At 41.8% G+C, this 57,671-nt stretch carries 46 protein-coding genes and 1 pseudogene (1 of these 47 running past the window's edge); 39 read left to right on the top strand and 8 right to left on the bottom strand.

Annotation, left to right across the window (positions count from 1 at the left end):
- From HCJ66_RS10880 to HCJ66_RS10805, 17 genes are all read left to right on the top strand, one after another.
- Positions 1-882: the 3' portion of an MATE family efflux transporter gene (locus tag HCJ66_RS10880; protein WP_187133146.1), read on the top strand. The gene continues 465 nt to the left of window position 1, outside the view; only the last 882 of its 1,347 coding nucleotides appear in the window; its start codon lies beyond the left edge, outside the window; its stop codon occupies positions 880-882.
- 44 nt (positions 883-926) lie between these two features.
- Positions 927-1,421, top strand: a complete 495-nt coding sequence (locus HCJ66_RS10875) for a GNAT family N-acetyltransferase (RefSeq protein ID WP_187133145.1) — start codon at positions 927-929, stop codon at positions 1,419-1,421.
- 123 nt (positions 1,422-1,544) lie between these two features.
- On the top strand, positions 1,545-1,763 hold the full coding sequence (gene yaaA, locus HCJ66_RS10870; RefSeq protein ID WP_036078868.1) for a S4 domain-containing protein YaaA: 219 nt from the start codon (positions 1,545-1,547) through the stop codon (positions 1,761-1,763).
- 22 nt (positions 1,764-1,785) lie between these two features.
- Complete coding sequence (recF, locus tag HCJ66_RS10865) at positions 1,786-2,898, top strand: DNA replication/repair protein RecF (RefSeq protein WP_187133144.1); 1,113 nt, start codon at positions 1,786-1,788, stop codon at positions 2,896-2,898.
- Between the two features lie 49 nt (positions 2,899-2,947).
- Positions 2,948-4,888, top strand: coding sequence for a DNA topoisomerase (ATP-hydrolyzing) subunit B (gene gyrB, locus HCJ66_RS10860; protein ID WP_187133143.1), 1,941 nt, complete (start codon positions 2,948-2,950; stop codon positions 4,886-4,888).
- A 259-nt stretch (positions 4,889-5,147) separates the two neighbouring features.
- The gene (gene gyrA, locus HCJ66_RS10855; protein ID WP_187133142.1) at positions 5,148-7,676 is read left to right on the top strand and encodes a DNA gyrase subunit A; all 2,529 of its coding nucleotides are present in this window, start codon (positions 5,148-5,150) and stop codon (positions 7,674-7,676) included.
- 313 nt (positions 7,677-7,989) lie between these two features.
- Positions 7,990-9,369 carry a tRNA uridine-5-carboxymethylaminomethyl(34) synthesis GTPase MnmE gene (gene mnmE, locus HCJ66_RS10850; protein WP_187133141.1) on the top strand — a complete coding sequence of 460 codons (1,380 nt, stop codon included), beginning with the start codon at positions 7,990-7,992 and terminating at the stop codon, positions 9,367-9,369.
- 11 nt (positions 9,370-9,380) lie between these two features.
- Positions 9,381-11,267, top strand: coding sequence for a tRNA uridine-5-carboxymethylaminomethyl(34) synthesis enzyme MnmG (gene mnmG, locus HCJ66_RS10845; protein WP_187133140.1), 1,887 nt, complete (start codon positions 9,381-9,383; stop codon positions 11,265-11,267).
- A 9-nt stretch (positions 11,268-11,276) separates the two neighbouring features.
- Positions 11,277-11,993 (top strand): 16S rRNA (guanine(527)-N(7))-methyltransferase RsmG, encoded by a 717-nt coding sequence (rsmG, locus tag HCJ66_RS10840; protein WP_187133139.1) that lies wholly within the window; start codon positions 11,277-11,279, stop codon positions 11,991-11,993.
- A 169-nt stretch (positions 11,994-12,162) separates the two neighbouring features.
- On the top strand, positions 12,163-13,029 hold the full coding sequence (gene noc, locus HCJ66_RS10835) for a nucleoid occlusion protein (RefSeq protein WP_187133138.1): 867 nt from the start codon (positions 12,163-12,165) through the stop codon (positions 13,027-13,029).
- Between the two features lie 175 nt (positions 13,030-13,204).
- Positions 13,205-13,942 carry a helix-turn-helix domain-containing protein gene (locus tag HCJ66_RS10830; RefSeq protein ID WP_181676614.1) on the top strand — a complete coding sequence of 246 codons (738 nt, stop codon included), beginning with the start codon at positions 13,205-13,207 and terminating at the stop codon, positions 13,940-13,942.
- A gap of 183 nt (positions 13,943-14,125) precedes the next feature.
- Positions 14,126-14,743: an AlbA family DNA-binding domain-containing protein gene (locus HCJ66_RS16000; RefSeq protein ID WP_222717477.1), complete on the top strand. Its 618-nt coding sequence runs from the start codon at positions 14,126-14,128 to the stop codon at positions 14,741-14,743.
- Positions 14,718-15,617: an ATP-binding protein gene (locus HCJ66_RS15995; protein ID WP_222717476.1), complete on the top strand. Its 900-nt coding sequence runs from the start codon at positions 14,718-14,720 to the stop codon at positions 15,615-15,617. The genes HCJ66_RS16000 and HCJ66_RS15995 overlap by 26 nt, the downstream gene beginning before the upstream one ends.
- 89 nt (positions 15,618-15,706) lie before the next feature.
- A complete protein-coding gene (locus tag HCJ66_RS10820; RefSeq protein WP_246438642.1) occupies positions 15,707-17,128 on the top strand; it encodes a DHA2 family efflux MFS transporter permease subunit in 1,422 nt (473 codons plus the stop codon).
- 220 nt (positions 17,129-17,348) lie between these two features.
- Positions 17,349-18,110 (top strand): ParA family protein, encoded by a 762-nt coding sequence (locus HCJ66_RS10815; protein WP_187133136.1) that lies wholly within the window; start codon positions 17,349-17,351, stop codon positions 18,108-18,110.
- Positions 18,103-18,960: a ParB/RepB/Spo0J family partition protein gene (locus HCJ66_RS10810; protein WP_187133135.1), complete on the top strand. Its 858-nt coding sequence runs from the start codon at positions 18,103-18,105 to the stop codon at positions 18,958-18,960. The genes HCJ66_RS10815 and HCJ66_RS10810 overlap by 8 nt, the downstream gene beginning before the upstream one ends.
- A gap of 5 nt (positions 18,961-18,965) precedes the next feature.
- The gene (locus HCJ66_RS10805; RefSeq protein WP_185389227.1) at positions 18,966-19,157 is read left to right on the top strand and encodes a DUF951 domain-containing protein; all 192 of its coding nucleotides are present in this window, start codon (positions 18,966-18,968) and stop codon (positions 19,155-19,157) included.
- A gap of 47 nt (positions 19,158-19,204) precedes the next feature.
- Here the strand turns inward: HCJ66_RS10805 and HCJ66_RS10800 are convergent, their stop codons facing one another.
- From HCJ66_RS10800 to HCJ66_RS10790, 3 genes are all read right to left on the bottom strand, one after another.
- Positions 19,205-19,462 carry a hypothetical protein gene (locus HCJ66_RS10800; protein ID WP_187133134.1) on the bottom strand — a complete coding sequence of 86 codons (258 nt, stop codon included), beginning with the start codon at positions 19,460-19,462 and terminating at the stop codon, positions 19,205-19,207.
- A gap of 192 nt (positions 19,463-19,654) precedes the next feature.
- On the bottom strand, positions 19,655-19,939 hold the full coding sequence (locus tag HCJ66_RS10795) for a hypothetical protein (RefSeq protein WP_181676504.1): 285 nt from the start codon (positions 19,937-19,939) through the stop codon (positions 19,655-19,657).
- A gap of 228 nt (positions 19,940-20,167) precedes the next feature.
- Positions 20,168-20,443 (bottom strand): hypothetical protein, encoded by a 276-nt coding sequence (locus tag HCJ66_RS10790; protein WP_187133133.1) that lies wholly within the window; start codon positions 20,441-20,443, stop codon positions 20,168-20,170.
- 306 nt (positions 20,444-20,749) lie between these two features.
- Here HCJ66_RS10790 and HCJ66_RS10785 point away from each other — a divergent pair, with 306 nt between their 5' ends.
- The 3 genes from HCJ66_RS10785 to HCJ66_RS10775 all read left to right on the top strand — a co-directional run bounded on the left by HCJ66_RS10785 (position 20,750) and on the right by HCJ66_RS10775 (position 25,001).
- The gene (locus tag HCJ66_RS10785) at positions 20,750-22,210 is read left to right on the top strand and encodes a catalase (protein WP_187133132.1); all 1,461 of its coding nucleotides are present in this window, start codon (positions 20,750-20,752) and stop codon (positions 22,208-22,210) included.
- Between the two features lie 546 nt (positions 22,211-22,756).
- Positions 22,757-24,505 carry a DNA/RNA non-specific endonuclease gene (locus HCJ66_RS16175; RefSeq protein WP_187133131.1) on the top strand — a complete coding sequence of 583 codons (1,749 nt, stop codon included), beginning with the start codon at positions 22,757-22,759 and terminating at the stop codon, positions 24,503-24,505.
- A gap of 7 nt (positions 24,506-24,512) precedes the next feature.
- A complete protein-coding gene (locus HCJ66_RS10775) occupies positions 24,513-25,001 on the top strand; it encodes an immunity protein YezG family protein (protein ID WP_187133130.1) in 489 nt (162 codons plus the stop codon).
- A gap of 138 nt (positions 25,002-25,139) precedes the next feature.
- Here the strand turns inward: HCJ66_RS10775 and HCJ66_RS10770 are convergent.
- Positions 25,140-26,590, bottom strand: a pseudogene (locus HCJ66_RS10770) (IS1182 family transposase).
- Positions 26,591-26,862: 272 nt separating this feature from the next.
- Between HCJ66_RS10770 and HCJ66_RS10765 the strand changes: the two are divergent.
- The 3 genes from HCJ66_RS10765 to ychF all read left to right on the top strand — a co-directional run bounded on the left by HCJ66_RS10765 (position 26,863) and on the right by ychF (position 29,382).
- On the top strand, positions 26,863-27,825 hold the full coding sequence (locus HCJ66_RS10765; RefSeq protein ID WP_187133129.1) for an IS30 family transposase: 963 nt from the start codon (positions 26,863-26,865) through the stop codon (positions 27,823-27,825).
- 82 nt (positions 27,826-27,907) lie between these two features.
- Complete coding sequence (locus HCJ66_RS10760) at positions 27,908-28,162, top strand: hypothetical protein (protein ID WP_187133128.1); 255 nt, start codon at positions 27,908-27,910, stop codon at positions 28,160-28,162.
- A 116-nt stretch (positions 28,163-28,278) separates the two neighbouring features.
- Positions 28,279-29,382 (top strand): redox-regulated ATPase YchF, encoded by a 1,104-nt coding sequence (gene ychF / locus HCJ66_RS10755; RefSeq protein WP_187133127.1) that lies wholly within the window; start codon positions 28,279-28,281, stop codon positions 29,380-29,382.
- A gap of 46 nt (positions 29,383-29,428) precedes the next feature.
- On the opposite strand, the gene gshAB is transcribed toward ychF, so the two are convergent.
- Complete coding sequence (gshAB, locus tag HCJ66_RS10750; protein ID WP_187133126.1) at positions 29,429-31,750, bottom strand: bifunctional glutamate--cysteine ligase GshA/glutathione synthetase GshB; 2,322 nt, start codon at positions 31,748-31,750, stop codon at positions 29,429-29,431.
- Between the two features lie 198 nt (positions 31,751-31,948).
- On the opposite strand from gshAB, the gene HCJ66_RS10745 reads away from it, so the two are divergent.
- From HCJ66_RS10745 to HCJ66_RS10700, 10 genes are all read left to right on the top strand, one after another.
- Complete coding sequence (locus HCJ66_RS10745) at positions 31,949-32,335, top strand: GntR family transcriptional regulator (RefSeq protein WP_187133125.1); 387 nt, start codon at positions 31,949-31,951, stop codon at positions 32,333-32,335.
- Positions 32,332-33,219 carry an ATP-binding cassette domain-containing protein gene (locus tag HCJ66_RS10740; protein WP_187133124.1) on the top strand — a complete coding sequence of 296 codons (888 nt, stop codon included), beginning with the start codon at positions 32,332-32,334 and terminating at the stop codon, positions 33,217-33,219. Before HCJ66_RS10745 ends, HCJ66_RS10740 begins: the two co-directional genes overlap by 4 nt.
- A gap of 45 nt (positions 33,220-33,264) precedes the next feature.
- On the top strand, positions 33,265-33,537 hold the full coding sequence (locus HCJ66_RS10735; protein ID WP_187133123.1) for a hypothetical protein: 273 nt from the start codon (positions 33,265-33,267) through the stop codon (positions 33,535-33,537).
- A 221-nt stretch (positions 33,538-33,758) separates the two neighbouring features.
- Positions 33,759-34,856: a hypothetical protein gene (locus tag HCJ66_RS10730; RefSeq protein WP_187133122.1), complete on the top strand. Its 1,098-nt coding sequence runs from the start codon at positions 33,759-33,761 to the stop codon at positions 34,854-34,856.
- A gap of 77 nt (positions 34,857-34,933) precedes the next feature.
- Positions 34,934-35,593 carry a DUF1129 family protein gene (locus HCJ66_RS10725; protein WP_187133121.1) on the top strand — a complete coding sequence of 220 codons (660 nt, stop codon included), beginning with the start codon at positions 34,934-34,936 and terminating at the stop codon, positions 35,591-35,593.
- 66 nt (positions 35,594-35,659) lie between these two features.
- Complete coding sequence (locus tag HCJ66_RS10720; protein ID WP_187133120.1) at positions 35,660-36,274, top strand: NUDIX hydrolase; 615 nt, start codon at positions 35,660-35,662, stop codon at positions 36,272-36,274.
- A gap of 194 nt (positions 36,275-36,468) precedes the next feature.
- Complete coding sequence (gene amaP / locus HCJ66_RS10715; RefSeq protein ID WP_187133119.1) at positions 36,469-37,023, top strand: alkaline shock response membrane anchor protein AmaP; 555 nt, start codon at positions 36,469-36,471, stop codon at positions 37,021-37,023.
- Positions 37,024-37,033: 10 nt separating this feature from the next.
- Positions 37,034-37,237, top strand: coding sequence for a DUF2273 domain-containing protein (locus HCJ66_RS10710; protein ID WP_187133118.1), 204 nt, complete (start codon positions 37,034-37,036; stop codon positions 37,235-37,237).
- A gap of 15 nt (positions 37,238-37,252) precedes the next feature.
- Positions 37,253-37,678, top strand: a complete 426-nt coding sequence (locus HCJ66_RS10705; RefSeq protein ID WP_246438640.1) for an Asp23/Gls24 family envelope stress response protein — start codon at positions 37,253-37,255, stop codon at positions 37,676-37,678.
- 144 nt (positions 37,679-37,822) lie between these two features.
- Complete coding sequence (locus HCJ66_RS10700) at positions 37,823-38,551, top strand: MurR/RpiR family transcriptional regulator (RefSeq protein ID WP_187133116.1); 729 nt, start codon at positions 37,823-37,825, stop codon at positions 38,549-38,551.
- Positions 38,552-38,594: 43 nt separating this feature from the next.
- Here the strand turns inward: HCJ66_RS10700 and HCJ66_RS10695 are convergent, their stop codons facing one another.
- The 3 genes from HCJ66_RS10695 to HCJ66_RS10685 form a co-directional block, all read right to left on the bottom strand.
- The gene (locus tag HCJ66_RS10695; protein WP_281384413.1) at positions 38,595-39,473 is read right to left on the bottom strand and encodes an ROK family protein; all 879 of its coding nucleotides are present in this window, start codon (positions 39,471-39,473) and stop codon (positions 38,595-38,597) included.
- A 12-nt stretch (positions 39,474-39,485) separates the two neighbouring features.
- A complete protein-coding gene (locus tag HCJ66_RS10690; protein WP_181676527.1) occupies positions 39,486-40,847 on the bottom strand; it encodes a PTS sugar transporter subunit IIC in 1,362 nt (453 codons plus the stop codon).
- A gap of 260 nt (positions 40,848-41,107) precedes the next feature.
- Positions 41,108-42,553 carry a glycoside hydrolase family 1 protein gene (locus tag HCJ66_RS10685; RefSeq protein WP_187133114.1) on the bottom strand — a complete coding sequence of 482 codons (1,446 nt, stop codon included), beginning with the start codon at positions 42,551-42,553 and terminating at the stop codon, positions 41,108-41,110.
- Between the two features lie 552 nt (positions 42,554-43,105).
- Between HCJ66_RS10685 and HCJ66_RS10680 the strand changes: the two genes are divergently transcribed.
- The 6 genes from HCJ66_RS10680 to HCJ66_RS10655 all read left to right on the top strand — a co-directional run bounded on the left by HCJ66_RS10680 (position 43,106) and on the right by HCJ66_RS10655 (position 57,603).
- On the top strand, positions 43,106-46,798 hold the full coding sequence (locus tag HCJ66_RS10680; RefSeq protein WP_187133113.1) for a DNRLRE domain-containing protein: 3,693 nt from the start codon (positions 43,106-43,108) through the stop codon (positions 46,796-46,798).
- 11 nt (positions 46,799-46,809) lie between these two features.
- The gene (locus HCJ66_RS10675; RefSeq protein ID WP_187133112.1) at positions 46,810-47,985 is read left to right on the top strand and encodes a hypothetical protein; all 1,176 of its coding nucleotides are present in this window, start codon (positions 46,810-46,812) and stop codon (positions 47,983-47,985) included.
- Between the two features lie 1,114 nt (positions 47,986-49,099).
- Positions 49,100-55,672 (top strand): DNRLRE domain-containing protein, encoded by a 6,573-nt coding sequence (locus HCJ66_RS10670; RefSeq protein WP_187133111.1) that lies wholly within the window; start codon positions 49,100-49,102, stop codon positions 55,670-55,672.
- A complete protein-coding gene (locus tag HCJ66_RS10665; RefSeq protein ID WP_187133110.1) occupies positions 55,648-56,109 on the top strand; it encodes a DUF7878 domain-containing protein in 462 nt (153 codons plus the stop codon). The genes HCJ66_RS10670 and HCJ66_RS10665 overlap by 25 nt, the downstream gene beginning before the upstream one ends.
- A 376-nt stretch (positions 56,110-56,485) precedes the next feature.
- Complete coding sequence (locus HCJ66_RS10660) at positions 56,486-57,436, top strand: dsDNA nuclease domain-containing protein (protein WP_187133109.1); 951 nt, start codon at positions 56,486-56,488, stop codon at positions 57,434-57,436.
- Complete coding sequence (locus HCJ66_RS10655; RefSeq protein WP_187133108.1) at positions 57,433-57,603, top strand: hypothetical protein; 171 nt, start codon at positions 57,433-57,435, stop codon at positions 57,601-57,603. Before HCJ66_RS10660 ends, HCJ66_RS10655 begins: the two co-directional genes overlap by 4 nt.
- The last annotated feature ends 68 nt before the right edge of the window (positions 57,604-57,671 follow it).

The following is a 57,671-nucleotide window of genomic DNA, read 5'->3' as shown; positions in this document are numbered from 1 at the left end:
AGAGCGTTTGGAAACTCGATTACGCCACTTTATTTTCTTATTATTTCGTCACTACTCAATATTGCGTTAAGTTTTCTTTTTGTTGTGGGACTTGGTATGGGTGTTGCTGGTGCGGCTTGGGCAACGGTTCTTAGTCAGCTCGTTTCAGCGATTTTATGCATTATTTATAGCTATCGTAAAATTCCATACATGCGTTTGAAAAAGAAAGATATGCATTTTGATAGCGCGATTTTTAAAGAAATTTTTCGGATTGCATTTCCTTCTGCGTTACAAGGTTCGTTTATTTCGATTGGGAATATGGCAATTCAAGGCTTGATTAATAGTTTTGGCGCGACAGTCGTTGCAGCTTACACGGCAGCAAGTCGGATTGATTCGCTGACATACCAACCTGGAATTGCGTTCGGTGCGGCTTCTTCGATGTTCGCTGGCCAAAATATGGGAGCTGGCAAAATTGATCGGGTGAAACAAGGCTTTTGGTCTGGGATAAAAGTAGTGACCGTCGTCAGTTTAGTGTTAACTGTATTAGTACAGCTTTTTGCGCATCAATTTTTAACGTTATTTCTAGACAGCTCGGCGACTGAAGCTCTATCAATTGGAACGGGTTATTTGAAAATTGTATCGCTGTTTTACGTCGTCGTTGGGATTTTATTCGTTGTTCGCGAAACATTACGTGGGACTGGGGACGCGATTATTCCGCTTTGGATGGGAATTTTTGAATTGGTAGCGCGACTTGCTATCGGCTTTATTTTGGCACAATTTTTAGGTTATATGGGCTTGTGGTGGGCAACACCGGCGGCTTGGGTCAGCGCAACGATGCTCGGACTATGGCGCTATAAATCGGGCAAGTGGATGCGAAAAGCTGTTATCAAGAAGGAACTATAGTAGAATGGGAAGGAATAGAAAGTAAAAATAAAGGAGTAAGATAGATGATTATTAGAAAATTACCTCTGGATATGTGGGAAAAGGCTTCAGAAATAAGCGTTTTTCGTGAGCAGAAGCCATTTGTTGACTCTGTTGCTGATTCGTTGATGCGCATTGCTGGTGAGCCAGAGGATTCGAAACTGGTTTACAATCCATATGGCATATACTCAGAGAAGGAATTAGTCGGCTTTATTTTGTATACGTTTGAGGATGAATCAAAGGATAATCACTGGATTTCGGGCTTTGTGATAGATAAAGATTACCAACATCAAGGCTTAGGACGCCGCGCTTTGGAACAATTGGTTGATTTTGTATTTGTGAAAAATCCGGAGAGCATTGAAGTGAAGGTTGCCGTTTCCCCAGAAGACACGGTCGCGAAAAATCTGTTTGTATCGATTGGATTTAAAGACGCCGGATGGAAAAAAGAAAATCGCGAAGTTTTGTGCTTTAAGAACAAAAACCCACTGAGAAGCCCCATATTTATTTATAAACCAAAATAATATCCCCCTATTAGTTTTATTAAAATTGGCTAAAAAACGCATATATAAATAATTTCGTTGTATTCTGGTCGATTTTCTAGTAAAATAGAGGAATAGGGCTTATTAAGATTGGACGTGAAAAAAATGGCGGAAAGTATTAAAATTAATACCGAATATATTACACTTGGGCAACTGCTTCAAATGATGGATGTTATCTCAAGCGGCGGCATGGCGAAAGCTTTTTTAAGCGAAAACATGGTGTATATAAACGGAGAAGAAGATAATCGTCGCGGTCGTAAGTTACGAAACGGTGATGTAGTCTTAGTTCCTGGTGAGGGTAAAGTCCAGATCCAACAAGGCTGATCAAAGAAGGATAAGGGATTATATGCATTTAGAGAATCTAGTATTGCGCCAGTTTCGCAACTATAAAGAACAGGAACTGACATTTGATAACAAGGTCAACGTTTTTTTAGGCGAGAATGCGCAAGGTAAGACGAATCTTTTGGAAGCTATTTTATTACTCGCAGTTGCGAAATCACATCGGACGACGAACGATAAGGATTTCATCAGTTGGGACGCCGAATCTGCAAAAATTGAAGGTCGCGTCGAAAAACATGGGCAATCAGTTCCACTAGAGCTAACGCTGACACAAAAAGGCAAGAAAGCTAAGGTCAACCATTTAGAACAGAAGAAGCTAAGCCAATATGTCGGGAATTTGAATGTCGTCATGTTTGCCCCTGAAGATCTATCACTCGTAAAAGGTGCGCCGGGCGTGAGAAGGCGTTTTATCAACATGGAAATTGGCCAAATGCAGCCAGTTTACTTGCATGATTTGAGTCAGTATCAACGCATTTTGCAACAACGCAATCATTTTTTAAAGCAAGCGCAAATCAAGCGCAAACACGATCCAACCATGTGGCAAATTTTAACCGAGCAGTTTATCGAGGTTGCGGTGAAATTAACGAAGCGCCGGGCGGATTTTATCGAAAGGTTGGAGCAATTCGCGGTTCCAATCCATTTTGAGATTTCACGCGAGTTGGAGCAGTTGAAATTAGAATATAAGCCGTCTGTTGAGCTTGAGGGTTCAGATGCGGCGCAGTGGCAAGCGAATTTATATAAGAAAATGGAATCAATCGCTCAAAGAGAAATCGATCGAGGTGTTACGCTAATTGGCCCACATCGAGATGATCTCTTCTTTTATGTTAATGATCAAAATGTACAGGTGTTCGGTTCACAAGGCCAGCAACGGACGACAGCGCTTTCTGTAAAACTTGCAGAAATTGATTTGATTTTTGAGGAAACGGGCGAATATCCGGTTTTATTGCTGGATGATGTGCTCAGTGAGTTGGATGATTTCAGGCAATCTCATTTGTTGGCAGCGATCCAAGGCAAGGTGCAGACGTTTGTGACGACGACAAGTATCGACGGCATTGACCATGCAACGCTGAATGATGCGACGACATTTTGGGTGGAAAAAGGCACGGTAACGAAGAAATAGTATCAAAATATAGTTTTGTAAACGGATAAGAAAGCGCGGTGGATATTAGATGTCTGAGGAAAATATGACGAATGTGCAAGGAAATGCGGATGAGTATAGCGATGATCAGATTCAGGTCTTAGAAGGCTTAGAGGCTGTTCGTAAAAGACCGGGTATGTATATTGGTTCTACTAGTCAACGTGGTTTGCATCATCTGGTATGGGAAATTGTTGATAATAGTATCGATGAGGCATTGGCTGGATTCTGTTCGGAAATCGAAATCTCGATTGAGAAGGATAACAGCATCACGGTACGCGATAATGGTCGTGGAATTCCAACCGGGATCAACGAAAAAATAGGTCGCCCTACAGTTGAGGTTATCTTCACAGTATTGCATGCTGGTGGTAAGTTCGGCGGCGGTGGATACAAGGTTTCTGGTGGTTTGCATGGTGTTGGTGCGTCTGTAGTTAATGCTTTGTCAACGAGTCTAGAAGTACAAGTTCACCGTGACGGCACTCAGTTTTACCAACGTTTCGAGCGTGGAGATGTCGTAATGGACTTGGAAGAACGCGGCGAGTCTGATTATCGCGGAACAATTGTTCATTTTACGCCGGATCCAGAGATTTTTAAAGAAACGACGGACTTTGAGTATGACACGCTTAGAACTCGTACGCGAGAGCTTGCTTTCTTGAACCGCGGTTTGCAAATTTCGATTGAAGATAAGCGTGATGGCCAAGAGCGGCGCCAGGATTATCATTATGAAGGCGGAATCAAGTCTTATGTGGAGCATTTAAACCGTTCTAAAGAGGTCATTCATGATGAGCCTATCTACATTGAGGGTGAACGTGATGGCATCATGGTGGAAGTTTCGATGCAATACAATACTGGTTTTTCGAGCAATCTGATCTCATTCGCGAATAATATCCATACGTATGAAGGTGGAACGCATGAGTCAGGCTTTAAAACGGCTTTGACACGTGTTATTAATGATTATGCGCGCCGTAACAAGTTGTTCAAGGAAAGCGATGATAACTTGTCTGGTGAAGATGTGCGTGAAGGTCTGACAGCGATTATTTCGATCAAGCATCCTGATCCACAGTTTGAAGGTCAAACAAAAACGAAGCTTGGTAACTCCGAAGCACGTACAATCACGGATAAGCTGTTCTCTATGGCTTTAGATAAGTTCTTAATGGAAAACCCTACAGTCGCTAGAAAAATCGTCGACAAGGGCGTTGTGGCGAGCCGTGCGCGTCTTGCAGCGAAGCGAGCACGTGAAGTGGCACGTAAATCCAGTGGTCTTGAAATTTCGAGCCTACCGGGTAAATTGGCCGATTGTTCTTCGAGGAATCCTGCTATCAGCGAACTTTATATCGTAGAGGGTGACTCTGCCGGTGGTTCTGCTAAGCAAGGTCGTGACCGTTTATTCCAAGCGATACTTCCAATTCGTGGTAAAATTTTAAACGTGGAAAAAGCACGTTTAGATAAAATTTTGGCGAATGAGGAAATTCGGACGATTTTTACAGCAATGGGAACAGGCTTTGGTGGCGATTTTGATGTTGCGAAATCACGTTATCATAAATTGATTATTATGACCGATGCTGATGTCGATGGTGCGCATATTCGGACGTTGTTATTGACGTTATTTTATCGTTATATGCGTCCTTTGGTAGATGCTGGGTATATTTATATTGCACAACCCCCACTCTATCAGATTAAGCATGGTAAAACGCAGGAATATGTTTACAGTGATGACCAATTAGATGATTATTTGGCAACATTGGAAGCTGATACAAAATATGGCATTCAGCGTTATAAAGGTTTGGGTGAGATGAACCCTGAACAATTGTGGGATACGACAATGAATCCCGAACACCGTACATTGCTTCAAGTAAATATTGATGACGCGATTGCGGCAGATGAAACGTTTGAGATGCTTATGGGTGACAATGTAGAACCGCGTCGTAAATTCATTGAAGAGAATGCGCAGTACGTTAAAAACCTCGATGTCTAAGTCGCTCAGCGCACCAGCAAACGCTCACTTCCGTCGTTAAAAGTTCCGTTCCGATACTCACGTACACAAGTACGCTCCGTTTCGGTACTCGCTTTTGCCTAGGAATTAAGCATTTGCTGGCGCGCTGAGGTTTCCCGTTTCAAGTCGGGAAACTGCGAGATCAAGGGATTAGAGATTAAAAAATTAATTATATTTCCCGGGAAATAATGTGGGGAATACATATCATATGTGTTGTAATTTGAAGGAGGTTTCTTGAAAAATGTCAGAAACACCAGAGTCAAGAGTGACGGAAATCAATTTGAATAAAGAGATGCGTACTTCTTTCTTAGATTATGCGATGAGTGTTATTGTGGCTCGGGCTCTTCCAGATGTTAGAGATGGCTTGAAACCTGTGCATCGTCGGATTTTGTATGCGATGAATGATCTTGGTATGACGTCTGATAAGGCTTATAAGAAGTCGGCGCGTATTGTCGGCGAAGTTATCGGTAAGTATCATCCGCATGGTGATACGGCGGTTTATTTCACGATGGTTCGGATGGCGCAGGATTTTAGTTATCGGAATATGCTCGTTGATGGGCACGGCAACTTTGGTTCGGTCGATGGAGATATGGCGGCTGCGATGCGTTATACAGAAGCCAGAATGTCCAAAATTTCGATGGAGCTTTTGCGCGATATTAATAAAGATACAATTGATTATGTTGATAACTATGATGGTTCGGAGCGGGAGCCTAATATTTTGCCAGCTCGTTTTCCTAACTTGCTTGTCAATGGTTCGTCAGGGATTGCGGTTGGGATGGCGACAAATATTCCAACGCATCATCTTGGTGAGGTTATTGACGGTGTGCTTGCGCTGAGTAACAACCCTGATATCGAGATTCGTGAGTTGATGGAGTATATTCCTGGTCCTGATTTCCCTACTGCTGGGATGATTATGGGGCGTTCTGGAATTCGTCGTGCTTATGAAACGGGTCGTGGTTCGATCACGCTTCGTGCTCGTGTGGAGATTGAAACGAAGAGCAATGGCAAAGAGACAATCGTTATTACGGAGTTGCCGTATCAAGTCAATAAGGCGCGTCTACTTGAGCGTATTGCTGAGCTTGCTCGTGAGAAGAAAATTGATGGTATTACGTCTGCCAATGATGAGTCTGACCGTACAGGGATGCGCATGGTCATTGAGGTTCGTCGTGACGTTAGTGCCAGCGTTATTATTAATAACTTGTATAAAATGACAGCTCTCCAAACGACTTTTGGGATTAATATGTTGGCACTTGTTGCGAACCATCCAAAAGTGTTGAATTTGAAAGAGATTTTATACCATTATTTAGAGCATCAAAAAATCGTTATTCGCCGTCGTACGGAATTTGAACTGCGTAAAGCGGAGGCTCGCGCGCACATTCTAGAAGGTTTGCGAATTGCTCTTGATAACATTGATGCGGTTATAAAATTGATTCGGGCTTCAAAAACAGCAGATATTGCCAAAGAAGGTTTGATGACACAATTTAACCTTTCTGATAAACAAGCTCAAGCGATTTTGGATATGCGTTTGCAACGTTTAACTGGTTTGGAACGCGACAAAATTGAGGATGAATTTAATAGTTTGATGGCTCTGATTACGGATCTGAAAGCAATTTTAGGCGATGATGAGCGTATTTTAGAAATTATCCGTGAAGAATTGACGGAGATTAAAGAGAAATATGCAGACAAACGCCGTACGGAAATTTTGGCGGGTGATCTGGTAAGTTTGGAAGATGAGGATTTAATTCCAGAAGAGGAAGTCGCGATTACGCTTACGAATAAAGGCTATATCAAGCGTCTGCCGCTTTCGACTTATCGTAGTCAGCGCCGTGGTGGTCGTGGTGTGCAAGGAATGGGCACGCATGAAGATGATTTCGTGGAGCATCTTGTAGCTACGAGTACGCATGATACGCTGCTATTCTTTACGAATACAGGGAAAGTTTACCGCGCGAAAGGGTATGAAGTTCCTGAATATAGCCGTACTGCGAAAGGGATTCCGATTATCAACTTGCTTGGCATCGAGAGCCAGGAAAAAGTAAATGCCGTGATTAATCTGCGCGACTTTACGGATGATCAGTATCTGTTCTTTACAACGAAACTTGGCGTCGTGAAGCGTAGTACGTTGACGCAATTCGCGAAGATCCGTCAAAGTGGTTTACGTGCTGTAGAACTTCGTGAAAATGATGAATTGATCTCTGTTCAAATGACAGATGGTAGCAAAAAAATCATCATCGGAACGAAATTTGGCCAATCGATTTATTTTGAGGAGACCGATATTCGCGTCATGGGTCGTACAGCGGCTGGTGTGCGTGGTATTCGCCTTCGTGAAGATGATGAGGTTGTCGGCATGGAAATCCTTGAAGACGACGAGAAAGTGCTTGTCGTGACGGAGAACGGTTATGGGAAGCAAACGCTAGCTGCACAGTATCCGCTTCGTAATCGTGGTGGTATGGGTGTTAAAACCATCAACATCACGGAGAAAAACGGAAATCTTGTCGCTCTGAAAACGGTCACTGGTGAGGAAGACTTGATGCTGATGACTATCGGCGGCGTTCTGATTAGGTTCTCTGTTGGCGATATTTCTCAAACGGGCCGTAGCGCGATGGGTGTGAAACTGATTCGTCTGGATGATGATGAATTTGTAGCGACCGTTGCAAAAGTGCCGAAAGAAGAAGAGGAAGAATTCGTGGATGAAGAAGTATCCGAAAATGAAGTTACTCCTGCCGAAGAAGCACCAATAGAAAATACCGAAACGGATGGAACTGAAGAATAATAGATGGGAGCAATAAGTTTGATTCTGAGCTTATTGCTTTTTTTGTTGTGTGGATAACTTCAGAAATTAATCCAAAACTATTGTTATTCACATATGGATAAGTTAAAATAAGGGGTAGGATATTTTTAAAATCTTAAAAATCTGGATATGTGGATAACTTTTTTCGGATAACTATATAAAACCAATCATTATTAGCTTTGGTGAAAGCGGAGCAAATGTTGATGATATGCACAGGTCATGTGCCAAAATTTATTCGATTAGGAGATCGTGCTTCTTTGTGAGCTGATTTTTCCTAGAAAGGTGAGGGTAAAGAATGGAATTTGATACAATTGCTGCGATCTCAACACCGCCGGGCGAGGGAGCCATTGCTATTATTCGTTTGAGCGGTGATGAGGCGATTCAGATAGCGGATCGCATTTTTTGTGCGCAAAAATCGCTTAGCGCGGTCGAGAGTCATACGATTCATTATGGTCATATTGTGGATCCAAGCACGAAGGAGACGGTTGAGGAGGTCATGGCAACGGTTATGCGTGCGCCGCGGACGTTTACTCGGGAAGATGTGGTCGAGATTAATGCGCATGGTGGGATTGTTTCAGTGAATCGGGTGCTACAATTATTGCTTCGAAATGGGGCGAAATTGGCGGAACCTGGGGAATTTACGAAACGGGCCTTTTTGAATGGACGGATTGATTTGTCGCAAGCGGAGGCTGTGATGGATTTGATTCGTGCAAAAACGGATCGTGCGATGGGTGTCGCGTTGCAGCAGATGGACGGTAGTTTATCGCGTTTGATTCGCAATTTGAGACAGGAAATTTTAGATGCTTTGGCGCAAGTCGAGGTGAACATAGATTATCCGGAATACGACGATGTGGAAGAAATGACGCAGCGAATGTTGGTGGAGAAGGCGCAATTGGTGCGGGCGTCAGTGGAGCAGTTGTTATTGACGGCGCAGCAGGGTAAGATTTTGCGTGAGGGACTGGCGACGGCGATTATTGGTCGGCCAAACGTTGGGAAATCATCGCTTTTGAACCAGTTGATTCAGGAGGAAAAGGCGATCGTGACGGATATTGCGGGTACGACGCGGGATATTATTGAGGAGTATGTGAATGTTCGCGGGGTGCCGCTACGTTTGATTGATACGGCGGGGATTCGTGAGACGGAAGATATTGTTGAAAAAATTGGCGTGGAACGGTCGCGTAAAGCTTTGCTGGATGCGGATTTTATTTTGTTGGTGTTGAATCAAAATGAGCCGCTGAGTGTGGAAGATGAGGCGTTGTTTGAGGCGGTCGCGGGACATAATTTTGTAGTCGTTTTGAATAAGACGGATTTAGCGCAGGAGATTGATGTGGCGCGGGTTCGGGAGCTTGCTGGGGAGAATCCAGTGGTCGAGACGTCGCTTGTAAATGATGCGGGGTTGGCGCAACTTGAAATCGCGATTCGGGATTTATTTTTCGCGGGAGAAATTGATGCTGGGGACGCGACATATGTTTCGAATGCGCGTCATATTGCGCTTTTACATGAGGCGATTGGGGCAATTGAGGCGGTTATTGATGGCGTGGATGCCGGAATGCCAGTGGATATCGTTCAGATTGACATGACGCGGGCTTGGGATTTACTCGGAGAAATTATCGGTGAGTCGGTGCAAGATGAATTGCTCGATCAGCTATTTAACCAATTTTGTTTAGGAAAGTGATGTGTTGAAATATGCAAACTTATGATGCGGGACATTATGATGTAATCGTGGTCGGTGCGGGACATGCGGGCGTGGAAGCGGGCCTTGCGAGTGGTCGAATTGGCGCGAAAACGTTGATGTTGACGATTAATTTAGATATGGTGGCGTTCATGCCGTGTAATCCTTCTGTTGGCGGACCTGCGAAAGGTGTCGTTGTGCGCGAAATCGATGCGCTCGGCGGTGAAATGGGTCGAAATACGGATAAAACGCATATTCAAATGCGGATGCTTAACACTGGAAAAGGCCCTGCCGTTCGTGCTTTGCGCGCGCAATCGGATAAGTGGGATTATCAACACGAAATGAAGCACACGATTGAAAAAGAGGAAAATATCACGCTACGCCAGGGTTTGGTGGATCGGTTAGTTATAGAAGATGGTGTCTGTAAAGGCGTTATCACGAACAGCGGCGCGATTTATTATGCCAAAACTGTCGTGCTGACAACAGGGACATTTTCACGTGGTGAGATTATTGTTGGTGAACTGCGTTATTCTAGTGGTCCGAACAATCAGCAGCCATCGATCAAGCTTTCGGAGCACTTGGAGGAGCTAGGTTTTGAGTTGCGTCGTTTTAAAACGGGGACACCACCGCGTGTGAAGTCGAGTTCTATCGATTATTCGCAAACGGAAGAACAGCCTGGTGATGATGTTCCGCGTGCTTTTAGTTATGAGACGGTGGATTTCATTATGGATCAGTTGCCGTGTTGGTTGACGTACACAAACGCGGCGACACACCAAATTATTGAGAAAAACTTGCATCGCTCGCCGATGTTTACTGCGACTAAAAAAGGAACGGGTGCGCGTTATTGCCCGTCGATTGAGGATAAGATTGTGCGTTTTAGCGATAAGCCACGCCATCAAATTTTCCTAGAGCCTGAGGGTCGCAATACGGAAGAGGTTTACGTGCAAGGTTTGTCGACGAGTTTGCCAGAGGATGTGCAGCGTGAAATGTTGTCAACGATTCCTGGATTGGAAAACGTCGAAATGATGCGTGTTGGTTATGCGATTGAGTATGACGCGGTGATGCCGGAGCAATTGTGGCCGTCGCTTGAAACGAAACGAATCGAGAATTTATATACAGCTGGGCAATTGAACGGGACAAGTGGTTATGAAGAGGCGGCTGGGCAAGGCTTAATGGCTGGAATCAATGCGGCGCGCCGTGCTTCTGGAAAAGAGCCGGTTGTGCTTGGACGCGATCAAGGTTATATCGGCGTTCTCATTGATGATCTTGTGACCAAGGGAACCGATGAGCCGTACCGCTTGTTGACGTCGCGCGCGGAGTATCGCTTGTTGTTACGCCATGATAATGCGGATTTGCGTTTGACCGAGATTGGCCACGAAATTGGTCTAATCAGCGATGAACGTTATGCCCGTTTTGTAGCGAAACGTGAAGCTATTGAGGCTGAAAAACAACGATTGAAAACGACGCGTATCAAACCGACTGCGGCCGTACAGAAAATGTTGGTCGATATGGGTAGCACGGAGCTCAAGGATGGCGTTTTAGCAGCGGATTTCTTGAGACGTCCAGAGATTACGTATGATATTTTGATGGAGATTGTTCCACGTGAAACATCGCTAACCGCAGATATCGAGGAGCAGGTCGAAATTCAGATTAAATATGAAGGTTATATCGAGAAATCATTGAATCAAGTGGAAAAAATGAAGCATATGGAAGGCAAAAAAATTCCGGAGAACATTGATTATGATGCGATTGGCAGTTTGGCAACGGAGGCATTGGAGAAATTGAAGAAAATCCAGCCGCTTTCGATCGCCCAAGCTAGCCGTATTTCAGGTGTGAATCCCGCCGATATTTCCATCTTGTTAGTGTATATTGAGCAAGGCAAAATCGCAAAAACAAAGTGAGGGAAAAACGTGAATCCAGAACAGTTTAGAGAACAATTATTGCAAAAAGGGATCGAGTTATCTGATACGCAAATGGCGCAATTCGATCTGTATTTCAAGATGCTTGTCGAGTGGAATGAAAAAATGAATTTGACGGCCATTACAGAGCGTGATGAGGTTTATTTGAAGCATTTTTATGACTCGATTTCTGCGGCTTTTTATGTTGATTTTAAAGGTGTGGGGACGGTTTGTGATGTGGGGGCTGGCGCTGGGTTTCCGAGTATTCCAATCAAGATTTGTTTCCCTGATTTGGATGTTACGATTGTGGATTCGTTGCAGAAACGGATGACTTTTTTAGACGCGCTTGCAGCTGAATTGAAATTGGATAAGGTTCATTTTCACCATGCACGAGCGGAAGAGTTTGGTCAAAATAAGGCGTTTCGCGGTAGTTTTGACTTAGTTACAGCCCGTGCCGTAGCAAGGATGAGCGTGTTGACCGAACTTTGTTTACCGCTAGTCAAAAAGGGTGGATTTTTCTTGGCGATGAAAGGGATGCAGGCGGAGCAGGAGCTGAAAATTGGTGCCAAAGCGATTGCAACACTTGGCGGGAAAGTGAAGGACCATTACGCTTTCACATTACCAATCGAGGAAAGCGAGCGGAACTTATACTTGATCGAAAAAGTAAAAGAGACACCAAATAAGTATCCTCGCAAAGCTGGTACGCCAAACAAACAACCAATTGAATGAAAAGCGTATATTTATCAGCAAATTTCTGCTAAAATGGACAGAGTGGATAAAGTGAAATTCCAAACTATCGAACAACCGATTTTCGTAGATAATGCGCCGAACTTGGCGCGCAGACTTTAACGACGGAGATGAGCGTTTGTCGACAAACATTAGAAGGGATGATTTGATAATGCCTTTTTCGCGCTTATTCGGAAAGAAAGATAAGGAATATATTGAGATTGAAACGGAAGAAACCGTGGAGGAATTCATGCAACAAATCGTGGAACTTCCTGTCGCAGCTATTATTCCGAATCGCTATCAGCCTAGAACTGTCTTTGATGCGTCAAAAATTGAAGAATTAGCCAGAACAATCCGCATTCATGGCGTCATTCAGCCAATTGTTGTGCGTGAATATGAGCCCGAAAAATTCGAGATTATCGCTGGTGAACGCCGATTCCGCGCTGTTTCTTCATTGGAATGGGACACAATTCCTGCTATCGTTCAAAACCTTACGGATGATGAAGTAGCATCCATTGCCTTAATTGAAAATCTGCAACGTGAAGAGTTAACACCAATTGAAGAAGCAAAAGCGTATCAAAGTTTGCTAGACATGCAAGAAGTGACGCAAGAAGCATTAGCCCAACGTGTTGGTAAAAGTCAGTCCGCGATCGCTAATAAATTGCGTTTGCTAAGGTTGCCAGAAGCCGCCCAGCAAGCCGTTTTAGACAAGCAAATTTCGGAGCGTCATGGTCGGTCCTTACTCGTTTTGGAGACGGAAGAAAAGCAACTAGATGTTTTGGCGAAAATTATCGAGAACAAGTGGAATGTGAAAGAGACAGAGCAACATATCCAGACTTTACTTCCCGCCGAGCCAAAACCTAAAAAAGCAAAACCGAAGCGCCAAGCAATTAGTCGTGATGTTCGAATTGCTGTGAACACAATCAAGCAGTCCATCACGATGGTAAAAGATAACGGCATGGATTTACAGTTGGAAGAAGAAGAGTCGGATGATTACTATCAAATTACGATTCAAATTCCGAAGCAAAAAACCAAATAAGCGACCGAAAAACAGATTTCCAATGAGGATTTCTGTTTTTTTAATATAGTCGAAAGAAGAATTATATTTAACCGCGCAAGTAAGGTGCAATTTTTCATGAAAACCTATACAATGAAGGTAGAACGATGGATAAAGGAGGGGAGCGGTGCACTTTCAAGGTGTTACTGCGAATAATATGGCGAAAATAATTTTTGTAAGAGATGAACAAGATGAATTTCAAGCATATGATTTCCTACACAGTTTGATTAAAGAACAACCTTTAATGTCGACCCTTTTATTGCAAGGCCTGATGCAGCTAGAGAAAGCGGAAACGAGAAAATTAACAACGGGAAAACAGGTTTTACCGGAAGTTCATTTGACTATCGGCAAAAACCAGTCGTACTCGCTACAAACGAATAAAATCGAAACATCCGTTGATCAGCCGATTGAGGAAATGAAAGTCCACTTCAAAGATAAGAATTGCCGAATGCTTTATTTCACGGCTTTTTCGGACACGGAAACGTATTATTGCTTCGTAAAAGGCTATTTTAAAGATCGTAACCCGTTCAATGATAAAATGGGCGCGTATCGGGAAGAAGTGAAGCGGATATTCCTTCGTCGTTCGGAAGCGAGATTGAGCATTGGCAAGGATGATTATGAATTCGAAACGTTGAAGGAATTGGCGTGGGAGAACGAAGCGATTGTTCATTATTTGGATAGTTTCTCGGCGCGCTTAGGTCAGTTTATTTTTGCAAAACGTGTGAAAAAGAAATGGTCGCAGTTGGATCTGGGGCTGAAATCGGATTTGTCACCACTCGTAATTTCGCGATTGGAAGCAGGAGATCCGGATATGAGTGTTCGTATGTATCAAAAGGCGTGTGAAGTGCTGGACGTTTCGACGGATTTTACAGATGATCATTTGACGATTAGATGATTGCTAATAGTAAGGAATGGTTTCTGGCATGATCAGGAGCCATTTTTTAGTTTGAATTCATTAGAATAATTGTTATAGTAATAATAAATTAGGTAAAAATTTTAAATGAGAGTAATCGAGATATCAAGAATCTCCTGATTATCTCCCGAAAAAGATTAGATTCATAACTAGAGGAGGAGTAACATGCAGAACTTTGAATTAAAAAATGAATCTGTAATTTTAGAGTATAAAGAATCCAGAAAGCAGCTATCAAAGGATTTTTGGGAAACGTATTCTGCATTTGCAAATACGAAGGGTGGACTTGTAGTTCTAGGAGTAAAAGAGAAGAAACATGAAAATAGAATAGACTATCAAATTGTAGGTGTTGAAAATACAGAGAAAATAATTGCAGAATTATTTACAAGTTTGAATAACCCGCAAAAAGTAAACTATAACGTAATTAATGATGACAATGTTAGTACGCGTGAAATAGATGGGATGCACATCATTGAAGTCAGAGTCAATGAAGCTCCTACAACAAAGAAACCTGTGTATATTAATAATAATATAAAACATACATTTAAGAGATCTAATGAAGGAGACATGAAAGTTAGCGACACAGAATTAAGAAGTTTTTTGAGAAATGCGGAAGATGACTTGGATTCAGAGTTACTAAAGGGCTACACTATGGATGACTTAGATTACGAATCGATCGTCCGCTATAAAGATATAGTAGGAGAAAGAGATTTAGAAACAGATTATCTCACGCTGTCAAATGAAGAGTTTTTAATGACGATTGGGGCTATGCGAAGATACTATTAAGCTAAAACTTGGTGCACTTTTGTTTTTTGGAAAATATGAATCTATTATTGATAAGATGCCACATTTTCATCTGGATTATCAAAATAAGACGGCACAGACTGATTGGAGATGGATTGATAGAGTTGCAACTGGAGAATTGAAGTATCCCAATTTAAATCTGTTCAAATTTTATAATATTGTGTTGGAGAAGCTGAAGACAACGGTACTTGAAAGTTTCGAGTTAGATGAAAAGTTGTTGAGAAAAACGTCTAATGAGATTGATATTGCGCTTAGAGAAGCTTTGGCAAATTCGCTAATACACGCGGATTATTTTACAGATAGAGATATAAAAATTGAGGCTTACAATAACAATTATGAGTTTACCAATCCAGGTGAAATGAAAATCTCCGAGGAAGAATTCGCGCAAGGTGGGGACTCTCAACCTAGGAATCATACAATAGCGACATTATTTAGACGTGTTGGAATTTCTGAGCGTGCGGGTTCGGGTGGTCCTAAAATTTTTCAAGCAGCTATTAATAATAAATTTCGGAGCCCTGAGTTGAGGAGTGGCGGTGGTATGACTCAACTGAAAATTTGGAAAGTTGATTTAGTTGATGCGCATCCTGAATTAAATGCAAACGAGAAAACAGTACTTCGCTTCATTTCTAAGGAAGATGTTATCTCGATTTCGAAGTTAAAAACAACATTGGGTTTAAGTGAATACCACGCGAAAGTTACGCTCAACTCATTATTAAGCAAGGAGCTAATTTATAAAGAGGGGAATGGTAGATCAACTGTATACCGGTTACCAGACTCTAATTCCCAGAGAATCGCTAACTTGGAGCAGATGATAAGAGAAGTGCAAGATATGTACGTTCAAAATAATAAGAAATAGAAACGCACGTTCCTATTTGCTTGACTTTACCCATGAAAGCTACTAAAATAGAAGCTTCACGCAATGAAGGTGAAGAGGGGGAAATTGCTTTGAGTAAAACAATAACAGCGCAAGAAAGACAGGATTTTAAGACTATACCAATTGTCACGGCTTTTCTAATTGCAGGATTTATAGGCTTGTTTAGCGAAACAGCTTTAAATATGGCACTTACGGATTTAATTCGTGTTTTTGATGTAAGTTCAGCAACGATTCAATGGTTAACAACGGGATATTTGCTGACATTAGGTATTTTAGTACCGGTTTCAGGACTTTTATTACAATGGTTTACCACGCGAAAATTATTTTTTGCATCTGTTGGATTTTCGATAGTAGGGACGCTAATTGCAGCATTGGCACCGGATTTTGGTGTTTTGATGATCGCTCGGGTTATCCAAGCTATCGGAACAGGACTTTTACTACCATTAATGTTCAACACGATTCTGGTTATTTTTCCGGAGCACAAACGGGGATCTGCAATGGGGCTTATCGGACTTGTTATTATGTTCGCGCCTGCAGTGGGACCAACGATTTCAGGCCTAATTATTGAGAATTTAACATGGAACTGGATATTTTGGATTGCCTTACCGTTCTTAGTGTTCTCATTACTTTTCGGACTGCGTTATATGAAAAATGTATCTGAGGTTACAAAGCCGCGGATTGATATTTTGTCGATTGTTTTGTCGACGCTTGGTTTCGGGGGTATTGTGTACGGCTTTAGTAGCGCTGGTGAAAGTGGCTGGGGCAGTGCGCTTGTGATTACAATGATGATTGTCGGCATAGTTAGTTTGGGCTTATTTACTTGGCGCCAACTCACGATGGATCAGCCGATGATGGATTTGCGCGTTTTCAAATTTCCGATGTTTACGCTTGGATTATTGATTGTTTTCATCGCATTCATGATTATCCTATCAACAATGATTTTATTGCCACTCTATTTGCAAACAGGACTGGCTTTAGCGGCATTTTCAGCAGGATTAGTACTTTTGCCAGGTGGAGTCATAAATGGCTTGCTATCACCGGTTACAGGCCGTCTATTCGATGCATTCGGTGCGCGCGTGCTTGTTGTTCCAGGATTTATCGTATCCGTCGTGGCTTTATGGTTCTTAACGCAAATCACACTTGAAACAACGGCCGTTACAATCATTATCTTGCATAGCGCGCTCATGATTGGCGTATGTATGATCATGATGCCAGCACAAACAAACGGCTTAAACCAGCTGCCACCAAAAATGTATCCAGATGGTACGGCGATCATGAATACGCTACAACAGGTTTCAGGCGCAATTGGTACAGCGGTGGCAATCACGATTATGTCAGCAGGTCAAAAAACATATATGGCCGCAGTGACGAATCCAGGGCCACAAGACTTAGCTGCATCGCTTGTTGAAGGTTCGCGTAATGCGTTTACGTTTGGCCTCGTGATGGCGATTATCGGTCTAGTTATATCACTATTTCTTCGCAAAAAAGCATAAAAAAGGAGCCGTGTCGATGAATTTTAGACGCGGCTTTTGTGTATAATGAAATTTATTTTCGCATAAAGTAAGACTTAACCTTATTTTTTTGATAGAATAGAGAAGGAGAAGTATAACGAAACGAAGCATTTGTCGACGCATGGAAGTTCGGCGATTAATCACGTGGAATGCGTTTATCTGCGTCTTAGTGCTATAAATATGTGAGGGTTGGTGAAATAGATTGAGCAAAGTGATCGCACTGGCAAATCAAAAAGGTGGCGTAGGCAAGACGACGACATCTGTTAACTTAAGTTCTAGTCTTGCATTTCTAGGTAAAAAAGTACTGCTTGTGGACATCGATCCTCAAGGGAATGCGTCGAGCGGAGTTGGCATCAATAAAGGTGAGATCGAGCATTGTATCTATGATGTGCTTGTGGATGACGTTGCACTCAAAGATGTTATTAAACCAACTGCGATGGAAACGTTACAAGTGGTTCCTGCTACGATTCAACTTGCTGGAGCAGAGGTTGAGCTTGTTCCTGCAATATCACGTGAAATTCGTCTGAAAAAGGCGATCGACTCTGTTCGCGACGACTATGATTATGTGATTATTGATTGTCCGCCATCCCTAGGACTGCTTACGCTAAATGCGCTTACTGCCTCTGATACGGTTTTAATTCCAGTTCAGTGTGAGTATTACGCGCTAGAAGGCTTAAGCCAACTATTAAATACCATTCGGATTGTCCAAAAGCATCTGAATGAAGACTTACAAATCGAAGGAGTATTGCTGACAATGCTAGATGCTAGAACCAATTTGGGCATTCAAGTTATTGATGAAGTGAAGAAATACTTCCAAAATAAAGTGTTTGAAACAATTATTCCGCGTAACATTCGTTTGAGTGAAGCGCCAAGTCACGGCAAACCGATTATTTTATACGATGATAAATCCCGTGGTTCTGAGGTTTACGTAGATCTTGCAAAGGAAGTGATTGCTCATGGCTAAAGGATTAGGAAAAGGAATTAGCGCGCTGTTCAACAATGTCGATCAGAATGAGGAAGCTGTACAAAGCATCCCTGTTAGCGAAATTCGCCCGAATCCATATCAACCACGTAAAACATTCGATCCTACAGCACTTCGCGAATTACGCGATTCTATCAAGCTTCACGGTATTTTGCAACCAGTTATCTTACGTCGATCAGAGGCGAAAGGGTATGAACTGGTTGTCGGCGAACGCAGATTCCGTGCAGCGAAAGAAGCCGGATTAGAGGCAATTCCAGCTGTTGTACGTACGTTAGATGACCGCGAAATGATGGAGTTAGCAGTTTTGGAGAATTTACAGCGTGAGGATTTATCGGTGCTTGAAGAAGCGGAATCCTATGATTTACTAATGAAGAACTTGGATATGACGCAAGCAAAATTGGCTGATCGTCTAGGTAAAAGCCGTCCTTATATCGCGAACATGGTACGTTTACTTTCATTGCCAGCAGAAGTTCAGGTGATGCTCCGTGATGGTTCGTTATCGATGGGACATGCGCGTGCCTTACTCGGATTGAAAGATAAGAAGAACATCAAACCAGTTGCTAAAAAGGCTGTGGCAGAAGGCTTGACGGTTCGCCAATTGGAGAAATTAGTTGGGGATTTGAATAACAATGTTTCACGTGAAACACCTAAAAAACAGGATAAAATCCCAGTTTTTATCAAAGAGAGTGAATCACAATTACGTGATAAATTCGGAACAGCAGTTTCTATTAAGCGTCATGACAACAAAGGTAAAATTGAGATTGAATTTTTATCTGAGGATGATTTGGGGCGTATTTTAGAAATTTTAGACGTTCAGTTTGATGAGGATTAAGGCGTATGGAACAGACTTTTAATTTAAATGATATTGTCGAAATGAAGAAGCAGCATCCGTGTGGTACCAATCGTTGGCGTATTATTCGACTAGGTATGGATATTCGGATTAAGTGCGAAGGTTGCGGACACAGTGTGATGATTCCAAGACGCGAGTTCACGAAGAAAGTGAAGCGGGTTTTGGAGAGAGCTGAGTAAATAAAAGCGTTGAATGAGTAGCCTGAGCGGTTCATTCAACGCTTTTATTATGCAACGGAAGTAATAACAATGCTAATTCCAAGCATGAGAACCGCGCTTGTTAAGACGCCGCCAAGAATGTAACACTTTTGAGTAAAATTTAGCAATGCTACCGCTAAAAAGGAGAGAGCAAGTAGGATTTGAATCCAAATAGGGTAAGCAAAGCCTTCTTGTGTTTGAATAATGCTATACGTTATATTTATAAAGAGGATAGCGTATACAACTAGAAAAATACTGGAGATTATTTTGGAAATAGTTATTTTCATAGCTGTTTCATCCTTTCTTTTTATGTATTACTGTTCAAAGTATAGTACTATAACATTTAATCCATGTCAAATTTATGTAAAAACTAGTTATTTTGTATATATTTATTCAAAAAGTCATTTAAAATTAAACCACGAAAAACCAAGACACTACCGACTTTCAGGTAGCTATCTTGGCTTTCTCTAATGAAAATATTACTTTCCACCAAACAAATCTTTAATTCCACTTACGATATTTCCAACATCACCAAGCGATTCTGTGACGTTTGCGTTTTCTGTTACTTGGTCAACGAGGCCGCCAGCTTGTTCGCTAATTTGGCCTGTGATTTCTTCGGGATTGATTTGTTCTGTTAAGTTTTGTGCTTGTTCTGTGAGATCTGTTGCGCCGCCTGTTACTTGATCGACGACGTCACCTGCACCGCCGAGTAAATCTGTTACTTTTTCTGTTGCCATATCTTTCAAAAAATCGAATAAAGCCATACTATCGTCTCCTTTTGTGCGATTTTCATAGACTGCGGTTCCCAAAAAGTACGCAAAAAAGACCTTACGTAAGAAACGTAAGGTCTCGCAAACAATGATATCATTGCTAGTAGAGCCGGGGTTGCCCCGTACTGACGACTCTACTATTACTGCTACTCCCCTTATCGGGAACGAGAATATGAATTATCTTTAGAATAGCATGATTTCACGCCAAGTGCAAGGTCATCCTTATTTTGTTAATTTGAAAGAGCCCATTGTTTTGAAGTCATACGTAACGATGGAGTTATCGCCAGCGAATGATTGAACGGATAGATTGGTTCCAGATCCGGACAGGAATGCGCGTAGGTTTGTTGCTGTGTAGATTGCGTCTGTTGTTTTTGTGCCTAGCGTTAGTGTTTGTGGTGTGTTGAATTGCACGAGACTACCTGCGCTTACGCTGAAAATGTTACCTTTTGCATTGTTTGATTTCAAGTTTACGTTGGCTACATCTTTAAAATCAATCACGGATTTAGCTGTTTTGATTAGTTGTGTTGATTTAGCGCCGCCATTTAGGGGTGACAGTTGTGTGGATAAAAATCGAATAAAGTATGAACGAATACGATTGATTACGCTTTCTTAGTTATATTTATTCTTTTTGAATCAAAGGTAGGTGACCAGGCGTATTTATGGGTATACGATCATACTTTTTTGAATGGGTGATTGGCGATGAATTGGGATTTGTAAGCGCAAATAGTTGTTTTCCGAGCATATGTTTTGTAGAATGGAGTTAGTATTACTTTATAATAATTATAAAAACGGAGGTATGTGTGTATGACAAAAAAACTAACAACAAACCAAGGTGTTCCAATCGGTGATAATCAGAATTCAATGACGGCTGGGCATCGTGGTCCTACATTATTGGAAGATTACGTGTTAATCGAGAAGCTAGCCCATTTTGATCGTGAACGTGTTCCGGAACGTGTCGTACATGCTCGTGGAATCGGTGCGCATGGCGTATTTACAGTTAAGAATAGTATGAAGAAATACACGAAAGCTGCATTTTTACAAGAAGAAGGGCAAGAGACAGAGGTTTTCGCTCGTTTTTCTACTGTAATTCATGGCTTACATTCTCCTGAAACGTTGCGTGATCCACGTGGTTTTGCGGTTAAATTTTACACGGAAGAGGGAAATTACGATTTTGTTGGTAATAACTTGCCTGTATTCTTTATTCGTGATGCGATTAAATTCCCGGATGTTATTCATTCTTTGAAGCCAGATCCAAGTACAAATATGCAAGATGCGAACCGTTATTGGGACTTTTTCAGCTTGACTCCTGAGGCTACGACGATGATTACATACCTATTTAGTGATGAGGGTATTCCTGCTTCGTTCCGCCAAATTCGTGGTTCGAGTGTTCATGCTTTTAAATGGACAAATGAAGAGGGCAAAACGGTTTACATCAAAATGCGTTGGGTGCCAAAAGAGGGTATCGTGAACCTTTCGACGGACCAAGCGGCGCAAATCCAAGCGAAAGAGTTTAGCCATGCGACTCGCGATCTTTATGAAGCGATTGAAAACGGTGATTTCCCTGAGTGGGAGCTTTACATTCAAGTGCTTGACCCTGCTGACATCGATAACTATGATTTCAACCCGCTTGATGCGACGAAAGATTGGTTTGAGGATGTTTTCCCGTATGAGCACGTTGGGACAATGGTGTTGAATCGCAATCCGGAGAACATTTTTGCGGAAACGGAATCGGTTGGTTTCAATCCTGGCGTACTTGTACCTGGAATTTTGCCGTCGGAGGATCGTATGTTGCAAGGTCGTCTGTTCTCGTATTCGGATACGCAGCGTCACCGCGTTGGTCCGAACTACTTGCAATTGCCGATTAATAGTCCAAAAGTGGATGTGAATAACAATCAGCGTGATGGCGCTATGCCGTTCAAGCAGCAAACGAGCTCGATTAACTATGAGCCAAATAGTTATGATACGACGCCAAAAGAGACGCCACGTTATGTGGAAGATGAGCAAGATTTGATTGCTGGTAAAGTTGGTCGTTTGGAGCAAGAGAAACCGAATAACTTTGGCCATGCGCGCGAAGTTTGGAACCGTTATTCTGACGGCGAACGTGATGCGCTAGTGAACAATATTGTTGGTGATTGGGAAGGCGTTCGTGAGGATATCAAAATCCGTAACCTGCGCAATTTCTATCAAGTGGAGCCGGTATTTGCAGAACGCGTAGCAAAAGGAACTGGTGTTGAATTGGAGAAACATATTGCTGATTTGAAATAATATAGGATGGACCGATGGGGCGTGATGCTCTGTCGGTTTTTTTGGCTCTATGTCAATTGTTGGGGTGAAATATCGAGAGGTATGAGCTAGGAATTCAACAGCGCATGCCTTTTTTAGCCTACATAAATATCAAAATATTCGATGAATTGATATGCAAGTATCTTGGCACGGAATCATGCAGAGTTTTGATAACCATAAGACGCACGATTTGTATGTAGGGCTATCGCAAGCCTGTGGATAGAATATGAGAAACTATGTAAATAATCAATTTGTAGATACTGATTGGTTACCTCTTACACTAAAAGTTGGCTTTACAGCATTTGCGAACTCGGTTTCTGGATATCGCAGATTTGGGAATAAAGTGTTGTTATGAAGGTAAGGCATTCTATATCATTACGGCGGATAAACATTTGGAGTTGAAAAAATAGTAATAGAAGCTCTCGATTTAAGTTTATCGGGAGCTTTTTTTATTGTTCATGGGATGCGTATGTTATAATTATTGGCATGGAATACTAAATTTAGGGAGATGGGGGCGAGAAGTCAAATATGGATGTGAAATATAGAGAGGGCGAATGGGATAAGTCTGAAAATGCACTTAAATCATTGATTGGCCTAGGCTGGGGAAAAGGTGTTACAGATCATTTAAAGAAAATAAATAAAAATTTTGAAGATATACAGCGCGACATCCAGAAGGATGATAGCGATGGTGTTATTTCTTTCTCTTTTACAGATAAAGAAAGCACGTATCAGAGTATGTTTGAAAAAATGGAAGTGCTTCACGATTATGCAAGTAATGCAGGGGGCATGGTTGAACGAGTCATTGATGAGCCATTTTATAAAGATATTGATAAATTCGTGGAAAAAATGGAAGGCTTATCTATTGAAAACTATGAGACTAAAAACACCATTGGCGCAACACAGATTATTTCAACCGGCGCCTATAATTATGGCATGAGTCCAGCAACAACAGAAGTCAAAAAAGATAAGATTAATTTGAAAGACATCATGGCAGGTGATAATTTTTTTGCTGATAATTTGAAAGCACAATTTGCCGAGTATAGTAAACAAAATCCAGACCAAAAGTTTACATATGATCAGTATCAATCGGCGGTATCCAGTTCTCGTGCGTTTGAGTATAATTCGATTCGAGACGACCAACAAAACACAGAGTTTTGGCGAGATATTGGTATTGCAGTAGTCATAATTGGGGTCAGTATTTTGTGCCCACCGGCAGGATTGGCACTCGGAGTTGCCTATGGGACACTAGAATTAAGTAGTGCGGCATCCGGAAAAGACTGGCTGACAGGTCGCGAAATGGATGGCGGAGAGCGAGCAACACGCGGAGCTTTTGCATTACTGGATGTTATACCAGGTGTGAAAGGAATCCGAGCATTTAGCCAAGCAACAAAAGCTGGTGGGCTGGCATTAGATGCCGCTCAAGTGGGCAGTAAGCTAACCCTAAAACAGACAGCTAAACAAGGAATTTCTAATATTGATTCGATGGGAAAACAAGCTTTGCGTGAAAGTGCAGAGCGGATGCGAAATGTTCCGAGAGTATTGGGGGATGTAGCAAGTTCAACAAAAAATACTTTGCAAGAAGGTGTGACCGCCCTGAAGAAAAGAACGACGAATTTCGGAGATAACATCCGAAATTTGAATTTTGGCGGGGAGCGCATAGTTGCGGAGGGATTTGGAACTGTAAGCACTAGTTTTCTTAAAAATACGGACAATGTTGCATCCAATGCTGGTAGGGCAGTGCGGGAATCGGCCGAGAAACTTGCTGATGTGCCTAAGGTTAAAGAAGTTACGTATGGTGAGCACATCATTAAAGGAAAAGGCGGCAGGAAAGAACTCGCGCCAAATACACGATACGTAACGGAAGACGGATATAAATATACAACAGATGACTTGGGGCGAGTTATAGACGTTGATGCGAGTAGCCTCATTCTGAAAACAGCAGATAGGAACGAAGGGATGCAACGTATTGCAGGCCGTGAATATAGGTTACCGGATGACGATGGGGGGCACCTTATCGGAAGTCAGTTTAATGGACCTGGTGATATTGATAATTTGGTAGCTCAAAATAGCCAAATAAATCGTTCAGGTGGTACTTGGTATAACATGGAGAAACAGTGGGCCAATGCACTGAAAGAGATACCTCCTAAAAAAGTTACTGTCAAAATAACGCCGCGATATTCAGGTGACTCTTTGAGACCTGATAGATTCCAGGTTTTTTATGAAATAGAAGGTAAGGGTATGTTCAAGAAAATAATTAAAAATCAGGCAGGTGGTTAATGTGACTATGGAACAAGAAATGAATAATAAATACAGAGAAATTGCAGAAAAGGTAAATGAAATGATTCCAGAAAGATGGGAAACTTTCCATTTCTATGCTCAAATTTCGGAATCAGGTGGAGGCACTTACTTCTATTATAATGAAGAAGAGAACTTAAATGAGTTTAAATATAGTTTGGAAATTCCTTTTAAGTATAAAATCAATACTGAAAAGTTTGATGATAATGAGATGGAATTATATGATTTAAGTGAGGCTCTTCGTTTAGTATTCGAAAAATATGAGCAAGAACTTTGGTATTCGTTTACAATGAGCTTAACGAGCGCTGGCAAATTGAATGTACATTATGATTATACAGATTGGGCGAGTACAGACTATGATTTTTCAGATCAAATGATTATTTGGAAATATAAATACTTAAACGAAAAACCGCAGGACGAGAAATTACAAGGAATAATTGAAAAGTATTTAGCTGAATATCCAAATAACCCAATTTAACGAATAGATTTCTTTAAAGTAAGTTTGCAATGGAGCCCTCGAATTAATTTGAGGCTGCTGAAAAACTAAGCATTTTTTGCATAAATCAGAGCGAAGCCAAATAAATAAGGTTTCTATCCAATAATTCGGATAGAAACCTTATTTATTTTCATCTATTAATGTCATAATTCTTTTCATATTCACTGCGAATAGCGTAGTCGCCGCTTGTATATTCATGCCCAATAACCCGTCACTTTTACTGGTCGAAAAACCGTGACTGTTTTTAATCTCACTATTTTTAGCCTCAATCATGTATCGATTTCTAGCAAGGGTTTTAAATTCCTCTGTATTCTCAAAATTTATTTGTTTTTGATGGAGGTCTGATTTTATGGAAATAGAATAGGTTTTTGATTTGGCTTCGGTTTTATAACAGCCCTCACGCAAGGGGCAAACCTTACATTTTTCTATCGCAAAGTAATACGTTGTCCTCTGATTCTTCTTCTGATTTTTCTTCCCTTGTCTCGCTTTCCTAATTGCCATTTCTCCTGCTGGACAGACCATCCTATCTGCATCTTTATTAAACTCAAAGCCATCGGCTTCTTTTCGTCCACCTTTAGAAACACTTGGATTCAGCTTCGCTACAAGCGTGATATCCTTTTCTTCTACATAGGTAAGATTGTCTAAGCTGCATCACCTAAAATCGTTTGAACGTTCACACCATTGGCTTTCGATTTTTCAACCAAATCCGATAGATACTTTCCATCTGACTTCTCGCCAGTCGTAACAACAGCAGCAGTCACAAGTCGATTATCATCCATTGCGATATGCGTTTTGTAGCCAAAGAAAGAAGTGTCAGAAGTCTTATGTCCAATCCGAGCATCCTGATCAACAAGGCTTTTCCGATGTTCTAAATCGTCACTAATTGTTTCCTCTAATAGATTCATACTCTCTTGAATACTAGCGACAGCCACCAATGTAGACTGCTCTTTCAGTTGGTGGAGTAAGGCATTGGAATAAGCTAATTCCTGTTCCCATTCAGAACCGTTATATTTTGGTGGCATTTTATCTTTCATGGATGCGTCTATTTGATACACTTTCTTGCGAAGATTTTTAGAACGGTCGCGTAAAATTTCAATGGGTGATTTAGCATTGTAGGCAGATTTCGTATGGGTCACATCCACAATAATCGTCGTCGATTTCATTAATCCTAGCTGACTAGCAATATCAATCGATTTCCCGATAAGCATATCTAAGAGCGTTTCGTCTTTCAAACGCAAGCGACGAAACTTGGTTAGTGTACTAGAGTGAATCACATTGGCTTCTGGAGCAATACCTAGAAAATATTTGAAGGACAAGTCGGTGTGTGCTCGTGCAACTAAATCACGATCTGAAAGATCGTAGATCACTTTCAGTAAAAGGTATTTAAACATTTGAATAGGGCTAACAGCGTTTCGTCCATCATCTAAACAATAGTTTTCTCGTACTTCATCCACAATAAATGAAAAATCAACAAGATTATTCAACTTACGAAGGAAGTGATCTTCCTTCACTAAAATATCATACAACTCTGAATAGGGACTTACATCTAATTCATCCTGAAAATGTAACATCGCTTTTACCACCCATCTTTTTTCTATACCTATTATCTCAGATTTGGGCCATAAAGTCCTTATAAAAAAGAAAAACTATAGAAAACGATGCAAATCGTTTTCTACAGTTCATGCGATACACTTTTTCAGCAGCCTCAATTAATTTTCGGGGGTTTTTATTTTTAAGACTTTTTAAATTTCCTGAATTGTATAATTAAGTGAGACACAAAAAAGAGACATGCTATGATACACTCAATGAAACCGACAAAAGTCCACAAAGGAGTGTATCAAACATGTCTTATCACCATCTTACCAGAAATGAACTTATTTTTATAGAGGAATACACCAACAGCGGATTTTCCGCCCGTCATATTGCTCAAAAATTAGGGCGTAGTAAGGAATGCATTTATCGCATTCTCCGGCAGTTACAGGCTGGTCTTTCCGCTCCGGCTATTTTCTTACAGTACCAACGCAACAAGAAAAAATGTGGACGTAAGCCTATTTCACTCGATTCAGAAACGAAAGCACTTGTGAAGGAGCGTATTGGACTTGGTTGGACACCGGATACCATTGCTAGCCCCAAGCCTACGGCTAATACCAAACCTTTTCCGTGTTCGATGAAAACCTTGTATCGCATGTTTTCCGAAGGCATATTTGACAAAAAACAGTTGCCTATGAAAGGGAAACGCAAACCAAACGGGCATCAGGAGAAGCGAGGAAAAGAGGCCTTTAAACGTCGGTTGGGAGACAGAGCAGTTGCTTTTCCTGGTTTCGACACAGAGTTTGGGCACCTTGAAGGCGATACGATTGTCGGAAAAGATCATAAAAGTGCGCTGATTACACTGGTGGAACGGACATCTAAAGCCATCATTGTGTTGAAAGTCATTAGTCGGAAAGCTGTCTCCATCGAAGAGGCTTTGCATCAATGGTTGTCTGGCTTCCCTTCCCATTTTTTTAAATCCATCACCTTTGACAACGGAAAGGAATTCTCTAGGTGGAAGCAGACGGCTAATCAGCATGACATGGCTATCTTCTTTGCCGATGCAGGGAAACCTTGTCAACGTCCACTCAATGAGAATTCCAACGGGTTTCTTCGAAGAAACGGCTTGCCTAAACAAATGGATTTTGACACGATTTCTCAACAGGAAGTCAACGAGATTATTGCGGCTCGAAATAATTTACCTAGAAAATCGCTGGACTATTTGACACCCATTGAGTGTTTTCTGCAGCATGCCGATGTGTCTCGCTTAATTTGACAAATAAGATAGTGAGAAAATACGGGCGCGGTTGATTGAGAATCGGAATGAGACGGAGAAATATATTCATGAGATTGAGTTGATGAGTATTTATTTTCCGGATGATTTGGAGAAGGTGAAGTTGATTGTGTCGACGTTTAATTATAGCAATAAATATTTAAGCACGATGGAACATGAGCTTTTGGTCGGGGATTCGAATGGGTTTCGCAAGGAGTTGGATAGTTATAATGCGGTCGTGAAGCGGTTAGTGCAGGTGATGGACGAGCTGTCGATTGATATGTTGGGGAGTATGAATGCGGAGATTAACAAGTTGAATGATATCGGAAATACGGTTTAGATGGTGTGTGGTAAATTCTTGTGTCTTTTTAGTCGGAAAACCTTTATAATGGAGACATGAGTGTAATATAAAATGAGGAAAGCGACTGAGCTTTTCGATCAAAGGAGTTCATTTAAATGGCATTAACAGCTGGTATTGTTGGTCTTCCGAACGTTGGGAAATCGACACTTTTTAACGCAATTACGAAATCAAAAGTGGAAGCGGCAAACTATCCTTTCGCGACGATTGAACCGAATATGGGAATTGTTGAGGTTCCTGATGCGCGTCTGAACAAATTGACGGAGCTTGTGAAACCGAAGAAAACAGTACCGACAACATTCGAATTTACGGATATTGCAGGGATTGTGAAAGGCGCGAGTAAAGGTGAGGGGCTTGGTAACCAGTTCTTATCTCACATTCGCCAAGTGGACGCGATTTGTCACGTAACGCGTTGTTTTGAAGATGAAAACATTACGCACGTGGAAGGTCGTATTGACCCGCTTGATGATATCGCGGTAATTAATCTGGAGCTTATTTTGGCGGATTTAGAGACGGTTGATAAGCGTATTAGCCGTGTTGAGAAGCTGGCAACGAAGCAAAAAGATAAAGATGCGATCGCGGAATATAACGTTCTTTTGAAGTTGAAAGAGGCTTTGGAGAATGATAAACCGGCACGTTCGATTGAGTTTAATGAAGATGAGGATAAAATTGTTCGTGGATTGTTCTTATTAACTCGCAAACCGGTATTATACGTAGCGAACGTTGCTGAGGATGAGGTTAGCGACCCAGAGAACAATAAATATGTGCAACAAGTACGTGAATTCGCAGCTTCTGAAGGTTCTGAGGTTATTGTTATCTGCGCGCGTGCGGAGGAAGAAATTGCTGAGTTGGATGATGAAGATAAAGCGGAATTCTTGGAAGCACTTGGAATTGAAGAGTCTGGCCTGGATCAATTGATTCGTGCGGCGTATACGCTACTTGGCTTGTCGACTTACTTTACGGCTGGTGTTCAGGAAGTTCGCGCTTGGACGTTCCGCAATGGCATGAAGGCTCCAGCGTGTGCCGGCGTTATTCACACCGATTTCGAACGTGGCTTTATCCGTGCCGAAGTGGTTTCGTATGATGATTTGTTAGAGCATGGTTCTGAACAAGCTGCAAAAGTGGCTGGGAGACTGCGCTCGGAAGGTAAAGAGTACGTGATGAAAGATGGAGATGTCGTTCATTTCTTGTTTAACGTATAGATTTGTATAAGAAGAGGCTAGGAATCGAAATTCCTAGCCTCTTTGTTTAATTTTTAAATAGAAAATCCAAAATAATATCACCAATCCGCCGATTCTCTCCTTGGTAGGGGAAGGAGTGGATTTGTATTGCTGGATTGAAGTTGAGTTCAATCACAGCATAAGGGCCGTTTGGGATTGTTTCACGTGAAACAATGATGTCAACACCGCAAAGATTCGCGTCAACGGCTTTGGCACATTTAATCGCTAACTCTTGATAGTAGGGATGAATCAGATCAGTAACGTCGATGCTGTCACCGCCAGTACTTATATTCGAGTTTTCGCGTAGATACACGATTTGGCCTTCATCGGGAACATCCGACATGCTGAATCCTTGCATGGAGAGCATGAGCGTTTCTTCTGGGCCTTTTTGGATTATTTCTAAAGGTTTGAGATGATCGGTACCGCGCAATGGATCTAAATTCTTTTCATCGATGAGTTCGGCAATAGTACGAGTACCGTCACCTGTGATATTGGCTGGCACGCGTTTTAGGATACCCGCGATTTTGCCGTCGATAACTAGGAAGCGGTATTCATCACCGGGAATATAGGTTTCGATGATGACGGAAGAATCGTAGCTAAAAGCGATTTTTAGAGCTTCCTCGTAGTTTTCCTGGGTGAATCCATCTTTGAAAATACTTATTCCGATGCCAAAATTGGTTGACTTAGGCTTGATGACGATTGGTTTGTCAGCGAATAGTTCGAAGTTATCGCGCGCAATCTCGATATTTGAAAAATTCTGACCTTGTGGTACTTCGATGTTATGCTCGGCTAGAATTTGTTTCGTGACGACTTTATTTTCCATGATAAGAGCGCTAATATAGCTGTCGCGTGCGGTTTTTGTTGCTTGTTTGATATATTCGACTTGATTTCCTTTTTCGAGACGAATGAAGTTTTCTTCGCGGTCTAGAAGTTCAATCGATAATCCTTTTGTTACCGCGGACTTCAAAACGATTTGGGTTGAGAGTTCCATATCTTCGTAGCCTATGAGCTTGTAAGCGTTTTGCAAGCTTTTTTCTAGGTAGATTTTCGCTTTTTCAAGGTTGAAGGATACGAATGATTCGGATGTTGTTGTGATTTGTGACGCGATTGTTTTCTCTGGTTGTTTGCTGATATCGCGTTGTGCGTCGATGATACTTTGGAAATCGGTTGTATCAGTTAGTTTTGTGACGTGTTCCATTTCGGTTAGGAGTTTTTCAACTGCTTGATCGAATGGGATTTCTGTGCCGTTAACGTATATATTTGGTTTGTTCAAGCCGTTACTCGCGATTCGTTCTTCGTTTTGATCGGATTGTTCTTGCTGTATTTTGTCAAAAGCAGTGCTCTCGGTTAATAGGCCTGTGACTAGGAGTAGTTGGATAAAATGCAGTGTCTCTTTCGTGATGCCGTTTGGGTCGAATGGGTTTAGGTCCAATGAGCGGATCTCGATGTATTCGACGCCAGCTTTTGCAAGGCTTTTTAGTGATTGATCGGTATGGGCGTTTTTCAACCGAATGGGGTTGTAGAGTTCGCGCATACTGTCGATTTTACCTTGGTCAATCCACGACTCGATGCTTGAGATATAGCCGTCAAAGCTGTCGTAGTCGATGTGGAGGGAGCATTTATTTTTATACCCGGCGTGACTGTTGCGCAACGAGATACCGTTGTTAAGCGCAAGGTCGGATGTTTCACGTGAAACTTCATTGTCGGGAGTTTTATTCAGAAAATTTGGCAGATAAACAGGGCTTGCTCCTGTAAGATAGAGTAGGAACCAGCGATTTTGCATGAAATATTTGGCGACTTTGAGGTAAATCTGGTTTTTGAAGTCTTGTAGAGTTTTTTCGCCGCCCATGCTTGTGTGTAGTCGTTCTAAAAAGTCATCGGAGAACGAGAAATTATAGTGAATACCTGAGAAAAGTTGAATTTTCTTGCCGTATTCGCGGGCTAGATGCTCACGGTAGAGTCTGCTCGCTGAATTCGGATCTTGGTAAACGGCTATTGGGATATCTTGTTCTGCTGGAAGGATTGGCGGGTTGCTGCTTGGCCATAAATATTCGTCGCGAATCCGGTCTGATACGATATTTTGCAGGTTTTCCATAGATGTATATACTTCGTCCACAGAGCCGCTGACGGGTGTAATCATCTCGATTTGACTTTCTGAAAAATCGGTTTTGATATAGGGGTTTTCTTCTTTTAGGCCAAATATGGCGGGGTGTGGTGTAAGTGATAAATTTCCGTTTTCATCTACTCGCACATTTTCTTTTTCAAGTCCAAAGTTTCCATTAAACAGCCTTTTTTTCAAATCGGCGTGTTGTTCTAGTATTGGAAACAGATTGTCATTTTTATATAACACGATTTCACCTTCTTGTAGTCCATTTTGTTCAATAGGTTTATCTTACAATAATTAAGGCCAATAGTATAGAAAATGGTTTTAGATTACCAATATTTCGTTATGAAACATAAAAGAAATATTTTTGAAACATTTGTAATAAAAATCTTTACTTTTTGGAGTGTACTAGTTATAATGGGACACATGAGGAGAGTGATGGGGATGTATAGGTTAGATTCTCAAAGTCATGTTCCGATTTATGAGCAAATTGTAGCTTTAATTAAAGGTTACTGCATCAGCGGAGTCTTACAGCCAGGCGAAAAATTGATGAGTGTTCGTGAAATGTCGACGCATATTTTAGTAAATCCAAATACGGTGGGTAAGGCATATAAGGAATTAGAGCGACTGGGGATTATTGAGACCAAGCTTGGAAAAGGTTCGTATGTAGCGTATGCTAGTGATAATAGGCCGAACGAAGAGGCGCTTGCTTTATTTAGACAGAATTTAGAGGAATTAGTTTTGGAAGCGAATTATTTACGGATTGAGGAACAGGAGCTTCAAAATTTTGTGAAGCAATATTATAGAAGTTTGGAGGGAGCGAATAGATGATTATTGACGGTGTTACGAAGCGTATTGAGGGAAATTTGGTATTGGAGGACATTTCTTTTGAGTTGCAGTCGGGTGAGATTACGGCGCTGATTGGGAGGAATGGTGTTGGTAAGACGACGCTGTTCTCGATTATCGCGGGGATGTATTTGGCGGATGCGGGACATGTCACGATTGATGGATACGATTTGCGTAAACACCCAGCTTTGAAGAAGAATATTTTCTTTTTGGAAGATAATATGAACTATTTTAATTCGTATAGTGTGAAATCAGTGGTAAAAATTTATAAAAATGTTTATGCTACGTTTGATGAGGAGTTCTTCGATGCGTTAATGGAGCGTTTTGAATTGCCGAAAAAAGCGAAGGTCATGTCACTTTCGAAGGGACGCAAGGCGTTATTTTTCATGATTTTGGCGTTTTCTTTGGATGTGCGTTATTTGTTGCTGGATGAGCCGATGGATGGGCTGGATGTGATTGTGAAGAAGCGGTTGTTGCAGTTTATTTTGGAGACAGTCGCAGATCGGAAAACGAGTGTATTGATTGCCTCGCATCGCTTGGATGAACTGGAAATGGTCGCGGATCGGGTGTTGGTTTTGAAGGGGACGACGCTAGAGCTGGATTATTATTTGGAGTCGTTGCGTGATACGGCGTTGAAGCTTCAAGTGGCTTTTAAATCGAAGCATGTGCCGGTGTTTGTGAAGGAGGAATCAGAGCTTTTGCAGCGGAATGGGCGGATTTATACGTTATTGGTGACTGAAAATACGGATGATTTCGTGAGCAGGGTGAAGGCAGAGGAGCCGATTTTATATCAAGAAATGGCAATCACGATTGAGGATGTTTTTACAGTGAGGTTGGCGGACGATAAGGTCGACTACTACGAGATCTGAGGAACATTGTTTAGTAAACATCTATGGTTGAAGGAATGGCGAGGCGTGAGATGGATTGTAGTTATTCTGATGTTGTTATTTGTTTATGCGCAAACGGGTGGGTTATACTCGGATATGGAGACTTGGCAAACGAGGTATGATTATTATCAGTCGGATGCGTTTCAAAAAGAGCAACAAGCAGCTGGCGATGCAAAAATGTCTCCGGATGATGTGAAGACGATGTTGACGCTTAGCTATTTTACGCAGGGTTTTCCTGGTGATCGGTTTACGGATGATTTTGCTTATTTTGTTTGGAGCGGGTTCGGTATTTTTCTATAAGCGATATTCGATTGAGAACAATGAGAAGGTGTTGGTGTTCTCGTATTTGCGCATTTCAAGTGCGGTTTCGATTACTAATTTTTGGATTGGTGGAGGGGCAGTGGAGGTTCCAACGCTAATAAGTTTATTAATTATAAGTATCGGATCGTTTATTGGGTGCTTATTTATTTGTTATATGGTATTTTATAGAAATGCATGGGTTCGGAGATAGGAGGGTTTTTATGTGGCAAAAGGGACTGTGGTATAAGGAATGGCGGGGAATCAGGTGGGTTGTTCCGCTTGTTTTTCTGGTGTTTTTGTTAGCTTTTTTTGTGGGATTGGTGAATGAGTCGGATGCTTGGAATAAGAGTCAGGCGCATTATAAGTCGGAGGATTTCCAGGTGGAGCAGGAGCTTGATCCGGATTTTGCGATGACGAAGCAGGAGATTCGGGATGATTTGACGGTGCGTTACTTGGCGTATGAGACGAAGTTGTCGAACAAAGTGGATCAGTATACATATTTTTTCTTTAGTTTTACGGTGAGTGTGCCGTTTACGTTGACGCTTGTGCTGGCCGTGATTCTGGGGATATGTTCGGTGATTTTGGAGCGATATACGCGTGGGAATCATTTTACGGCGGTGATGCCTTATTCTAAGAAAGCGATTCTTGGCGTGAAGGTGTTGCTTGGTTTCGCGGTCATCACGGTGAGTTATTTTGTGAGTTTGGGGTTGGGTGTGTGGTACTTTACGTCCCAGGTGCCAGCAGAGTTTGTTGATTTTCACCACCAAAAATTAATTATGGACGTGCTGGGGAGTTGGCTGGCGTATTTGTTGTTGTTCTTGCTGCCGATTGTTGTGGGATATGTGATTGGTTCTCCGCTGGGTGGTATTCTTGCTACGGCGGGATTGGTGTTGTTACCAGGTACTATTTTGGCGTTTGTGGCTCATATCGAGACGTTCGTACAAAAAGGTGCCTCGGGTGATTTGTCGTATTGGAGCGATTTTTGTCGGATTTTGGAGCCGTTGGGATTCATTCGGCCAGCTTATGGACCACTTATTTTGCAAGTGGGATTATTGGTTGGAGCGCTTGTTTTCGTGGGTGTTGTTGCAGAGCGCGAGTCACTTGAAACGAATGGGAGATTATTTGTTTTCCCGAAAATGCGGGCATGGGGAATTGGGGTTGCAGCGATTTTGATTGGGATGTTCGTGGCGAATATGGTTCAGGATTTTGTGAAACTGTCTGGAACGGCTGGTTTTGTTGGGTTTTTGGCGGTATTTGGTGTAAGCATGATGGCTTCTGTGATTGTGGGAATTCGATTTACTTACGGGAAACGTTTGTAATTTTTCATAAATATATTTCTACTGGGAAGTATATTGGGTTATAATAGAGGTAGTATGTTTGAGGGAGGATTTTATCGGTGACAACAGAAGCAGAAACAGTGAAGCCTGAGATTGGCGAGATGAAGGCGAATTTGACGAAGCGTAACTTGCAATATGTTCTGGAAGTGGAGAAGCATCTTCGCGAAACGGGGCAATATGGTGAGGAGCAGCAAGCGAATTTGATTTATGAAATGACGGAAAAGGTACTTGAGAATCAAAAACAAGGTGTGACGGCTCGGAAATTATTCGACGTAACGCCTACGGAATATGTGAAGGCTTTGACTGTGAAAGCAGCGCCAACTGGTGAAGTAGCTGGGAAATGGTGGATTGCACTGGATGGTGGGTTGCTCGTACTTGGAGCGATGATGCTGATTAGTGGTGTGAGCGCGATTTTCCAAGGGCAGACACTTGGTTTGGCCGTGCTATTCGTGACATTCCTTGTCGGTGGTGGAGCGATGATGGTACTGCGTAAATATGCGGGTGCCATGCGTCAAGGTGAAAAAGGTGGAACGTGGAAGTATCTCGCGATCGCGATGGTTGTTATTCTTGTGTGGATGACGATTATGACGGTTGTACAGGTGGTTGTTCCGGCGAAATGGAATATTGCGTTAGATCCATATCCGACTGTGATTGTTGGTGTGGCGCTATTGGCATTACGCTTCTACTTGAAGAGAAAGAAAAATATACCGAATTTATAGATGATAATGATGTTGATGCTGTTTCTTAATTAGGAGCAGCATTTTTTGATAGAAAGGATGATTATAATGGTAGAAAAACTGAAGATATTTAATTTGGAGCACCAGCAAATCGGGACGGCGAGTCGGGATGATGTGCATCATAAGGGTCTATGGCATGAGACATTTCATTGTTGGTTTGTGTCGGCGGACTTGACGCGGATTTTTATTCAATTCCGAAGTGAGCGGAAAAAGGATTTTGCGGGGCTATATGATATTACAGCGGCGGGGCATTTGACGGAAGACGAGACGGTTTTGGATGGGATTCGTGAGGTGAAGGAGGAGCTTGGTGTCGATGTGGCTTTTGATGAGTTGGTACCGCTTGGTGTGATTGCCACGAGCTATGTTTCGCCGGGATTTGTGGATCGGGAGTTTTGCCATGTGTTTTTGTATAAGTTTGCGGGGAATTTGGCGGATTTCAGGTTACAGGAGGAAGAGGTTGGCGGCATGGTGACGGCAGATTTGCAGGAGTTCCGGTCATTTTTTAAAGGAGAATCGGATGGGCTTCGTGTGGAGGGATTTAAGTTGCGCGATGCAGGAGTTGAGATTGTGAATGAGGTGCTGGGGATGCGCCAGTTTACATTGGAGGAAAATGATTATTATGGAAAGTTAGTGCGTGCGATGGAGCTGCGGAATATTTTGTAATTATGTTTCAAATGCGGGGTTTAAGGATATAGTCACATAGACGGGTTTCTACTATATAAAATTATACTGGGGTATTATTGTTAGGAAAATCATAGAAATTCTATGTTCTGGACGGTGTACTTGTTATTTTAATTTGTGAGGTGAAATCGGTTACTATTTCATACTTAGTTTACAAAACAGAAGGGAGGTTTACGATGAATGGTCTAGCGAAGGTACTTTTTGTCATTGTTGGTCTGGTTGGGATGGTCGGAAGTGCTGTTTTTGCGGGAATGGCTTATCAATTAGGTGTATTTTCGGATGTTGTGACGGAATATCAGGAGAAAATGTGGTTTTCTAATGTCGCGATATTTGTCGGTATTCTTATGTTTGTCATTTTCTTCATGTTCTTTTTCATCGGACTTTTGACGAAAACGAGAGAGCGGTCGATTGTGTTGCCAACGAAATATGGTGATATAGAGATTACGAGCAAAACGATTGAATCGACGGTGATGTATGTTGTCGTGGAGGAGAATATGTTGCGAAATCCTGTGGTGTCTGCGAAATTATTTAATCGTAAAAAGGCAGTGAAGGTCTTTGTGATGGGAGATGCTATTCAAACGTCGAGGCTTCAGACAAATGGGGCTGATTTGCAGAGTAAAATTGAAGAGAAACTGAAAGATATGTTAGAGATTGAGTTGGTTGAGGCGGATATCAAGATTCATAAAACAAATAAGCGTGAGGCTAAAAGTAGTCATGCGCGTGTGATTTAGGAGGGATACAATGAATTTACCAGAGCTTTTGCAACCGTATAAATGGCGTATAATTGGTGTCATTGTAGGACTCATTATCGCTATTTTGTTTATGACGATTGGTTTCGGATATACGTTGTTAATACTACTTATTGCGGGAATTGGTTTTTTGATTGGCAAATGGAAAGATGGGCAATTGGATTTTAATGATTGGTTGAAATTTTTTACTAAATAGGAGAGGATGATTGAAATGGTAGAAGCTACAAAAACAAATGAGGTTGAAGTACGCAAAAATTCACTAACTTTTGATGATCAAGTTATTAAAAAAATCACTGGTATCGCTGCAAACGAGGTGGATGGTATTCTGGCTTTAGAGGGCGGTTTTATTAGTGGCTTGACGGATAAATTCAAAGCGAAGGGCGACATTACGAAAGGTATTAATGTCGAAGTTGGCGAAAAGCAAGTGGCGATTGATCTCGTGGCTACTGTCGAATATGGCAAGAGTATCCCTGCTATTTTTGAGGAAACGGTAGTTAAGATTGAGGCGGCGATTGCTAAAATGACTGGTTTGAAAGTTGTTGAGGTAAATCTAAATGTGAGTGATGTGAAGACCAAGCGTGAGTTTGAAAGTGAGATGAAGGCGGAGGTTGTGGAAGCGCCTGGTCGTGTGAATTAAATAAGGATGGATGCGTGACTTTCGATTTCGGAGGTTGCGCATTTTTTGATTATTTCCCGGGAAATATTGTGATCGGGTAGCTTTTCGGTGAGGAATATGACATAATAAATTCGTGAAACCTTTATTAGAAAGGGCGTATAGCGAATGTTTCCTTATGAGATAGTGAGCAAATTTACTGAGACAGAGTTGCATTTATACAGATACATAATGGATAATCCGGATAAAGTGATGTACATGCGGGTTCGGGAGTTGGCGGATGAGACGCATGTATCGGCGGCTTCGATTGTTCGCTTTACGAGGAAGCTTGGTTATGATGGTTTTTCGGAGTTTAAGGTGCAGTTGAAACAGGCGTCGAAGGAGAAGGTCAGAACGAAGACGGCGGACACGATTGAGGTTTTGGAGGAGTTTTTTGAGCGGACATTGCGACGGGATTATGATGTAAGCTTGGATAAGGCTGTGGACATTATTGATGACGCGCAGTTGGTCGTTTTTGTGGGGATTGGGACGTCGGGGATTCTCGCGGAATATGGCTCGCGCTTTTTCTCGAATTTGCAGAAGCGGACGTTTTACATCAAGGACCCGTTTTATCCGAATGCGGCGCAGCAGTTTGATAATGCGGTGATGGTGATTTTGTCGGTTTCTGGGGAAACGCCACAAGTTATTTTGCAGGCGCAGAATATGAAGCAGTATGGGAGTAAGATTATTAGCATTACGAATTCTAGCAAAAATACGTTGGCAGGCTTGTCGGATGTGAATATTCCATATTTTGTAACAAAGGAAATGATCCATGAGACGAACATTACGACGCAGATTCCGGTTTTGTTTTTGCTGGAGGCGATGGCGAAGAAGACGTATAATAGGCATCAAGTATGAAATAAGGCGGAAAACTCCGAACTATGAGTTTTCCGCCTTATTTTTAGATTTCTGTTAACAGCAAATGATGATATACTGCGCCGAGCAAGCCGGCTTGGTTTTTGTGTGAGACGAGTTCGAGTTCGGTGTCACGGAGGCCGAAGAAGGCCATGTGGTGTTTGAGCTCGTCAAGGAACGTCGGCCGGTCTGTGATGCCGCCGCCAATGAAAATGTGACTCGGATCGAAGCAGTAAATCAGGTTGTAGAGGCCAGTGCAAAGTCCAGTGTAGAAGTCGTGGATTAGCTTCTCAGCGATGGGTTCGCGTGCGTCGTAAGCAGCGAAAATTTCTTCACCGGTGACTTCGTTTAGACTTTTGCCTGTGTGGGCTGCGTATTGACGACGTAAAACGAGCAGCGTGGTGGTTTGGTTCATCGTGTAGTTGCCGGGTTCATAGCTGCCAGGTCGATCGCTAAATAGGTAGCCGAATTCCCCGGCGCGGAACCGGGAGCCGCTATATAGTTTGCCATCAATGAAGATGCCGCCGCCGATGCCTGTTCCGATTGTCATGCAGAGAAAATTATCCACGTCTTGCGCGCCACCGAGCCATTTTTCGCATAAGGCTACGCAATTGGCGTCATTTTCAACGGTGACTGGAAGGCCGGTTTTTTCTTCTAAGTATTCGCGAATGGGAAAATTATCGAAGGCACGGATTGCGCCACCCATCGTGATAAAGCCGGTTTTGGGATTGATGTAGCCGGGCGCGCTGATTGCAACGCCCGCCACATCGTGTTTTTTCGTATACTCTGAAATCCCTGCTAATATCAGTTCGCCGTCAAAATCAGGGATTGTCATTTTTTCGTGTTGGAGAATATCGCCTTCACTCGAAACAACGCCCATTTTCAAGGTTGTTCCGCCGATATCAAATGCTGCCAGGTTTTTCAAATTAGTCAACTCCTATTTTTCAGTTGCTGTTGCGGATTCCGTTGCGTTTGCGTCCATTTGTGCATCACTCGCGGCTACTTTATTGGATACGAGTACGAATGGTAGGTAACAAATGGTTGCGACGGCCAAACAGAGTAGTCCGACGAGCAGTGCGAGCCAATTTCCTCCGGTACCAAGGAACGGAATCAGTGGCCCCGGTGTTGTCCAAGGCACTTGATACGCGACTGGCGGGATAATTTTGAAGTGGATGAAGAAGTAACCGATTAGCGTGTTGATGGCTGGGACAAAGATGAACGGAATCACCATAATCGGATTCAGCACGATTGGAAGACCGAAAATAACTGGTTCGTTAATGTTGAACAAGCCTGGTGCAATCGATAGTTTCGCGATATCGCGGTGATCGGCACGTTTGGAAGCGAAGAAAATCGCGATCAGAAGACCGAGCGTCATTCCAGAACCACCATAGTTCGCAAAAGCGTCATTTAGACCTGCCCAAGTTGTTGGGTAAGGCGCGCCCCATGCGGAACCGTGCTGTGCTACATAGTTCAAGTTTGCCAAGTTAGGTTCTGTGAAAATGGTATCGCGGATCGCTGCAATCGTGTTTGGACCATGAATCCCGAGAACCCATAGTAAGTTGGAAATAAAGCCAAGCAATAGGACAGAATAAATATTCGTACCCATGTCTTTTAGTGGCGATTGAATAACCGTGTAAACGAGGTCATGCAAGCCTTCTGGAGCTATTAAAGTGATTAGATAGTTCAAAACGGAGAACAAGATCATCACAAGAATAACGGGAATCAAAACTTTGAAAGAACGAGAAACGGCTGGCGGCACTTGGGCTGGCATTTTGATGGTCAGTCTCGGTGCGCGTGCAAGACGGCTGAAAACTTCCCCAGTAATAATACCAACGATTAGCGCTACGAACAGGCCTTGCGCTCCTAGGAATTTGGTAGTCATGTACGCTTGGTTTTCGACAACAAGGTATGGCGTGTAGATGATGAAAAACGCGCCGATTGCTGTTAAACCGCATAAAAGATCATCCTGCTGGAAAAAGATAGCGAGATTTCGTGCTACTAAAAAAGTGATAAGTATGGCCATAATATTGGTTGAACCTTGCAGAACCGGCGCGAAAATAGCCTGAGCGTCCGCGAGATTCGGGAAAATCTTACCTAGAAATAGGATTTTAGCGATAAAACCATCTGGACTAAGCACTGCGAAGTTGATTAAAAGGATAATCGACCCTGCCATGATTAAAGGGAAAACTAAAATAAATGCGTCACGAATGGCAGCAATATGCCGCTGTGAATTCAATTTGTTGGCAACGGGTACAAGTGCTTTCTCCATACCATGTTCGAACTTTGTCATTAAACTCATAAAATGAACCTCCCAATTTGAAAAGCTGAAGAAGCCCGTTAGACCCGAAAAAATTTGTTAGGGGGCGCAGTAAAAGTCCTCTTTTGACTTTTGCGAAGGCCACGAAAATTTCGAGGGTCTGGCTTCTGAAGCTGGATCCGGAGGCGACGAACTCGACGCCCCACATGACACAACCCCTTGTTAACGCTTTCTTTAATTAACTATTAATCAAGTCCACGAAACCCACCATAGATACGTTTCGCAAACTTGACTCCCTAACTTTACTCTTTAATCAAATTTGCCCCATTTTCTTCAATCGTCTTTTTATACCAGTAGAAACTGTCTTTTTTATAGCGTGCTAGCTCTTTTTCATCATTTTCATCGCGGTCGACGTAAACGAAGCCGTAACGTTTTTGATAGCCGTTGAGCCAGCTGAGTAGATCTGTGAATGACCATGTGCAGTAGCCGAGCATTTCCACGCCATCGGTAATTGCTTCTTGAATCGCAATGGAATGGGCGCGAATGTAGTCGATGCGGTACTCGTCATGGATTTCGTTGCCTTCTTCTAATGTATCATATTCGCCGAGCCCGTTCTCAGTAATAAGTATCGGTAAACGGTAACGACTTGCGATACGGCGAAGGCCAACGCGAAGACCGGTCGGATCGATATCCCAATCCCAGTTCGTTTTTTCAAGATATGGATTATTCACGTGACGGTAAACGCCAGGAAGTCCGCTTTCTTGTGTGGAGCCTTTTTCACCCGTAGTGTTCATTTTACCAACGCCCACGCCATCTAGCGGGTTCGCCGCGTTCGTCATCGTGCGGTAGTAATTGACACCCATGAAATCTGGTTTTCCTTTTTTGAGAAGTTCGGTATCGCCTGGTTCTAAGTCTGGTGCGAAGCCATTTTCTTCGAGCCAATTCCAAACCGCGATCGGGTATTCGCCCCACGTGTAAACGTCCATCCAGAGATGCGCGTTGAATTCCTCGCTGTTATCAGCCGCTAGCGCGTTTTCAGGCTTGCCGTCGATCGCATAATTAGGTCCGTAGGCAAAACTAGGACCGATTTTACCGTCCATGCCTAGTTCGCGGAATTTTGCGATAGCTGATGCGTTGGAAAGATTGGCGATGTGATTGGCTTGGTACATCCGTTTGTCGTCAGTTAGGCCGGGCGGGTGTAGCGCCAATTTGTAGCCGTGCGAGATGAAAACGTTCTGTTCGTTCAGCGTAACCCAGTATTTGACGCGATCGCCGTAGCGCTTGAAGCAAACCTCGGCGTAGTCGGTGAAATCTTGGATAATACGACGCGATTCCCAGCCACCGTACTCGTCTTGAATGGCTTGCGGGATATCCCAATGGTAAAGCGTGATGACAGGCGTAATGTTGTTTGCTACGAGTTCATCAACCAGTGCGTCATAAAACGCGAGACCAGCTTCGTTCGCTTCGCCGTGGCCTTTCGGGAAAATACGACTCCACGCAATCGAGAAGCGGTAAGCTTTCAGACCTTGTTCAGCCATCAGCGCAACGTCTTCCTTAAAGCGGTGATAGTGATCGACTGCCACATCGCCATTCGTACCTTTAAAAGTTTTGCCAGGAATGCGGACAAATTCATCCCAGACAGACGGGCCTTTACCCTCTGTGTCCCAAGCACCTTCGACCTGATAAGCCGCGGACGCCGAGCCCCAAAGAAAATCTTTTGGGAATGGTTTTAACGTTTTGTGTTGCATAATGCACCTCCGGAAAATTATCGAGCTTGATTAGAAAGCGGTGTTGCAGGCTTTCTGTATGATTTAAATGTAAACGGTTTCGGGTGGAATGTAAATATGAATTGGGGAATTGGGTTGATGTTTCAGTGAGTTGGAATATGTTTCATGCGTGAAACATGGTGTTCCTTACGAGGAAGAATTAGGCGTTCAGGATCGAAAAACGAGCGTTTAGGACTGAAACGGTTTTTCGACTATTTTTTGTGCTAAAATTTACATTAATATTGAAAGTGTCAATCTCAACTTGGGAGACTTTTAGTGTTTACGATAAGAACGAATGTTTGTATAGTGGATAAGAAATCAAGACAGGTGGTGATGCCATTTCGGCTTGATGGAAGCTTGGTATAGCGGGATTGAATAGATTTATAGTTAGAAAAGCATGAAAAAAATAATTTATTAGAAAAAAGCGAAAAATGGTATTGAGTTCCAAGGTTAAATATGTTACCTTAGAATTTGGTGAAAATGTTCACTAAAGAAAAAAAGTATAAAAATACAAAGAAGCAGAGGAGTTTTTGCATGAAGACGTGGCTAAAAAAGGGACTATTAGTGTGGTTAGCATTTGCATTGGTGATTTCAACATTACCGGCATTTGAACCACTCGCGGAGGAAACAAAGGGAGATATGGCACCAACACTGAAAACGACGGAAGCGAAGCCTGTAGAAGTTGTAGAAGAACGAACAGAAAATGAGATTGTGTACGATAATCAAGACGGCTCATTTACCAAAGAAATCTACATGGAACCGATTCACGTGAAGGAAGATGGCGAATGGGAGTCTATCTCTAATGACGTGACTAAAACGACTAAAATTATTGAACCAGAAAGAACGGAAATTCAAGCAGCCTTTTTACCAACGATGGAACAAGGGAAATATAGTGTGTTCAGCGAAGGAAATCAAGCGGTAACATTCTCGCTTGTGTCAGCGTCAGGTGAAAATGGCACTATGGTTGTGCAAAAAGCAATAGCGAAAACAGAAGCAAATGAAATACGATATAGCAATGTCTTTCCCCAAACTGATTTGCGGAACTTAACGTTTAACACATCCGTCAAGGAGGACATTGTATTACAAGAATATACAGGCCGTAATAAGTATACGTTCCAAGTAAACACGTTACTCGCTGCTAAACAAATAGCAGATGGCTCCATTGTGTTTGAAGATACAACAGGAAGTGTACATTATACATTGCCAAAACCAGTCATGACAGATTCCAAAATTCATCCCAATATAGGGAATGCGACAGAGTCAGAAAATGTAGACTTTGAGTTAAAGGAAATGAATGATACCACCTATGAAATCACATTGACGGCAGATGAAGCTTGGTTAAAAGATACGAATCGCGTGTACCCTGTATACATTGATCCAAGTGTTCAATTGAAAAAAGTGGTGGATGCTGGTATTTCTAGTGTCACACCAACAACTAATTATTCAGGAAGCAAACTATGGGATGCTGCTTTAAATCAATACGTGTTAAAAGTCGGACGTTATGACGATACAACAGGATTCAACTACGCGTATATCAAACCAGACACAAGCTCTTTAGCGAATGCAACGATCGAGTCCGCAACGTTTAAAGCGTACGCTGTTTGGCATCATTCATCGACAGCCAAAAATCCAGTGAAATTAGAAGAAGTCACAGGTGATTGGACAACAACAGGTGTGACCTGGAATAATCGGCCAACCACTTTTAATGTCGGTTCGGTCGATATTGGCCGAAATCAATGGGCGAGCTTTGATGTGACAAGTTCTGTCCGCGCCTGGACAACTGGTGCCCGTCCAAACAAAGGCTTCATGATGCATACGATTAACCAACAAGATCATTGGAAAAAGTTCACGGCGACGGAAACCGGTACGAATGTTCCTTATTTGGAAGTCACGTACACATATGATAAACCAGAAAAAGCAATAATTAAGACTGTATCAAATGGTGTCGGGACAGGTACTGGCGCTATGAACCTAACATGGAACAAGGTACCAGGAGCGACAGGCTACAAAGTCATTATCGGAAACGGTTATAACTACGAGCAGTTTGCGGTAGGCAATGTGACATCTTGGACGACAAAAGGCAAAGGGATTTTCCCGACGAAAGCGGAAATCGACAAGGGTCTGTACACATTCCACAAGGATGGTAAAGGAACAGAATTTGCGAATGATCCACGTGCACTGTATGAGAATGGTTTTAAAGCAGGGAGTACATTCGGACTTCGCAACCAAACTAAATATATAGTGCGTATTTTAGCTATTTACCCGGGCGGAGATGGTCCAACATCGGATATAACGGATGCGTACATGCCACCAGAAGCTACACCAGCAAAGCCAGAGAAGTCAACTATCCAATCTTATTCAAGTGGTGCTGGAACCGAAACGGGATACATGGATATTTCTTGGCAAGCGGTACCAGGCGCAGTTGATTATAGAATTGTCATTGGAAATGGTTATAATTATGAATACTTCAATACTGGAAATGTGACAAATTGGTCCACTAAGGGAAAGAAAATATTTCCAACACAAGAAGAGATAGATAATGGTCTGTATAAGTTTCATAAAGATGGTACAGGTGAAGAGTTTGCAAATGATCCTCGAGCACTGTATGAGAATGGTTATCAAGCAGGAAGTACGTTTGGACTACGAGACCAAGAAAAATACATCGTGCGTATATTAGCAGTTTATCCATGGGGAGATGGTCCAACATCCGACATTACTAATTCGTATATGCCACTTGCGACGCCTGTTCCACCGACTGGGGAAGCATATGCTAACGCTGAAGGAGCAGAGAGTGGATATGTTACTTTAGATTGGGATGAAATAGAAGGGGCAGATGGCTATAAGGTTACTATCTTTGATGGAAAAAAGAACATCTATTTCGATGTGGGAGAGGAACGTTCTTGGACGAGTAAAGATAAAGGTATCTGGCCTACTAAGGAAGAGGTTTCATTAGGTCAAGCGGATATACATACAGATGGAAGAGGAGAGGAATTAGCAAAAAATCCTTCACCAGTATACAAAAATGCTGGCAGTGTTTTATATGGAGAAGCAACGAATTATTGGTTCCGAGTGCAGGCCTATGTAAATGATGGGGAACGTAATGGTAGTGAAATTTCTAATGTGTATAAGCCATCCATACCTACTGAGCAAGAGTTATCTTACCTTTCTACAAAGCAAGAAGTACAAGACTTCTTGTTAAAATATTTAGAAAAAAAGGGACTTAATATGAAGTTGGATTCTCAGGAGTTCAAAGATTTTGTGAAAGCACAAGTTTTTGAAGAAATAGATGCTGGCTTGGCAGAAAGAGCAGACTATCTGTACATGTCCGACTATTTGATAGATTATTTAGATAGTCAAAATGCGCAAGAAGCAATAGATGAAGATAATTATACGAAGTTTATTGATCCAGAGGTAGAGGAAGAACGTACGAAAGATATAGTTAAAGCAGAAAAATCGGAGTCTAGATTATTTGCTACGGCAGGAGAAAATTACGGTTTAAACGAATCAGTTGAGATGGAGAAGGTTGTTGATAAATATTCTGAATATGATAAAGAGATATCGGATGCAAAGGATGCAGAGTTAGAAAAATTAGTAGAAGAGCGAGATTTACTATACCCAGATGGAGAACCTACATTACGTTCATCTATTGCAGGTATTAAGCTAGTAAAACAAAAATATAGCCACTGGTGTGGACCGGCTAATTTGGCACAAGCTCTAAGTTATCATATGTATAAGAAGAGAAGTGTAGATGTTAAGGCGATTCAAAATAATTTTGGTGTCCAAATGGGTTATTCTTATTATTATGGGAAAACAACTTCTCAGAATATGGCAGTCCAAATAAATCGATATAAAAACACGTATGGCTTCTCGAAGACACCTTATATAACAGCAACAATTAAAGAATTCGGTAGTGGAGCAGCTAATAAAATAAGAACGCGTTTGGATGGCGTTTTAGCTCAAAAAAGTAATGCTCCTATGGTTTTAGTGCATCAATTGTATTTAAGTAAGTACTCAGCAAAGACAAATCCTAATGCTGGTCATTATCTGACTATTGGTGGCGTTCGTAAATATAATGGTACTTATCAAGCCCAAGCATATAATACAGACTCTAAACATAACATGGTATGGTGGGAAAATATTGGGACCGGAGTGGGGCAGAATAATACATTGACAAAAGCGATGTATCAAAAAAATATAAGTAGTCCTAATCCTGTATTTGTATACTAAAGGAGATAATTATGAATAAAAGAAAGAAGCACGTCGTTATCACTGTTACCAGTATAGTTGCGCTAGCTATTGTATTAGTTATAGGGTATTTATATACGATAAAAAATGATAGTGTTAAGGAGAAAAAACTTGAAGTCAGTATTGAGAAATCAAAAAATTTTGTTTCCTATGAAATGTCAAAAAAAGGGTCTTTCTATAGTGCTGTAAATAATAAAGATAGCATATATACATTAATTTCTAATGGGGAGGATTCCCCTTCAAGAAAAGTTTTTGAAATGAATAAAAAAAGCGGTTCAATCACCCCAATATACACTTCGAAGTATAGATTAGGGGAAGGTGAATTGATTTCGCTGGCTGGTAATGAGGATTATTTGGTTTGGTTAGATCAAAATAGTACAGACTATTTAAGTACATTAGTTGTCTATGATTTAAAGAAAAAAAAGATTATAAATCGGTTTAAGAATAGTAATGAAAAATATTTTGATTCATTTATTCTTAGAGAAGATACTGTGTATTGGATAGAGGATGATACAACTAAGAATCAGGAGGAGGTCGGGACAGGTGAGGATAAAGACACTATGATTATAGGTAACTATAAGGGAACAATAAAATCATATAATCTTTTAAGTGGTAAGCAAAGTATAATTGATACTATAACGACTGTGAATTATCCAAATAATGAATTGGGACTATCTGAGAACAAATTATGGTATATTGATAATCGTAAGTATGAAGAAAATGCTTTGATAAAGACCTATGACATCAACAGTAGAAAAATAGAACAGTATGATTTAGGAGAACAGTTTTTAGGTCATATTAAGCCAACTAGCGATAAGCAAACGGTATTTTTTAAATATACCATCCATGCGCCCCCAAAAGGTTTATATCTTTTTAATGCAGATTCAAAAGGAGTAGATTTGATAAATAAAGATGAGGGGGATACTAAGGCTGCGTATAGCTTAAATGGTGAGATAATTACTAATACAACATCTTACAAAATTGATTTAAATGGAGATATTTATTGGAATAAAAGTATACAACAAAAACTTCCAGATAATTTTTTCGTCTCTTCTGCTAATCCCATTTCTTCAATGACAGTAATCACTAGAAAAAACGATGAGAGTTTATTTAACACGATGTTGATATGGGATGAGTCAGTTATTAAATGGACGAGGCTGCCACAATAGATTAGTATGGTAGAATTAGTAGAAAACTTAATTATAAAGTAAGGGCACACAGTAATAGTGATGCCCTTACTTGGCGTGTAGATTTGTAATAAAAACACAAAAATCAATTTGAATTATATTATCGAGAGGATTTTTTAAATGGAATTGTCTGTCATTGGAAATAAATGACGTTAAAAAAACATCGAATGGACCGGGAACTGGCACGGGTTACAAACAGTGGTTCTTATGACGCTGAGTAGAGAACCACTAGTAAAGCAAATAAGGATTAGTGAATTTAAAGAGCCTCAATATGCATGAGAGCGAAGCGAGCAGGTAATCCATCAGTGGGAATTTGTTTCATGCGAAAAGATAATAGCTAATATTTAGGGCGATTTTCGGCGTTCAGGATCAATAATCAAGCGTTTAGGACAAAAACGATTTTTCGACTATTTTTTGTGATAAAATTGCTATGAATTTGAAGTGGTGTTGGCTTGTTTGGGTGGTTAATCATGTGTAGTTTTTGGTTTGGCGCCTTCGGATCCAGCTTTGTTGTGGTTCTTAGAAAGCGTCGTTTGCTTTATTAGAACCTCAATATGCAGTTGAATGTAATGAAACTGCCTTTCGTTTAGCCAGCCTCTCGGAAATTTCGTGGCCTCCGCAAAAACCAGATGAGGGTTTTCACTGCGCCCTCTAACAATTTCTGTCGAGGCTAAACGGGCTTCCTCAGCTTTTCAATGGATCTAGCTTCACGGGCTAGCTCCTCGAAATTTTCGGGCCCTCCGCAAAAACCAAGTGCGGGTTTTCACTGTGGCCCCTAACAAATTTTTTCGGAGCTGAACGAGCCCGTTCAGCTTTTCAAAGTTGGGAGACTTTTGCTATTTACAAATCAAACGTACGTTCGTATAATGGGTAAGAGATCAAGAAAGGTGGGGATGCCATTTTGGAGTGGTTTATGCGGGATGTAGCTGAATTGAGTAAATTCATAGTTAGAAAAACAAGAAAAAAATAATTTATTAGAAAAAAACGAAAAAAGCATTGTTTTCCAAGGTTAATTATGTTACTTTGTAGTTTGGTGAAAACGCTCACCAAAAAAAGAGATGGTAAGAAAAAATACAAAAAGCGGAGGAGTTTTTGCATGAAGACGTGGCTGAAAAAGGGGTTATTAGTGTGGTTGGTTTTTGCGTTGGTTGTTTCAACATTACCAGCATTTGAACCACGCGCGGAGGAAACAAAGGGGGATGCGGCACCGACACCGAAAACGACGGCGGAAGCGAAGCCAGTGGAAGTGGTTGAGGAACGCACGGAGAATGAGCTTGTTTTTGATAATCAGAATGGTTCTTTCACGAAACAGATTTTTACGGAACCGGTCAATGTGAAGGAAGATGGCGAGTGGGAGCGGGTTTCCAATGACTTGGTGACGACGGATGAGGATGTCATTGAGGCGGAACGGACGGAGATTCAAGCGCAATTCCTACCGAAGATGGAAAAAGGGAAATACAGTACTTTTGGAGAGGGAAACGAAGCGATTACGTTTGGTTTTGAATCGGCAGAAGGCGAGAACGAAAAAACGGCTGTGACGGACGTGGAAGCTAGCGTCGATGGCAATGAAGCGCGATTTAAAGAGGTGTTACCGAACACGGATTTGCGGAATTTGCATTTTAACACGTCTGTGAAGGAAGACATCGTGGTGAATGAATATAATGGATTCAATAGGTATAATTTCCGATTGGACACGAAATTAAAAGTGGAACAATTGGAAGACGGCTCGATCAGCTTTACGAATCGCAAGGGCGCGGTGGTGTTTGAATTGCCGAAGCCGGTGATGTCGGACTCGAAAATCGATGATAAATCGGGCATCGCGGTGAGTTCAGATGCGGTGGAATTCAAGCTGGAGGCGTTGACGAGTACGGTTTATTCGCTGCAGGTTGTGGCGGATGCGGGCTGGTTGAAGGCGGAGGATCGGGAGTACCCAGTTTATATTGATCCGAGTGTGCAGCTGAAAAAGGTGACGGATGCGCATATTGCGAGTGCTTACCCAACGACGAATTATTCGGGAAGCAAGCTATGGGACGCGGGTCAAGGCGAGTATACAATGTCGGTTGGTCAATATGACGGCACGACGGGGATTAATTACGCGTATATCAAGCCGGATGTGTCGTCACTAGCGAAAGCTTCGATTGAATCGGCGACGTTTAAGGCGTATGCGAAATGGCATTACTATCCATCGACGCCAAACTTGGTGAAATTGGATGAGGTGAAGAGTGCTTGGACGCCGGGCGCGGTGACGTGGAATACGAAACCGACAGCGACGAACATTGCGGAAACGAATGTCGGACGCGGGCAGTGGGCTAGTTTTAACGTGAAGGATACGGTGCAGGCATGGGCGCAGGGCACGCGGGTGAACTACGGTTTCATGATGCATACGACAAACACGCAAGGTTTTTGGAAAAAGTTCACGGCGACGGAAACGGGAACCAATGTACCGTATTTGGAAGTGACGTATACGTATGCAAAACCAGCGAAAGCGGTCGCAAAAACGTATTCGAATGGACCGGGAACTGGCACGGGTTACATGGATTTGACGTGGAACGCGGTGCCGGGCGCGACAGGTTACAAAGTGATTATAGCGAATGGGTATAATTATGAGCAAATCCCAGTCGGCAATGTGACGTCGTGGTCAACGAAAGGGAAGGGGATTTTCCCGACACAAGCGGAGATTGATGAAGGCGAATTTGATTTCCACACGGACGGAAAAGGTGCCGAATTTGCGAATGATCCGCGGGAACTCTATGAAAATGGTTTCCAGTATGGCAGTACGTTTGGGTTACGGAATCAGCAAAAATACATCGTTCGGGTTTTAGCAACGTTCCCAGGTGGGGATAGCCCGACGTCGGATATTACGGATGTGTACATGCCGATTGAGACGCCAGCAGCACCGACCGGGAAAGCGTACGCGAACTTGGCGGGCACGAATACCGGTTATGTGCAAGTGAACTGGGCGCCTGTTGCGAATGCAGAAGGTTATATCGTGACGATGTTTGATGGGAAAAAGGATGTCGAATTTGATGTTGGGAATAAGACATCGTGGACGACGCAACATAAAGGATTGTGGCCAACGCAAGCGGAGATTGCGGCTGGTGGCTGGGCGTTGCATACGGACGGAAAAGGCGCAGAATTAGCGCAAGATCCTTCGCCAGTGTATACGAATTCTGGCGGAACGTTAGGCCATTTGAAAAATTATGCTTTCCGGGTGAAGGCGTATACGAAGACAGGACAACAAGGTGCCAGCACGATTTCTGGGACGTACAAAGCGACGATTCCGCTTGTTGGTTCACAGCAGGGAATGGTGGATTATTGGACATCGATTCCGGTGATTGGCGGCGAAGTGAACGCGACGAACGGGAATTTCTTGTTCAGCGAGACGGATTTCGAGCTGGAAGGACGCGGGCCAAGCATTAATATTAGCCGAACATTTAACAGTCAAAATGACCAAGTTGGCTTGTTCGGAAAAGGTTGGACGAGTACACTGGAAACGCGCGTCGCAGAACAAGCGAACGGCGATGTCATGTTGTATGAATCGGATAATAAAACGCAATTGTTTATGAAAACGGGCACGACGTATGAGGCGCCTGCTGGTGTGTATAGCGAACTGACGAAAACGGCGACGGGCTTTTTGATGGTGGAGCAGGATAAATCGGAAGTGGCGTTTAACGTGGCGGGACAACTTTTGACGGAGAAGGATCCGAATGGGAATGTGTTGATGTATACTTACGCGAGTGGGAAGTTGACGGGGATTACGGATGCGTCTGGTCGGAAGGTGAGCGTGGCTTATAATGGTGCGCAGATTTCGAAAGTGACAGGACCGGAGAATCGGGACGTGACGTTTACGTATGATGCGGCGAAACAATTGACGGCATCGACGACACCGCGCGGGAAGGCGTATCGTTATGGCTACACGGATGGCTTGTTGACAGCGATTTATGATCCGAAACACACGGAAGCGACGCCATACCAAACAACGTATGCGTACACAGATAAGAAGCTGGTGAAGGTGACGGATCCAGTTGGGAAAGCGACGACGCTGAGCTATGCGCCTGAGAAGCGTGAGGCGACGCTGGTGAACGCGAAAGGCAAGAAGACGGTTTATACCTACAATCAGGCGGGAAATCCCGAGAAAGTGATTGTGGACGCGGATGGCTTGAAGTTGAGCACGACGACGAGCTATGAGGCGAATAACCTGATCAAAGAAGTGAGTCCAAAAGGGCAAGAAGAAACGTATACGTATGACGCGGACGGGAATGTGACGTCGGTGACTGATCCTTACGGGACGGAGAATTATACGTATAATGAGAATAATGACGTGACATCGATGACGGATACCGAGAATAAAACAACGACGGTAGCCTACGATGATGCAGATGCGGTGTCGGAAACAGACCAATCTGGCGGCGCGACCTCGACGGTTTCACAGTATGATAAATATGGAAATGTGATTAAAGGAACCGCAGAACTAAGCACGGCGACTAATATTTTAGCGAATCCAAGTTTTGAGAAGGATTTAGTCGCGACGGAATGGTTCTCGCAAGTGTACCAAACGGCGACGGGAACGGTAGCGATCGACAAAACAACATCGGCACCGGGCGGCGTGAGCGGAGCGGCTTCCTTGAAAATCACTGGGAAATCGACAGGACGCGGGTTTACGGCTGGGAAACAGATCGTGGAACTAGAGCCAGACTCGACGTATACGCTGAGCGCGCTGATCAAGACGAGCGACATGAAGGATACGAATGTGTTCTTTAACGTCGAGCTGCACGACGCGACGGGCAAACGCGTGACGGATGGCGATGGTTGGCAGAGTAACCGTTACAGTGACATTAAAGCGAACCGTCCTTGGACGAAACGCCAGCTGACGATTAAGACCACGAAAACGACCGCAAAAGCCTATATTTTCCTAGAAGTGGAGCAAAATAAAGACACTGGTGGGACAGGAACGGCGTGGTTTGATAATGTACAACTCGAAAAAGGCGAGGCATCGGCGAACTTTAACCCTGTGCTGAACAGTAGTTTTGAAAAAGGCACGGAATTGATGGCGACTGGCTGGTGGAGAGGTTCGACGGCGGGCGCGGATAAATTAGCGGTTGACGACACGGAAGGCTTCGCGGACAGTTCATCGGCGCGGATTGTGCGCACAGCGGTGACGGACGTGGACAGCAAGTACGGGCAAGAAATCGTGCTGAACCAAACGACGGCGAAAAACGTGACGGTGACAGCGATGTCGAAATCGGAAAACGTGGTGAATACGGCGGGCGGCGAGAAGCTGTCGAACGATTACGCGATTCTGGCTGAGGCGGTATTGAGCGACGGCGTGACGAAATCATTCTACGCGCCATTCCCGACTGGAACGAATGAGTGGAATCGTAGTGCGGTGACGGTGAACGTGGACAAACCAATCACGCGTTTGAAAATCTGGACGCTATTCCGTGGGAAGCATACAGGTAAAGCGTGGTTTGATAATATGCGTGTGATTGATGGGGAAGTGTTGACGGAGAACACATATGATAGCGCAGGGAATTATGTGACGGCATCGTACGATGAGGAGAAGCAGAAAACGGCATTTACGTATGATGTGTATGGCAATAAACTGACGGAAACCGATGAAAAAGGTAACACGAAGCAATTGGAGTACAATGTCGATAATCAATTGACGAAAACAACGCTGGCGAACGGAACAGCGGTAGCTTACAAGTACGATGATAATGGCAATACGACCGAGAAATTCGTCACAGCAGATGGGGAAGAACAGCAAAATAGCTACGTGTACGATAGCGACAACAAGGTAACCCAACTAACTGATGCCTTAGGTCGCAAAATCAGCTACGAATACGACGCGAATGCGAACGAAACCAAAGTGACAAAACCAAACGGTGATACGATTGAAAGCATCTATGATTCTGTTGATCGTAATGTTGGTGTGAAGTGGAATGATCAAACAGCATTTAGCTACCAATTAGATTTGAATGGAAATGAAACGAAAGTTACTAATGAAATAATAGGAATATCAAAAGAAAGTTATTACGATAGCTCTGATCGGTTAATAAAGCAAGTAGACCGAGATGGGATTGTGACAAGAACCTATCAAGATACTGTGAAAAATGGAGTTAAAGGGACAAGTAATAAGATAAGCACAATTACATCCATACAAAACTCTTATCAAAACAAGGTGAGCTACACTTATAATCAATTAAATCAAAATGTAAAAGTACACGATGGAAGCCGTAACTATTTTATGGAATATGGAGAAAATGGTAATGTTAGCAACTATATTGCTGGGAATGGCGTTACTAGTAACTTTAATTACGATAACGCTCAAAAAATAACTGAAATACAAACAGGGAATAAGTTAGGTAATCATATCCTTGAGGAAAGATACGGTTATGACGAGTCTGGTAGACTTCTAACAATTAATGATTCTGATAATGGTAGGACCCAATATAAATATGATTCGATTGGTCAGCTAACGGAAGAAGTTTTACCAAACGATACGACAAAACAATATACGTATGATGGTTTTGGAAATCGTATTAAAGTGATAGATTCTAGTAAGACGAAAGAGAGTTACGCGAGTTATAATGGTGGAAACCAATTAATCGATTGGAATGGTTCTAAGATAGTCTATGACAGCAACGGAAATCGCACATCTGATGAGAATTATATGTACACCTGGAATACAGCCGATCAATTGATAGCTATCGCTAAAAATGGAGAAAATAAACCATTTGCAACGTATGAGTATGATGACAGAGATAGGCGGATTACAAAAACAGTTAATGGTGAGACAACAAAATATTATTATGATGCTGACACAATTAATGTTTTATATGAAACCAATGGTTCTGGAGAATTATTGAGACAATACATTTATGGTGATGGAGATACACGTTTAGCCATGAAAATAGGCGGAAAAACACTGTATTACCATCATAATGCACATGGGGATGTTGTAGCAATGACAGATGATACAGGCGAGGTTGTTGCGGAATATAGCTATGATGCATGGGGAAATGTGCTAAAGTCACAAGAATTGACAGAAGAAGCGAAGCAAAATACGCTCGGTTATGCAGGGTATACCTATGATAGAGAGGTAGGCATGTACTATCTAATAGCGCGCTATTATGAACCTAAACAAGGTGTATTTATTAGTTCAGATCCTAATCCAGGGGATGACGATGATCCTATTTCTATGAATGGATATAACTATGCTAATAATAATCCAATTATGAATTATGATCCAGACGGGCACATTTGGATAACTGTCATTCGTACTATCTTGAAGAATGGGAAAACAATTGTTCAAAAAACAAAAAAATGGGTTAAAAAATCGTCTAAGAAAAAATTACCTACAAAAAAACAGGCTTTGAAATCGGCTAAGAAAAAAGTAGCAAATTTTTCTGTATCAAAAAAACATTTAAAATCGGCAAAAGGCCGCTATACAAAATTCAATACAGACAGTCAGAAGCAGGTAAGAAAGTGGCTAACTGAAGGGTTGAACAAGAAAAATATTTCAATCACAAATAATAATACTAGTGGGGATCGTTCATTTGTGGGTATTGTTAATATGGGGAAAAAAATAGGTAGTAAGGGTGAAAAGAAAATAAAAATAGTGTTTGGAGATGATGGAAAAATATGGACAGCTTATCCAGCAAAGTAAAAATTAGTTATCAAATCACTTCTGAATTTAGTTTTGTAAAAGGTTTAAAAAGCATTCCATCTCAGTTAATGAATATAGAAGGAGACCTTAATATTGTGATCAATAACCAAATATTCTTTGAAGAACCGATAGCTTTATATGAATTTTATTGTTATCTAGATAGGTGGTTATACGATTGGGAAAAGGGTCATAAAATTAGTTTTGAATACGTGAGTATGGAATCGGAAGAGAACCCATTACTCGCTTTTAAATTAACAACATCAGGCTTTCAAATTTTTTCTGTTTGGCAGCAATATAACTCAGAAGAAATTTTTGATACAAATGATTTTAAGGATTATATCGCCTTAATTACAGGACAAATAGAAAAAGATATTATTCATACGTTTGGAGAAGAATATATGAATTATAAGGAACTTCTACCTATAAAGAAAATGTAGGAGTAGAGATATAATCGAGAGTAGGATTAGACTTAAGAGGCTATATCCTACTCTTTTCTATAAAGTGTCAAAAAGCATGCTTTTTGACACTTTAAGATAAGAATGGAAATCACGTCTCAAAATATCCGAAAATGGATTTTGAAACATGTTACGTTTGTAGTACACTTTTTGACATTGTTTATAGTGTGCAGCGCCAAGAATAAAATATTCGGTGAATGAGTATATCTCTTTACGTGTAACAAGAGATGTAATCATTCCGAAGCAGTAGCGCAATCGTTTACAAATAAATCGGAATATGTTACCATTTTGTAGAAGTTACTTTATAGATAACGTAATCGAATTTAAACAATAGAACGTGTTAGGAGGTAGAATACATATGGCTGATAATGGCGGTGCAATTGCAATAAAAGGCTTTAACTATCAAAAAGCTTCTATTATACTTGTAATGATTCATAATTTTACTAGGAAAAACTTTAAAGTTTTTCCTGAATCAAACGAAGATTTTGAAATTCATATGAATAACAAAATTTATTATATCCAAGTAAAAGGTACTAAAAAAATTACCTTAGGTAAGCTAAAATATAGGCCTAATGGAAAGCCTTCAATTCTTGAGAAAAATTTATTACCAAGTACAAAAATAAACAGGCGTAAAATTTTTCTTTGGGATTTAGCCGAGACTACTAAAGCTAAATTAGAAGATCAGCCGGGAACCTTGGTTCCAATAATACACAGCTTTTCCTCGGAACAAAAAGTGGAACTTAGTGAGTCGCTAGGTTTAAATCAAGATCAAATGGACAAACTAAATAATCAGTATGTTTATATAACGCCATTTACGAATGATTTAAATAGCGCAATAACCAGGCTACAGGGTGAAATGGTTACTGCAAATTTATTGGTTACTAATGAACGAGCAAGGCTAGTATTAGGTGAACTGTCATTAGAGATAGACCAAAAAAGCGAAATTATTATGACGACGGATGATAGCTTTAAAAGAAAAGAAATTGACGGAAGGTATTTGAAACATGTGTTTGCAACGGTTCAACAAAAGGAGATGTTTGATGAGGTATTGAATGGATATCCATGTAATACCATAGTTAAAAATAAAGTAAAAAAAATAAAGCTAGGCATTCCTTTATTATATCAAAGTTTAAAAGAACAAATTAAACAAAAGGCCGATATTAATATCATTATGAACTCTGTTGATGACAAGAGTGCCATTGACTATCTGAGAAGTTTAATGATGGACATAGAAACGGGAATAGACACAGAGCTTTCTATTGCATTAGCAATTGATTGTTTTTGTGAGTTGGGAGAACAGCAACTATGATTGTAAATTCATTTTCAATTATTGATTTTAAAAATAAAGAGGCTCAGGATTTTGAATTTAGTGATGGAACCAATCTTATAGTTAGTGAAGGAAATACTCAGGGGAAATCTAGTCTATTAAAATCAATGTATTTTACATTAGGCTTTGATGTAAAACAATGGGTGTAGAATAAAAGTTGGACAAAAGATGATAGAATAAAACATATCAAATACATCGGAGGAATTTGTTCAATGAA

Origin of the sequence: Paenilisteria portnoyi, from assembly GCF_014322795.1 — a bacterium.
GTDB lineage: Bacteria > Bacillota > Bacilli > Lactobacillales > Listeriaceae > Listeria_A > Listeria_A portnoyi.
Note: the sequence above shows the minus strand (reverse complement) of the source record. Positions and strands in the feature narration are given on the sequence as shown.

Excerpts from the sequence above, each read along its gene's own strand:
- HCJ66_RS10875 (WP_187133145.1), top strand. The coding sequence starts at position 927 with ATGATTATTAGAAAATTACCTCTGGATATGTGGGAAAAGGCTTCAGAA.
- yaaA (WP_036078868.1), top strand. The coding sequence starts at position 1,545 with ATGGCGGAAAGTATTAAAATTAATACCGAATATATTACACTTGGGCAA.
- recF (WP_187133144.1), top strand. The coding sequence starts at position 1,786 with ATGCATTTAGAGAATCTAGTATTGCGCCAGTTTCGCAACTATAAAGAA.
- gyrB (WP_187133143.1), top strand. The coding sequence starts at position 2,948 with ATGTCTGAGGAAAATATGACGAATGTGCAAGGAAATGCGGATGAGTAT.
- gyrA (WP_187133142.1), top strand. The coding sequence starts at position 5,148 with ATGTCAGAAACACCAGAGTCAAGAGTGACGGAAATCAATTTGAATAAA.
- mnmE (WP_187133141.1), top strand. The coding sequence starts at position 7,990 with ATGGAATTTGATACAATTGCTGCGATCTCAACACCGCCGGGCGAGGGA.
- mnmG (WP_187133140.1), top strand. The coding sequence starts at position 9,381 with ATGCAAACTTATGATGCGGGACATTATGATGTAATCGTGGTCGGTGCG.
- noc (WP_187133138.1), top strand. The coding sequence starts at position 12,163 with ATGCCTTTTTCGCGCTTATTCGGAAAGAAAGATAAGGAATATATTGAG.
- HCJ66_RS10830 (WP_181676614.1), top strand. The coding sequence starts at position 13,205 with ATGGCGAAAATAATTTTTGTAAGAGATGAACAAGATGAATTTCAAGCA.
- HCJ66_RS16000 (WP_222717477.1), top strand. The coding sequence starts at position 14,126 with ATGCAGAACTTTGAATTAAAAAATGAATCTGTAATTTTAGAGTATAAA.
- HCJ66_RS10810 (WP_187133135.1), top strand. The coding sequence starts at position 18,103 with ATGGCTAAAGGATTAGGAAAAGGAATTAGCGCGCTGTTCAACAATGTC.
- HCJ66_RS10805 (WP_185389227.1), top strand. The coding sequence starts at position 18,966 with ATGGAACAGACTTTTAATTTAAATGATATTGTCGAAATGAAGAAGCAG.
- HCJ66_RS10800 (WP_187133134.1), bottom strand. The coding sequence starts at position 19,462 with ATGAAAATAACTATTTCCAAAATAATCTCCAGTATTTTTCTAGTTGTA.
- HCJ66_RS10795 (WP_181676504.1), bottom strand. The coding sequence starts at position 19,939 with ATGGCTTTATTCGATTTTTTGAAAGATATGGCAACAGAAAAAGTAACA.
- HCJ66_RS10785 (WP_187133132.1), top strand. The coding sequence starts at position 20,750 with ATGACAAAAAAACTAACAACAAACCAAGGTGTTCCAATCGGTGATAAT.
- HCJ66_RS16175 (WP_187133131.1), top strand. The coding sequence starts at position 22,757 with ATGGATGTGAAATATAGAGAGGGCGAATGGGATAAGTCTGAAAATGCA.
- HCJ66_RS10775 (WP_187133130.1), top strand. The coding sequence starts at position 24,513 with ATGGAACAAGAAATGAATAATAAATACAGAGAAATTGCAGAAAAGGTA.
- HCJ66_RS10765 (WP_187133129.1), top strand. The coding sequence starts at position 26,863 with ATGTCTTATCACCATCTTACCAGAAATGAACTTATTTTTATAGAGGAA.
- HCJ66_RS10760 (WP_187133128.1), top strand. The coding sequence starts at position 27,908 with ATGAGTATTTATTTTCCGGATGATTTGGAGAAGGTGAAGTTGATTGTG.
- ychF (WP_187133127.1), top strand. The coding sequence starts at position 28,279 with ATGGCATTAACAGCTGGTATTGTTGGTCTTCCGAACGTTGGGAAATCG.
- HCJ66_RS10745 (WP_187133125.1), top strand. The coding sequence starts at position 31,949 with ATGTATAGGTTAGATTCTCAAAGTCATGTTCCGATTTATGAGCAAATT.
- HCJ66_RS10740 (WP_187133124.1), top strand. The coding sequence starts at position 32,332 with ATGATTATTGACGGTGTTACGAAGCGTATTGAGGGAAATTTGGTATTG.
- HCJ66_RS10730 (WP_187133122.1), top strand. The coding sequence starts at position 33,759 with ATGTGGCAAAAGGGACTGTGGTATAAGGAATGGCGGGGAATCAGGTGG.
- HCJ66_RS10720 (WP_187133120.1), top strand. The coding sequence starts at position 35,660 with ATGGTAGAAAAACTGAAGATATTTAATTTGGAGCACCAGCAAATCGGG.
- amaP (WP_187133119.1), top strand. The coding sequence starts at position 36,469 with ATGAATGGTCTAGCGAAGGTACTTTTTGTCATTGTTGGTCTGGTTGGG.
- HCJ66_RS10710 (WP_187133118.1), top strand. The coding sequence starts at position 37,034 with ATGAATTTACCAGAGCTTTTGCAACCGTATAAATGGCGTATAATTGGT.
- HCJ66_RS10705 (WP_246438640.1), top strand. The coding sequence starts at position 37,253 with ATGGTAGAAGCTACAAAAACAAATGAGGTTGAAGTACGCAAAAATTCA.
- HCJ66_RS10700 (WP_187133116.1), top strand. The coding sequence starts at position 37,823 with ATGTTTCCTTATGAGATAGTGAGCAAATTTACTGAGACAGAGTTGCAT.
- HCJ66_RS10690 (WP_181676527.1), bottom strand. The coding sequence starts at position 40,847 with ATGAGTTTAATGACAAAGTTCGAACATGGTATGGAGAAAGCACTTGTA.
- HCJ66_RS10685 (WP_187133114.1), bottom strand. The coding sequence starts at position 42,553 with ATGCAACACAAAACGTTAAAACCATTCCCAAAAGATTTTCTTTGGGGC.
- HCJ66_RS10680 (WP_187133113.1), top strand. The coding sequence starts at position 43,106 with ATGAAGACGTGGCTAAAAAAGGGACTATTAGTGTGGTTAGCATTTGCA.
- HCJ66_RS10675 (WP_187133112.1), top strand. The coding sequence starts at position 46,810 with ATGAATAAAAGAAAGAAGCACGTCGTTATCACTGTTACCAGTATAGTT.
- HCJ66_RS10670 (WP_187133111.1), top strand. The coding sequence starts at position 49,100 with ATGAAGACGTGGCTGAAAAAGGGGTTATTAGTGTGGTTGGTTTTTGCG.
- HCJ66_RS10665 (WP_187133110.1), top strand. The coding sequence starts at position 55,648 with ATGGACAGCTTATCCAGCAAAGTAAAAATTAGTTATCAAATCACTTCT.
- HCJ66_RS10660 (WP_187133109.1), top strand. The coding sequence starts at position 56,486 with ATGGCTGATAATGGCGGTGCAATTGCAATAAAAGGCTTTAACTATCAA.
- HCJ66_RS10655 (WP_187133108.1), top strand. The coding sequence starts at position 57,433 with ATGATTGTAAATTCATTTTCAATTATTGATTTTAAAAATAAAGAGGCT.